This is a genomic window from Vibrio sp. TRT 1302 (assembly GCF_050113875.1).
Lineage (GTDB): Bacteria > Pseudomonadota > Gammaproteobacteria > Enterobacterales > Vibrionaceae > Vibrio.
This window is the reverse complement of sequence record NZ_JBNJOF010000001.1, coordinates 173015-230685: the sequence shown is the minus strand read 5'-3', so window position 1 is coordinate 230685 and position 57671 is coordinate 173015. Positions and strand designations below refer to the sequence as shown.

Genomic DNA, 57671 nt, shown 5'->3' with positions numbered 1-57671 from the left:
TTATGTGCTCTAGTGCTTTACGCTTCGCAGTTGTTGTTTCCGTCTCATGTTGCCATTGTGCTGATGATGGTGTTTAGCTTGTTTCTAACAGGGGCTTTTCATGAAGATGGCTTGACGGATATGGCCGATGGTATCGGTGGTGGTATGACGGTTGAGCGCCGGCTGGAGATCATGAAAGACAGTCGTATTGGTACTTATGGTGCTAGCGCGTTAATCATGACCTTGCTGGCGAAATATGTTCTGCTATCAGAGTTGATTCAGTCACAACAAATCTTATTAATCATTGTCGTTAGCTATGGTTTAAGCCGGGCTGTTGCCGCTTCACTGATCTATGATATGCCGTATGTCACAGACACGGATACGAGTAAAAGTAAGCCCTTAGCCGAACGACAATCTCGTCGAGAGTTAGTGATATTGTTACTCACGGGCGTGTTACCGTGCTGGTTACTTGGGGTGGGGCAAACACTCATTTTGATCGCTGTCCTTGTCCTGTTTCGAGTGTTGTTTAAGCGCTGGTTGATGGCAAGAATTGGTGGATTTACTGGTGATTGCTTAGGCGCAGCGCAACAACTGAGTGAAATGCTGATCTATCTCTCCTTGATAGCCGTACAGGGAATCAACTTATGACTGTCCATTTAGTACTCGGAGGCGCCCGTTCGGGTAAGTCGCGTTATGCAGAGTCGCAAGTTACTGCCATAGCAAGCAAAAAAGTGAAGCACTACGTCGCAACTGCGATAGCCTTTGATGAGGAAATGGTAAAGCGTATTGCACATCATCAGCAATCGCGAGGAAATGACTGGGTTGAGCATGAGTGCCCGATTGAGCTTGCGTCACTACTCGCTCGTTTTGAGTTCGGGGATGTCGTGTTGATAGATTGTCTAACGTTGTGGTTGAACAACATCATTTACAATCATGGTCAAACCTTGAGTGATGAGCAGATAAAGCGGCACGTCTCAGAGTTACAACAAGCGATTATCTCCTGTAAGGCAGACGTGATTTTGGTTTCAAATGAAGTCGGTCTCGGCGTTGTGCCATTGGGCGAAGTCTCGCGTCTATTTGTCGATCACGCAGGCTGGATGAATCAGGCTTTGGCTGAGGTCGCTCATCGCGTAACACTTATCGCGGCGGGATTGCCATTGATACTCAAACAAGTGGATGGAGCCTAGTGTGAGTCAACTCAAATGCATCAATGTATACCTGCTTAGACATGGCAAAACACTTGGTGATCCGGCTCTGTATGGTCACACCGATGTGTCGGTTGCAACAGAACATCAGCAGGCCATATATCAAAGCCTTATGAGTGAGGGGCTTGGTTTCGATACTCTGATCACTTCACCTTTAAAACGATGTAAAGAGTTAGCCGAGTTGATATACGACAACGCCAAACATCTCGATTATGTCGTCGCCCCTGAATGGCGCGAAATATCATTTGGTGATTTGGATGGAGTTCCTTTTGCAACGACACCAGAATCATGGCCAGTTTTTGAGACGTTTTGGCAAGATCCCGCGAACAACTCCTTGCCTAATGCGGAGTCCTTAGACATTTTTTACCAACGGATCTCGACAGCGTGGGATAAATTTATGCAAACTGTCGAAAAAGACACTCTCATCGTTTGTCATGGTGGCACGATCAGAATGATTTTAGCTAAGGTACTCAAGTTAGACTGGAGCAATCCAGCCCTTTATTCGAGCTTGAATATCGCCCACCATTCTTTAACTCATATACAAATCACCAAGGCTGAACAGAGCTATCCTCGGGTTTGTATGATAGGTAAACCGCTAAACGGATAGCTAAGGAAGTATCATGACCGCACCAAGCTGGGACTTGTCCATCGCTTATCAGGATTTGAACGACACGAAAATCGAGCAAGACATCGATTTGATCAGGCAGTGTATCCAGGCGCTCGGTATCCATGTTGATAATCGTGAGTCACCGTCAGTGACACAGAATGCGATTCAAACCAGCGAAGCTGCTGGAAAACTGTTGGCGACAATCAATACTTTTGCTCACTGCCACGCCTCTATTGATGCATCAAATGATGATGCCAAAAGCCTCATAGGCCGTGTAGCCAAGCTCAACTCTGAGTTGTCGCAAGCTTTTGCGCCGTACGAAAATACCTTAACCGTAGCGCCAGAGAGCTTTATTACTGACGTGCTCACTCACCCAAGTGGTGATGTTTATGGACAAGCTTTCCAGATAGAGTGTGCGCGTAAACAAGCGGCGACTAAGCTATCGGTAGCTGAAGAGCAGCTTCTGACAGCAATGCAAGTGGATGGTCGTGATGCTTGGGGGCGCCTGTATGACAACATCACAGGATCTCTACAGGTGACGTTAGAGGATGGGCAAGGTAGTAAAGTTGGTTTTTCTCATGCCGCGAGTTTGCTGTATGGGACGGACTTTGCGAGCCAAGAGCCCGCGTGGCGTGGTATACAGGCCGCGATGAAAGCTAACCAAGAATCATTTGCTGCGATCCTTAATGCCTTGGCTGGTTGGCGTTTAACGGAATATCAAAAACGTTCTAAGTTAACGGATGTCCATTTTCTAGATGCCAGTTTACATGAAAGCCGCATAGAGAGTTCGACTCTAGACACTATGATGATGACGGCTAAAGCCAATCGAAGCATAGGTCAAAAAGCTGGTCTATTAATGGCACGAGTTCATGGCTTACAAGAGATGCGTCCGTGGAATCATCTTGCGGGAATGCCTAGTATTACTAACGCAGAGCCTAAAGTGTATGCGTTTGATGAAGCGATTGAGATTATCCGTACCGCGTTTGCTCAAGTGGATGGTGAAATGGCGGAATTTGTCGATGTGATGGTTGAAAATGGTTGGATTGATGCGCAACCGACTGAAAATCGTCGTTTAGGCGCTTACTGCACCAAGTTTGCCGCCACACGTTCGCCTCTGGTATTCATGACTTGGGGAGGAAGTCGCTCGGATTTGCTCACCTTAGCTCACGAGTTGGGGCATGCGTTCCACAACTGGGTGATGCGTGATATGCCTTTATGTCAAACTCGCTACCCAATGACTCTCGCAGAGACGGCTTCAATTTTCGCTGAAAACATCGTTCGAGACTATTTGCTCGCTCAAGTGAGTAGCCGTGAAGAAAAACTCGAAATGTTGTGGGAAGAGCTGACATCCTGCTACGCACTAATGATCAATATCCCTGTGCGTTTTGAGTTTGAAAAAGCCTTCTACAGTCAACGTAGCCAAGGTGAACTGAGTCCGACTCAACTGTGTGATCTGATGAGCGAAACTTGGCAAGAGTGGTACGGCGATTCTATGTCAGAGCCAGATCCTTACTTTTGGGCAAGTAAACTTCACTTTTCTATCTCGGAAGTGAGTTTCTACAACTACCCATATTTATTTGGCTATTTGTTCAGCATTGGTGTTTATGCCCAGCGTGAGCGCAAAGGCGATCAGTTTTATAGCGATTACGTGAGTCTACTACGCGATACGGGCTCAATGATGGCGGAAGAAGTCGTTGAGAAACATCTCGGAATGGACTTATCACAAGCAGATTTTTGGCAACAGAGCATTGATCGAGTGAAAACTAAGATTGATGAGTTTGAATCCTTGTTAGATCAAAAATAATCATATCAAAATCATGATATTATCGGTTGGCCAAGCCAATGCTTGGTCAATTTGTACAGTGGAAGACCTATTTGCCACGTCTGTTAGTGGCAATCGGATAAATTGCAATGAGGCACATGATTGGTGTCAATAAGTGGGATCGCACCTACAAAATTTATCCGAACAATTCATTAACATACCCGCTGTGCAATAAAGGAGTAGCGCATGACGAAAAACCTCTTTCGCCAATCATTTCTTTTAGACAGTCTAGATTTAGAACAAGAAATGCCAGCCAACGAAGTCACGGTTGCTGGTGGAACTGTCTTTAAAATTCATCAACGTGGTGTGTTGGAGGTCATTCCAGCGAAGCTGTCTGAAGATAGTAAGCACATCATTATTTCCTGTGGTATTCACGGCGATGAGACCGCGCCGATGGAGATCACGGATAAGATCATCACTGATATTCAGTCTGGTTTCCAAACAGTGACCAACAGGCTGCTTTTCATTAATGCTCATCCAGAAGCGACTAACGCGCATACGCGATTCATTGAAATGAATCTCAACCGTCTGTTTGATGAGAAAGAGTATCAACCGTCTAAAGAGCTTGAGATTGCGAAGAACTTGAAAAAGGTTGTGAGTGATTTTTATCTTGGGACAGAGCAAGAGCAGCGCTGGCATCTCGATTTACATTGTGCGATTCGTCTATCGAAACATTACTCGTTTGTCGTTAGCCCTAAGGTTCGTCATCCTGTCCGTAGTCAGGCTTTGATGGAATTTGTGTCTAGTGCTCATCTTGAAGCGGTAATGTTCTCTAACGCACCTTCTAGTACCTTTAGTTGGTTTAGCGCAGAAAACTTTGGTGCTCAAGCGCTGACCGTTGAACTTGGTCGCGTGGCTAAGATCGGCGAGAACGAACTCGATAAGCTGGTCGCATTTGATCTGGCATTACGTGATCTAGTGTCAGACAGTCAGGCGGAGCATCTGCCACGCAAACCGACGATGTACCGTGTGAGTCGTACGATTGTTCGTCTTCACGATGATTTCGATTTCTTATTCGATGACAAAGTCGAAAACTTTACTGCATTTAAACATGGTGAAGTGTTCGGTCATGATGGCGATAAACCATTGATGGCAAAAAATGAGGGTGAAGCGATCGTTTTCCCTAACCGTCATGTCGCCGTCGGTCAACGCGCTGCGCTAATGGTATGCCCAGTGAAAACTCGCTATGAAGAGGGTCAGGTCGTTTACGATTAAGACCACATTTTGTGACTAACTAGGTTAGTACGCTTTCTATTTTAATGGCTTAACGGTATCGTTAGGCCATTATTATTTACGGCTTTGCCAAATAGATAACGACAACATGGAATTCTCTCAGCTACTTAACCGTAGACAACGTAGATGGACGTACTTCGGTGTACTTTTCTTGATCACTCTACTTGTTATCAGTGCCGTTTATCTCATGGTCGGTGAGGTATTCATTTCGCCTTTCGCGACACTTTCATCATTGCAAGAACAGTTAATTATGCAGCTACGTTTGCCACGCTTATTGGCGGCCGTCGCTGTAGGAGCTGCGTTAGCCGTTTCTGGGGCCGTGCTACAGGTATTACTGGGCAATGTGCTTGCAGAACCTGGGGTACTAGGTATCTCGGGTGGTGCTAGCGTCATGATGGTGCTGGTACTGTTCTTTTTCCCGCTCTTGGCAACGCCGATTGGCTTTATGCTGGCAGCGGTGGTAGGAGCGCTTGCCTTTACTCTTTTATTGGTGTTTGTTGCTAAGTCTCTGCGTTTGACGACCACTCGGTTATTGCTGGTGGGGGTCGCCCTTGGCATTCTATCTGGTGCGATTGTCACTTGGGCGTTTTACTTCAGTGATGATCTAAGCATGCGTCAGTTGATGTATTGGTTGATGGGCAGCATAGGTGCGGCAAGTTGGTATCATCACATGTTGACCTTGTTGTTAGTGCCTGTGTTGGTCTGGCTATGTTGCAAAGGACGTTTGCTAGATAAATTGATGATGGGTGAACAGCATGCGAAGCAGCTAGGTGTCGATGTTGATAATGCACGTTGGAAGTTGATCCTTGCCGTGTCGATTCTTGTTGGTGGTGCGGTGGCATTAGGGGGAGTCATCGGTTTTGTCGGTCTCGTCGTCCCACATCTTCTGCGACTCGCTTTTGGCAGTGAAAATCGATACTTACTGCCGATTTCTGCTCTAGCGGGTGCCACACTTGTGGTCTTTGCAGACTTGATCGCCAGAACTGCGCTTGATTCGGCGGAGTTGCCGTTAGGGGTCGTCACCACATCAATCGGTGCACCAATCTTTATTTGGATGTTGGTAAGTAATCATGATTCACGTTAATAGCCTATCCGTCGGCGCTAGATTGTTGCCACTATCCTTCGCTGTCGAGCGCGGTGAGATCCTTCATATTATTGGTCCGAATGGAAGTGGTAAGAGTACCTTGCTGTCTGCGGTCGCAGGATTACTCAATTTTGAAGGCCAAGCAACCATCTTTGATCTCGATGTTGCACAAAGCTCGATCTCTACGTTGGCTGAATGTCGTGCGTATCTTACACAAAGTGACCGTCCAGCGTTCAACCTCGATGTTGTTCACTATTTGTCACTGTCATTGCCAGCGTTTATTAACTCTGCAACCAGTGAGATTGAAAGCGTTATTCAGGAATTGGCTCAACTTTTAGAGATTGACGACAAACTTCACCGTTCGATTCATCATCTTTCGGGAGGGGAGTGGCAAAGGGTTCGACTGTGCGCGATCTGTTTGCAAATATGGCCAACTTTAAACCCTCACGCTCGTTTACTCATCCTAGATGAGCCCGCAGCTCCGCTCGATATCGGTCAGGAAAGCCTACTGTATAAACTTATTCGCCGCGTGGCTGAGATGGGCATTAGCGTGATTATGTCCAATCATGATCTCAACCGGACCCTCAAGCATGCAGACAAAGCCTTACTGCTCGATAAAGGAGTACTGCAAAGTTTCGGCGACGTGGTGCAAGTACTAAGCGCAAGCGAACTGTCACGAGTGTTTAAAACTCAAGTTAAGCACGTCATGTTGGATGGAGAGCCCATCCTGCTGTTTGAGTAAATGTTTACCCCTAAAGGGTTAGTTTGGTGCGTCTTGCACTGGTTTAGATCGCGGGTCAATGATTTGTGTTGCTGCCATTTTCTAAATCCATTAAAAATCAATGAGTTAAATTTTCTTCAAGATTGGCACGCTATTGGCAACAGTTATAGCGATACATTCTCGTTCTTGTTAGGCGGATTTAACTTGAGGGGAGTTCTACGAGAGTGGTAACAAACCCAATGTTGATGAAGTCAGTTTTTGACTATGGCAGCTTACGCCACCCAAGGGAAACCGAAGGTGGCGTCTTTTTATCTAACGTCGACTTATTTAGTCAGTGGCACAAGATCCGCAGGACGGTAGTAAACCGACTTAAGTACTTTGCCTTGACGGATCGTCTTACCTTCAGCAACGAAATCTTCAGCACATTTAGCGATAATGTAATCGCCTTTTTGCACTGCCATCAGCTTGATACCTTGCTCTGCATAGTGAGCTTCAGTATCCGCGTACTCTTGCTCGTTACGACATACTTTGCTCATATTGCTTGAGTGTACTTCATCCCAACATGGAACGAAGTCAATGCCACGGTTGACCGCAACATTAAGTAGCAGGTCGATAAGGTAGTTGATGGCTAGGTTGTCTTCAATTTTGTCGTGGCCTAGATGCACCAAGCGACCCATCAAAACGTAAACACTGTCGATGATCGCGTCCGCTTGTTCTGTTTTATTGTCAGCTTCTGCTAACTCAGTTAACTCTTCGATTGCGAGAGACGTGTGTAGAGTGTCAGCCTTGTCATCTAGGCTTTCAGGAGAAGCGACAGGTAAATCGAAGGTGCTACGGAACTCAGAAATATCACGGTAAAGGTGATTAAAAATATCAGTGGTCAGTTGTGAAAGGTGCATATCCATTAATCCGGATGTCATTGTGGTGGAGCAATACTACCAAAGCGGGCTAAATCCTGCTATCGGCGCTATAAAATAAATCAGTCGAGCGACAAACAATTGAACAGTACGGGATCAAGAGCCCGAAAGGGTTAGCTCGTCGTTTGTCGCTTCAACTGATTAGCGGAATAGGTATGGGAAGAGTTTTCGACGTTCTTCAGCCGTTAAGGACTCTACGCGAGCAATGTTGGTATCTGGAATCGCCTCAGGATTTGGGTAATGTTTAAGGACTTTTTCCATGCTCTCTTCGCGGATCAGGTGGAATACGGGCACCGGAGAACGGTTGGTAAGGTTCTCATCGTCTTCAGGCTCTGCGCCACCAAAACAGTAGTCTGGGTGGAACGTGGCTAATTGGAAAATACCTTCCCAATCTTGCTGGCGTATAAGTGCTTCGACCCAGTCGATAAACAGGTTGTAGTCATAGAAGTCACTGAGCATATTGGGTACTGCAACCAGTGTGGTTTCAAGTTGCTCCGGCTTAGTAGAGTCCAGTTCAAGCAACTGAGTCAGAATATCTTCCAGCAGCGCTTCTTCTGTTTCCGCTTCACTGACGAAAATTTTAATCTGTTTGTTGCGTTGTGGCTTCGCGGCAAATGGACAAAGGTTAAGGCCGATCACCACATCGTTTAGCCATTGTTCTACGGCGCTTGCCACTTGCTGTTTGTTCATCTGTGTTGAGCTTTGGTTAGTCATTTTGCTTCCAAATTAGAATTTGGCGCAAGAATAGCAGATTCTACTGATGCTGGCTTGTCTATTGGACCATTAGCCTCGGATCTCGATAGCTTATGGCAAAGGATAAACACCAAAGCATAAAGCATTGAGCCTCCCGCCATGACATACGTCCAGCCCCCTTGTTGCCAGCAGTAGATAAGGAAGAAACCACCAATACTACCGCCAATGTAGTAGTGAACGAGATAGAGCGCAGTCGCCGTTGCTTTGGCGTGTGTCGCCTTTTGACTGACCCAAGCGTACGCGAGTGTATGAGTGAAGAACGCGCCAAAACTGATCAGGAGTAGACCTAAAATCATAAAGGTGAGTGAATCTACATAAGCGACCAGCATACCAATAAGGCTAAGAGTGGTCCCCGTGACCATTCCCGACACGCTTTGGTGACGCTTACGCCAAACCGAAGTTAATCTTGAACTCAAAGTACCTGACAGATAGCAAAGGAAGATTAACGAAGCAAGACCGATGGGCAGATTGTGCGGAGCCGCGACCAAGCGAAATCCCATCACTGAGTATAGATTGACGAACAGGGCAAAATTGACCCCACCAAGTACCATCGCAATCCAAATCGTTTTGTTTTTAAGGTGTTTCACTAGAGCACGATTATGGTAGCGCAACATGCCACGTTGAGGCGTGAAGTTCACCTGCTTTGGTAGGGTAAAGAACACCACTGACGCACCGATGAGTGACACTAGTGCGACGACGATGACGGCTTGCTGCCAGCCAAGTGCATCGGTCAGAGTACCACCAATGATTCTTCCGACAATGCCGCCCAGGGAATTGGCAGCAATGTATCCGCCGATCGCTTGGGCGAAGGCCTGTTCAGATAACTCTTCAACCATATAGGCAACCGCCACGGAGGCGAATGCAGCCAGTGCCATTCCCATGAGCGCACGCAGTATAACGAGCACAAGAAGTGAATCACTGACCAACATCGACAGGCCAATCACCGGCATAGCCAGCAGACCTATGAGCATTATCTTGCGCCGTCCGTATGATTCGGACGCGACTGCCCAAGGAACCAGACAAACTGACAAGGCAAGCGTACTGGCGGCAAACACCCAGTTAATTTGGGTTTCTGAAACGGAGAAATGAGTCGCCATAAACGGAAGCATCGGCTGGAACAGATACAGGTTACAGAAAACCAGAAATGAGCCTAAGGCTAAACTAAAAGTGACGTTCCGGTACTGCTTGGTTTTAAGCTCAATCATAGTGGCGTTTCGAATAAGGAGATATGTGAGCAAAATATCAGTCAAAATGTGATAAATAAAATATATTAAAATTATAGTCGTGATATAAAAATCATATAGAGATAAGCATGGATTCGAAGCATCTCAAGCACTTTGTTGCTGTCGCGCAACATGGGCATTTCACTAGAGCAGCCAAAGCATTACATATCGCACAGCCGGCTTTGAGCATTTCGATAAAAAAGCTGGAACAAAGTCTGGGAGTTGAACTTTTTCGACGTGAAGATCGGCAAATATCGCTCACCGATGAAGGTGAGGTTCTGTATGAGCACGCTAAACGTGTCTTGCAGCAATTGGAAGATGCGCAACTTGCGATTGATGAGCTCAAAGGGCTTGAAAAAGGTGAAGTTAGGCTTGGCGCACCAAGCATGATGGGATCCTATTTTTTTCCGCAGGTGCTGATGGCATTTAACAGCCGTTATCCCAATCTGAAATTAACGTTGGTCGATGCGGGCACTCGAGATATTCGCAAGATGCTACTTAACGGCGAACTCGATATTGGTGTGATTGATGATGAGAATGTGCCTGAAGACCTAGAAACCGACCATCTTTTGCAAGTGGAAATGTTGGCCGTTGTTGCCAAAGAGCATGCATTCGCAAAACAGAAATCGGTCGCCTTCGAGGATTTTTTTGACCATGAACTGGTGATGTTTAAACCGGGTTATTTTCACCGTAACTTTCTCGAAGAAAAGGCATTGCAGTGCAGCAAAGAGATGCGCTTCTCTTTTGAAACCAATCTGTTGCCAATGATTCTTAGCATTGTAAAACACGAGTTTGCGATTACGGCACTACTTGAATTAGTGACCCAAAATGAGAAAGAGGTGGTTGGAGTACCGTTTGAACCAAGAGTCAAAATCGATCTATTACTGGCTTGGCGAAAGGATGGATACTTATCTATGGCGGACAGAACGTTTATTGATTTTGTTAAGCAATACACCTAATGCTCTAATCTCGTTGTGAATATCACACTTTGCTATTTCCCTATCGCACTAAGCCTAGGTTTGAAGTAATTTGAGGCTATCAATCTATGTTTTGAAGGGTAGGGAAACCATTCTATGCAAATAATTATCAACCAGCTCGCTTTAGAAACAGGTACGAATCGACTCGAAATCGACGAGTGGACGATTAACCATGGACAATCATGGGGCGTATTCAGTACCGAAGGCGATATTGGGTCCGCATTAGGATGTCTACTCACGGGCGAATATACGGTGGCGGAGTCGATGCTTTCCGCAAGCAAAGGAGGCATTGCTCAAGTTTCGTTGGTTGAACAGCAACGATTATTGGAAGAGGAAATCGCCAATGATGAGACAGATTTTTTAGATAGAATTGATACAGGTACATCGGTTTACACATTGATTTATCGCCAGTGTCATTCTGAGTCAGTGACTAAAAACCTGCTTGAAAAACTGGATCTTTGCCACTTAGAACAAAGCGGTTTCCGCGTGCTGTCTACGGGAGAAACTCGTCGCGTAATGCTTGCCCGTGCATTGGCAACGCAGCCACAACTGATTGTGCTCGATAATCCCTTTACTGGCCTCGATGTCGCCCACAGAGCATCGCTAGCCGACTATCTGTATGAGCTATCAAAATCTATCCAAATGATCGTCACCTTCAATCGTGAAGAGGATATACCGGAATGGGTGGAGCAGATTGCGATGTTCAATCACGGCAAACTTGAAAGTGTTATGCCAAAGAGTGAATGGGAATCACATCCTGTCATTCGTCAGATCAAGGCACAGTCTCAAGAGCAGAGCGAACAGATGCTGGCATTAATTCACCGCTACCAACATAGCCACCATTTCGATAATCCGGTATTTGAAATCACACAAGGTCAAGTCGCGTACACGGATAAAACAATCTTTACTGGCTTGAACTGGCGAATTGATAATGGACAACACTGGCAAATCAAAGGGCCAAATGGCTGTGGAAAAAGTACACTGCTTGGGCTCATTTTTGGCGATCATCCGCAATGTTATTCCAATGACATCCAGATTTTTGGCAAAAAGCGCGGCTCAGGTGAATCTATTTGGGAAATAAAAAAGCACATCGGTATGGTGTCGTCTGCTCTGCATCTTCAATACCGTGTCAGCTGTAAGGCACTCGAAGTCATTCTTTCGGGCTTTTACGACTCGATTGGCCTTTACCAGCAACCCTCTAAGAAAGAGATTCAGGTTGCCAAAGAGTGGCTGGAAATTCTCCATATGAGCCAGTATGCCAACACCTCGTTTAGAGAACTGGAATATGGTCAGCAGAGATTGCTGTTAATTGCTCGTGCGATTGTTAAACAGCCCGCTCTGCTGATATTGGATGAGCCATACCAAGGGTTGGATTATCTCGGAAGGCGGCTTGTAAAAAATACCCTAGAGCTTATTGCCAAGGAGAACTTAAGCCAGCTTCTTTATGTGTCACATTACCAAAACGACAAACTGGACAGTATTGTCAATGAGGTCGAGTTTGTGTTTGATGAAACGGCCCATTGCTACAGAGCGAATGTTTCATCAGGCGAGATGAACTAACATCTTGGTTTATCAGAGCTAACTCGATCCATAGGGCTACCGCCCACTACGAGCTACCTAGGTTAAGTAACAGGTAGCTCGATTGTTTCTGTTCTAATTCGAAACCCACACCATTTATGGTGTCGAAGATTCCACCTCTATGCCTTTGAGTTCAAGTTGATGGGCGGCTTGAGTTAGATCACCACCTCCATCACTGTCGCCAAAACAGACGACTGTGCCGTTTGTTTTGAGTACAGCGAATGCGGTGTTGGTAGCATAGACTGAATGTATATTGTTAAGATCCACATTGGATGAGTTAGCGCCAAAAAGTGAATGCCCCCACGTTATGACCGTCTGATCCTTCATTAAGGCGAAGAACGCATTATCGTTGGTGAAGAGTTTTTCCACCCCTGGCGAGAAATCGATGGTTGAGGAATCTCCTCCTGCGCTAGCTGGTCCCCACGATACGACCGTACCATCGAGTTTAACCGCTGAGAATGCTTGTTTGGTGGCTGATATCGATTTTACTCCGCCGGAAAAGTCGACACCGGTTGAGTTTCCACCGTGAGCCGCGTCCCCCCAAGTGATCACTGAACCATCTTTCCTTAGCGCAGCAAATGCTTTCTTTGTTGCAACGATGGTTTCTACGTCACTGATTTGGTTCACGACACCACCAGACGAGGGGTGACCCCACGCAGTAATAGAACCGTCGTTTTTTAGTGCGACAAATGCACCGTCATTTGAAAATATATCAACAACAATGTCGTTAATTTGAGTCGGTTGGCGCCCGCCAGAGTCGGGATGCCCCCATGCGACGACAGAGCCGTCGTCCAGTAAGGCAGCAAACGAAGCATCCGTCGCGAAGACCTTTTTTACCGAGCTGTTGAAGTGAACACCATTTAGATTTGCGCCAGTAAAGTTATTGCCCCATGCGACAACGCTTCCATCCGTTTTGATTGCGACGAAGGTTGCGTCATTGGAGTATATCGATTCAATGTCACTTGAAAGATCGACATTAGAACTGTTCCCACCGTTATTGGCACTTCCCCAAGTAACGACGCTACCGTCATTTTGCAGAGCGGCAAAGGCATAATGATTGGAATAAATGGTTTTGACACCACTAGAGTTAAAGTTGACCTGACTACTATTGGCGCCGAGTGTGTTGTCGCCCCATGTAAAGACTTGTCCTTTGCTATTGAGTGCAGCAAAAGCGCCTCCAGTGGAATAGATGCGTCTTATATCCGAAAGCTCACGGTTTAAACTCCCGCCATAATAAGGGGATCCCCAAGTGACGACCGTCCCATTTCGCTTGAGTGCAGCGAAAGCTTTCGCGTTGCTGTAGATAGTTTCAATGAGGTCTTCAGGGGGAGCGTAGTATTTAATTAGCGGAGAACTGACTTCGTCATTGGTGACGGTTAACTTAACTCTTTTGCCAAAGGTAGCCACATCGATTGTTTTAATCGGCCCAAATGATACCGAATCTGAATGACCAAACGTACCGTCGTTGTTGCTATCCGTTTCCCACTGGTAGTCAAAATTTTGGTGAGTGCAGATACGACAAAATGCTTTGACACCCATATAGCCAGTACTGGAGTTGCCGTACCAAGCACCAAATTTACTTATTTCTATGGGTGGAGGCGGCGGAGGCGTTTTAGGAGGCGCAGGGGAGACTGACTCACTGCTGCCATTGCAACCGAAAACGAAAATGGGGACGAAAATAAACAACAAGCCTATTCGAATCATATTTTTGAGCCATCTAATCAAAACACCAAGAGTATGTGCCGTTTTTTTGCTGCCTATGTTTCAGTTGGGTAACGTCTCGCAGGCATTAACGTCTATTTCCAACTCAGTGCTGTCAATCTTGGAGAGACAACGACTTGAGTTGTATCATTCGCATGGGTAGAGTGTTTCTTGTTGGTTTGAGTAGGGGCAATTGGTGTCAGCCAAACCTGTCTATCAATGAATTAGAGCGGAGAATAAAATGATTAGCTGCAACGATTATGACTATATCGAGATAGTGTGTTTGTACCGTTATCCTGTTCGTTTGACGCTCACAACAGGTCAAAGCGTGGAAGGTATTGCTCGTGATACTGCTCGCAATCAGGACAAGCAAGAAGTGATTAAACTAGACGTAGACGGTGTCGAGCACTTGGTCGTACTCGACGAAATTTCATTAATGGACGTCTTGGTGGCGAATCCGCACTTCGCGCAAAAACGTTTTATTTAACCCTTAGAGTTATACATCTTTTCAAAATTGCTCGCGTTCCAACCAATCATATAGCGGTCACCAATCTTCAAAACTGGCAGTGAGCGAGCGCCTATTGCATCAAGCTCTTTACGACCTCGCTGCATCTTGGCATTGGTTAAACGGTACTGATAGCCTTTCGAATCGAGATAACGCTGAGCGTCTTTGCAGTGAGGGCATTTGTCTTTTACATACAGTACGAGTCGTTTCATCTTGTGTTCCTAGGCAGATATTCAGCGCAGAGTTTAATGAAAAGACCGTGAATGGCAAGTGTGAATAGGGTAGACTTATGCCCCTTTTGTAGACCAGACTTCGCTTTGTGTTAAATATGAATCCTTCATTACGCTACATCCAAGGTTATCCTGAACATATCGTGACTCCCGTTAGCCAAATGGTGGAGTCTGGGCGTTTAGTCGCTTGGTTTGAGAAACGCTACCCCGATAATCATACAATCAAAAGTGAAAAAGCATTGTTTGAGTATGCTTTAGCGATCAAAAACCGCTATATGAAGAAGACAGCTCCGTTGAGTAAAGTGGTCTACGATAACAAGATTCATCTGATAAACAACGCGCTCGGGCTACACACTTATGCCAACAAGATTCACGGCGGCAAGATCAAATCTAAAAACGAGATTAGAATTGCCAGCGTGTTTAAGAATGCGCCGGAGCCGCTTTTGCGTATGCTGATCGTCCATGAGTTAGCGCATTTTAAAGAAAAAGAGCACAACAAGGCGTTCTATCAACTTTGTTGCCACATGGAACCGGAATACCATCAGTTGGAGCTTGATGCTCGTTTGTTTATGATTTACCTAGAAACAGTGAACCGCAATTAATCGTGATGACTCGTCGAAATAACAATACTAAGTCCAGTAGTGATATGGGCCAAACCAAACCTGCATTGTCAGAGACTAAAGTGATTAAGCGCCCAGCGAAAGCGGGTCTGCACAAACGAAATCTGCATAATGGACGTTACGATTTTAAAGCGTTGACCGATGCACTACCTCAATTAAGCGCACACGTAGTGAAAAACCCGAAAGGGGAGGCAAGTATTAACTTCTCCGACCCCGTCGCGGTTAAACTGCTTAATAAGGCGTTGCTCGCGCACCATTATTCTGTGAATCAATGGGATATTCCGCACGGTTACCTTTGTCCGCCAATTCCTGGTCGCGCTGACTATGTTCATCGATTAGCCGATTTACTGGCTGACGATTGCGGGCAATCTGTTCCGGATCGCGTTAATGCTCTAGACATCGGTGTCGGTGCAAACTGTATTTATCCAATTGTGGGTGTCACCCAATACGGTTGGCATTATACGGGGTCGGACATTGACCCAGTATCGGTCAATAACTCGAATCAGATTGCCGCCAATAATACGGTGCTTAAAGATAAGATCGAATGCCGCTTACAACAGAACAGTCGTTATCTGTTTAAAGGAATCATCAAGCCGGGCGAGTTTTATCACCTCACAACGTGCAATCCTCCGTTTCACAAATCTCTCCAAGAAGCGCAGCAAGGCAGTGCGAGAAAGATCAGTAACTTGTCAGCTAACAAGGCTAAGCGTGGTCAAGGTTCAACCCGAACGACGGAAAAAGGGCAACCGGTTCTCAACTTCGGTGGCCAGCAGGCCGAACTGTGGTGTTCAGGAGGAGAGGCTGCCTTTATCAAAAACATGGCTTTTGAAAGTCGTGAGTTCGCGCACCAAGTGCTGTGGTTTTCTACGCTAATCTCTAAAAAAGAGAACGTTCGTTGGATGCGAAAGAATCTTGAAAAAGCCGCCGCGACCGAGATCCATATTGTTGAAATGAGTCAGGGACAGAAAAACAGTCGCTTTATCGCCTGGACATTCCAAACTCAAGAACAGCGTAAGCGTTGGTTGACGTTGAATAAATAAGCCGAGGTCTAGGAGGGCATATGGAGTTTGAGATTTATATGCCTTGTGAACCCGTATGGATATGTGACAGCTTCCTGATACTGTTCGCCGTACTATTTATACTCGGGCTTGGCGGTTTTATCTATATCCTTTACAAAGAGTATCTCAAGATTCATCGAGCTTCAGATGTCAGACGGCGTAGACAAACGCACCATTCACGTCGTAAACGTTAGCGCAAAATTCGCCAATTAATCTCTGTTTACTCTTGAGCATAAAGTGCCCGTTGTTGATTTAGTTTATTGGTAACCTGTAGCCATAGTTCATTCGCCCCATACCACTTCTTATATTGATTTAGCCGACTCTGAGCCTCAACGAATGCAAAACTGACTATTTCTATCTCTGCCAAATAGAGTAAAGCGCGAGGTTTGTCGGGTTGATGTAAGAGCGCTTTCTGTAGATACAGCCGAGCTTTGTTTATCTGCTTTGCTTGAAGAGCGCAAAACGCCGCGTTCTCATAACTATCGCCAATGTTGTAATAATCAGGAGAGCGAATTGCTTGCAGAAATCGCGCCTCTGCTTGTTGATAATGACCTTGCTCACAGAGATATGTCCCATAGTTGTTGAGCACGTCGCCGTTATTTGGGTGCTCGCGAGCGGCTTGTTGATAAAGTTGATTAGCGTTTTCGTATTCGCCCACTTTAGCGAGATAACGGGCAAATGCGAGTTGAGCTCGGTAGTACTTGGGTTGGTACTCGATCGCTTTGTTGAGGTTTTGTCTCGCTTTGACGTAGTTGCCTTGTTCGAGATAGCCTAACCCAAGGGTGATTCTCGCGTCGGCACGCTGCTTAGTGATCTGTGTATGATTTGTCTGTGATTGGATGCATCCGAATAGCATCAATGTAGATAAGATGAGAATACGCATCGTGGCTGAAGTTGTGTCGAAGTCGATGATTTAGCTAAAACGACAAATGCCTAACTTGCAACGGACCATGGCTAACGATGGAATGTAGGAGATGGGAAATGAACAAAATAATGTAAATGGGGAATGACTGAATAGGTCATTCCCCATTTAATTTGTGCGCCATTAATCGTCTTTTGTGAAATTCGCTTCACTAAAGTGTTCGAGATCGTATGGCGTTTGTTGGTAGACACAATAATTGAGCCAGTTTGAGAACAACAGATGCCCATGACTGCGCCAACTCGCACAAGGCTTGTTGTCGGGATTATTGTTGGGGTAGTAGTTAACCGGAATCGCGGGTTCCATACCTTCGCCTAAATCGCGAATATACTCTTGATGCAAGGTGTGCGAATCATACTCTGGGTGGCCAGTAACAAACACGTTACGCTTATCTTTAGTCGCTGCGAGATAGACGCCAGCAACATCGGAAGTCGCCAAAATGTCTAAATCGGTGTGTTCTTCGAGATACTCTGGCGAAAAGTCGGCGTAGCGAGAGTGTGGAGCCAAGAAGGTATCATCAAAGCCACGTAACACTGGATGGTAAGGCTGGTGGATTTTGTGATGGTACACACCAGAAAGCTTCTCTTTACGTGTTCGTTTTGGAAGATCGTAGAGAAGTTTTAGACCTGCCTGTGCAGCCCAACAGACGTAGAGTGTTGACGTTACATGGTCTCTTGCCCAGTTCATTATCGATTGCAGATGCTCCCAATAAATCACATCCTCAAATTGAACTAAACCCAATGGTGCACCAGTAATGATCAGTCCATCAAAGTTGCGATTTTTGACCATTTCAAATTGGCGGTAGAAGTTGTCTAGATGTTCTGTTGGCGTGTTCTTACTCGGTCTATCATCAATGCGTAAAAGCTCGATGTCCACTTGCAGTGGGCTGTTTGATAGCAAGCGCAAGAATTGCGTTTCAGTCTCAATCTTCTTAGGCATAAGATTGAGGATCAGAACCTTGAGCGGTCGAATTTCCTGAGTCGACGCGCGTGATTCTGGCATGACAAAGATGTTCTCAGTGCGTAACACGTCAGAAGCAGGTAGTTGATCGGGGATCTTAATAGGCACAGCTTTCTCCCTAAGCTTGATTGTGGACGTCTATACTTCCAAACTTAACCCAATCACACAGAGATGTCGATAGCTATATCGAGCCAATTTATAATATGATTCATAGCAACGAACACAAACAAAGTGAAATATGACCGTTAAACTGACGCTGATTCGCGGACTGCCAGGCTCAGGGAAAAGCACTTTGGCTCAGACATTCAACGCCCAACATCTAGAAGCTGACATGTTCTTTGTTGAACCGTCTGGAGAATATCTTTATCAGCCAGATAAAATTGCCGATGCCCATCAATGGTGTCAAGCGATGACAGAGCAGTGCCTGAAAGAAAAGTGTGATGTCGTTGTATCCAACACTTTTGTCCAGCGCTGGGAAATCGTGCCGTATTTCAATATGGCTAAACGCTATGGTGCTGAGTTTGAAGTGCTTGAATGCACCAATGATTACGGCAACATTCACGGTGTGACGCAAGAAACGATCAATAGTATGAGGAAACGGTGGCAATCATGGCGAAACGCACGCCAATCGTCGAAATGACTTCTTATGGAATCTATCAAGGCTGGGATTCCAAATCTAAAAACCTACCAAAAATAGCACAGTTCACGACCAAGGTTGTTGCCGAAGAGGGGATCGAATTTGGTTTTATTGTCAATATTAAAAGAGCCAAAGGAGAGGTGATCGAGTTTTGCATTGACCACCCAGGAATTGTTGGCAAAAAAGGCCAAATCCTCGAACCTTTTACTGGCGATATGCATGTTGGAAGTAATGATTGGGACTTCTACTTGGGGGATACCATACAGCTGCTTGGTGATATTAACGGATATGAATCAAATCTCGGCAAGTGGCGTATGACCATCTCGATGAGAGACAATGTTGTTGCTGACAAAACGTTTGAACTTTACGCACGTGATGAGGGAGAGTTCTGGAAGCAAAGAGGTTTTTAAGCGTCGGAGCAACAGAGTATTGGTATTGCGAAATCGTCTGATTCATTAAAGATTAATAACTTAGATGTATATCAAGCTAAACATAGGCTATTTTTACTAGACTACATGGTTAATAAAGAACTACAAAAATAGTCAATGAAGCAGATGCGCTTGCTAAACCTTAATCTACAAACGAAAACCGCCCTGTACTTTTTACTAGGTCTTTTGGGTGTCACGCTGAGCTGTCTTTATATCACACGTTACTTCTTTGTTGTTAGCCTGAGTAATTTGGAAACAATGGAGTCGAATCGAGCCAGTCAACAGGCTCAGAATGTCGTTGCGATGATGAGTGACAAACTGGCAGAACACTCTTATGACTGGGCCTACTGGGATGAAAGCTATGAAGTTCTCCTTGGCGGCGATCTAGAAGGTTACCGTGAACGCAACTTAGCACCAGAAGCTTTGGATGCACTTAGCGTTGATCTTATGCTGCTCACCGATCTGCATGGGCAAGTCGTGGAAGGGATTTCTCTGACTGAAAGTGAGACTCAGCTGTTGGTTGAGTCGGTCGCGACAAATGAGAGAGTCGTCAAACATATCAATTCGATGAATCGAGTGTTGGATAGTGCCAGAGATGGTTTGAGTGGCCTGTTCTCGATCAACGGTGACGTTTGGACGCTTGCAGTGACTCCAGTGAGGAACAGCGATGGTACCTCAGCGTCATCAGGTTGGTTGATTTGGGGACGCAATCTCTCCGCCAGATTTCCTGGAGACTTTAAGTCGATTCTTGTTGCTGATAACCAAATCGTGAATGTGGATAGCATCTCTTCAACGTCAGGTGTGGACTCTCCATCCCAGATTGAGAAGACCGAGCAAACCATGACCCAACTGGCGGACTTACACGGCGTATCGGGACAGGTTATTGCGCAGCTAGAAACGACCATTGAACGTGTTCATTTTCAGAAAGGGAACGTGCTGTTCACCTATTTGTTCGCTGCCGTAGCGATTGCGACAATCGTGATTTCATTGATTACTTATCTTACATTTAAGCGCCGTGTCGCGGTTCGTTTCTCTGACTTAGAGAAAGATATTGATGCGCTTTTTTCTGCCTATCAACTTGAAGGTCTTGATCAGCCAAATAAAGATGAGTTGGATAGACTAACGAATCTGGTTCAGACCCTCGCAAATAACACTTCCGCTACTCAAGAGCAGCTACTGGATGCCGAGCGGAAGTTTGACGCGTTGTATCAGAGTCGCACGACGGCAATTCTCTTGGTGAGAGCTAGGGTCATTGTTGATATCAACCCAACAGCATTAGATCTACTGAATTATCAGTACGATGATTTAATGAACCAGCCGCTCGACGTGTTGTGCCCTGATTCTGATCAGCCTGAATGTCAAATTGACCGTATGTATCACAGCTTTAGGCAGGGGCAGACTCAGTTTGAAGCGCAGATGATTACCAGCAGTAATGAAGAGATAGACTGTAAAATTGAAATTAGCATGATCCAGTATCAGGGACAAAGTGCGCTGATGCTGTCGATTGTTGATGTACGTGAACACAAACAACAAGCTAAGTTGATTGAGGATCTGGTTGAACGAGATCATCTATCGGGTCTATGGAACCGAAAATCCATTATGGAACAAGCCCGTAATCTACTCGGTATAGCACCCAATAGATTCTCGTTTATGTACGTATCCGTCCCTAATTTGACTCATATCTCTGAAGTGTACGGTCACCAGATCTTTGATGCAGCGATGGAATTGATTGCCTCTAAATTTGGTGAGATGTTGACGCCATACCCAGTAGGGAGAATCAGTGAGCATGAATTCTTGGTGCTGATTGCGAATCGACTCGATTGCGAGAAAGCGATTCATAGCGCTGAACAAATGATGATTGGGTTAGCTGACAAACATACCGTAGAAAATGTTGAGTTGGATCTGAAATGTGACGTTGCTTTTGTCAGCCCTGAAATTACTCATGAGCCCCTCGACACATTAATTCAGGCTGCGATTTATAGTATTGCAACAGACAAAAGTGTTCGTAGACTCCCTAGTGTGGTCACTGTGAACAGAGAACTATTCGAATCGGCGAAAACAGCAGTCGCAATTAAGCGGGATTTAAGTGGTGCCATTGCGAATGGAGAAGTCCTCGCGGTGTATCAGCCAATTGTTGAAGCCAGCAATGGTGAAATCAATGGATTTGAGGCTCTAGCGCGTTGGCAACATCCTGAATTTGGCTTTGTATCACCAGGCGTTTTTATTCCTCTTGCCGAACAGAATCAACTCATCATTGCGTTGGGTGAAAGTATCTTAGAGCAAGCTTGTGTGTTCATTCAGCAAGTTAATTTGATGCGGAAGCAAACTGGTCAGGCAATGCTGACGGTCCATGTGAACCTTAGTGCCCCACATTTCTATCACGCAGATTTACCTCAACTTTTGGTCAAGTTAATTGATAGGTATCAGTTGCAAGCCGGTCAGTTGGTGATTGAAGTCACTGAAAGTATGCTGATGAGTGGTGAGCAGGAAGTGATCAGCCGAATGGAGCAAATGAAAGCGCTTGGCGTGCTGTTCGCTCTTGATGATTTTGGCACTGGCTACTCTTCATTCAGTACGTTATGTAGCTTCCCATTAGATATTGTAAAACTCGACAAGTCATACATTGACCAAATTGAGCACAATGACAGGGCGAAGAGTCTGGTGCGAAACATTGCCAACATGGCTCAAGAACTTGGCTTGACCACAGTAGCAGAAGGCGTAGAGACTGCATCTCAGGTGCGTCGCCTCAAGAGCTGGAACATCGAAGAAATACAGGGCTACTATTTCTACAAGCCGATGTCGAGCGACAAGATTTTTGAGTTACTCGATCGTTCACGCAGTTAGCTAAGTGAATGCATTAAGTCTCAATAAAAACGCCTCTAAACTTGGAGGCGTTGTTGTTTTTACGTGCCGTTTTATCGACTTAAAGCAATACGCTGTTGGGCGGTATGCTTCCGATAACTGTAATGGGCGAGAGCACACCAAGCGAATGCTTGAATCCACAACTGACTATACAGCCCTCTGATCGTGTGCCAGTCGCCACCCATTTGGTTGATAGTCAGAAAGCTTTTAATTGCTGCTGTACTAGGAAACAGTTGAGCCAGCCACACGATCGGGCTTGGAATCGCCTCAGTCGGCCAGATAAAGCCGGCGCTGAAAACCAACGGCATCGAACTGATTAAAACCACTAGGGTCACTAATTCTCGTCGAGGCGTGACTGCACCAAGCCAGATACCAATCGCTGCTGAACCGAGCAGGAAAGGGAGCAGTAGCGAGATAATCTGATTTGCATGAGCGAGTTGATTCACGCCATGCATGGAAAAGCTGGCGCCAAAGTAGTACATGCTCAAAAAGTAATAGATACCAATCAGCACTAGGTAGCGTACAGAAAGTAATTTAAAAGGAGAAACCTGACTCCAATAACCTGTTCCATCGCGCTGACTACCGACCATCAAACCCGATGCCATCGCCAGAGTTTGCTGAAGAATTAGCACAAATACAGCCGGAACAACGTAGTCGACATAACCCATGGTTGGGTTAAACGTCGGTTTTAAGTTCAATGTTGTGGCTGAGTATTGATTGACGGCTTGTGAGAGTGGGTGTCCTTCCAAAACGAGTTTAGCCACTTTAGTTTGTGCAGCTAATGTTCCACCCGCTTGGGCTAAACCTTCTACAATGGTGCCGTACACTAAGAAATAAGAAGCATCGCCCGCGTAAGCAAGGGTTGGGCTTTTACCTAGCATCAAGTCTTTATAAAAATGCTCAGGAATCACCAAAATTCCACTGATCTCACCATTTAGAAACGCGGCGCGTGCATCTGCTATGGTGTGATCTCGCTTGACGACTTTAACCTGTGGTGTGGCGTCAACCATACGTTCAAGCTGATAACTGGTTTTGCTCTGGTCAAGATTGACGATACTAATCTTCTGTTCCCTTGGAGTTTGATGACTGTAGGGCAAAGGGTAGAGAAACGAGTAGAAGACAACGCCACCAAACACGGTCAGGACGACGACAGGATTCGTCAATATCGCTTTAATCTCTGCTTTGACAAGTTCGAACAAGCTCATCGTTGCTCCTTACTTTGTGACAATCCTGAATCGACGGAGAGATGCTTTTTAATCAGTAACATCACCATAAGCAATGGCACTGCGTAACCAAACATCGGCAGTAAATGTTGCAATGATGACATTGGCAGCAAACCATAGCTGACCTGACTAACTTGCACCTCGATGTAGTGGCTGATTGGAAGTAGTGCTCTCCACGCCTGAGCAAGACTGCTCATATCGGTCACAGGGAAGGTGATACCCATGAAAGCAAAGCTAGGCGCGGTGAATGCGCCCGCAAAACTCATCGCACGAGCCGCATCTAAGGTGAGAAAGAAAAATAGGCTACCCATGATCATACACGCGATAATCGTGACCCATTGAGCAAATACTAAGGTGACAAAGCTACCGTTCATCGGCCACTTAAAGCCAAGATAAAACCAGCATAAAAAGGCAAAGCCTTGCAGTGCGAATACCCAACTGTACGGCAGTAGCGTATTCAATAATGATTTGAATGGTTGATGTTGTAGCCAAACTTTCAGCCCTCGGTCACGAAGATTCGCTGACAGGATTAGGATGGTGCTGACGACAATCACGATTTGCCAAAGCGCAGGCACAACCGCAGAAACCAAAAACTGAGCGTAGTTGGAATTTTTGTTAAACAGCGGCGTGATTTGAGTCCTGATTGGCACAGCACTCGCCATCGCAGATGCGAGAACATGGTTGCCTTGAGCTAAGTTACCAATGGTACTTAGCTGGGCATTAAATGTGCCTTGAGCCTGTAAAAACGCGGAGTTCACCAGCTTTCCTATTAGGATCATCTGACTGTTGTAAAACACACTGACTTGCGGCGCCAATTGTTTGTATGTGTCTTGCTCGAAGTTGTATGGGATAACCGCATAGGCATAGATATCGCCTTGAACTAGCGCTTGTTTTGCCTCACTGACACTTTGGTATTCGCGTTGAATCGCCATACTTGAGGTTGCATCGTAGTATCGAATTAGCTGCTGTGACAACGCACCTTTATCCAGATTAACCACCCCAACAGGGAGATTTCGGGCTATTCCTTGCGAGAATATCGCCCAAATCATCACCGCAAGTAGAACAGGGATCCACGTCAGACTGGAGAGTAACCACTTGTCACGACGGATCACCGCTAGCTGAGAGGTGTTATGAATTCGCATATATTTTGCAACCGTTAGTCTAGCTCGACGACTAAGCTCATTCCCATACGCAGTCCTTGCTGAGGAGCTGTAGGAATGGCTTCGACTTCAAACGTGCGCAGATCAAACCCCTGTGAGGCATCCGTGGAGCGCCAGGTTGCGAAATCACCCATAACTGAAATGTGTGAGACCTTGAACTCAACTTGCTTATCAAGTGCAGGTAGGTAAGCGTTGAATGTATCGCCTTTGTTGAAGTACTTCAGCCAGTCTTCTCTGACATTCAATACTGCCCATGAGTCTGCCGTGTCAATCACGGTTACGACAGGAAAACCCTGAGGAGCAAGTTCACCACTTTGCAGCAGAACTTGTGAAACCTCACCTTTGAACCAACTCTTGATGGTGGTGTCTTGTGCATAGGCTTCAACTTCGGCGACTGCGCCAGCCGCCATGCGAGCTTTTTCTGCTGCCGCAAGTTTGGTTTCGCTGCGCGCACCTTCCTGAGCCAGTTTATACATCTGGTAAGCCGCACTTTCGGTGTATTTTGCTGCATCCCATTGAGTCTTAGCTTCATCGCGCTTTTGTTCTGCGACGACACCATCCTGATAGAGATTGTTAACACGCAAGTACGTTTTTTCCATTAGCGCAGAAGCGGCTTTGGCTTTTTGCCATTGATCTTTCGCGGCTTGAATTTGCTGAATTCTCGCGCCTTTCTCAGCCTCCAACGCCATAGCATCAGCCGCTTTTTCACCCGCTTTCGCTTGTTCGAGTTTCGCTTCGATTTCAGGACTGTGTAGGGTGAAAATTAGGTCACCTTCTTTAACCTGATCGCCCTTACGTACCAAGACTTGATCAATGCGTCCCGGAACTTTGGAAGAGATGCTGTATTGCTGAGATTCAATCTGACCTTGCAAACGCACAGGTTTAGGCTGGTATGCTTGATAGAAACTATAGCCAATCCAAGATGCGACACCGAATGCAACGGCAGTGATCAGAAGTGGTTTTGCATTTTTCATCTTAGACCCTTTTATAAACGAGAAGTGTTGATAGCATTGTGTTGGTATTGGCTAAATGCGTCCATTTTGTTGGACAATGCCAGCAGTTTTGATAGCGAGATGAGATAGTTAAAACTCGCGACAGATTGCTGGGTTTGTACGCTGGCCAGATAAAGCTGAGCATCAACCACGTCCGTTGATGTTGAAAGACCTTGAGAGAATGCGGTCTGGCGAAGCTTAAGATTTTCGTTCGCCAAATCGAGACTTGAGGTTAATCCTTCCACTTCTTGCTGCGCTTGCAGAGCTTCAAGATAAGTTTTCTGGACAAGAACAGACAAGTCTTGCTTTGCTTGTGCTTTTAGGTAACGGACTTGAGACACCGCACTGTGCGCAGCTTTAACTTGATCACTGCGGCCTGAGTTTTCGATCAGCGGGATGTTGACTCCGACTCCCACCAACCAGTCCGGTTTCATTTGACTTGCCAATGAGTCGTCTTCGTGAAGACTATAATCGCCGTAAAGATAAACCTCTGGGTAGTACTTGCCTTGCTCTGCTTTGATCAAGCTTGATGCTTGCTTCTCTTTAGCGTCAAGTAGCGCTAAGCCAGGGTAAGTCGCCAGTGTCTGTTCGACAAATAGAGTTTGATCCGGCAAGTTCTGATTGACGAATAGTCTATCAGCGGGCTCAACGGTGGTGGTTTGGTTAAGGATTTTGGTCAATGCAGCGCGAGCAATCTCCAAACTCATTTGCGCCTTTTTGCGCTCTACTACTGCTTTGTCGAGGGCAGACTCTGCCTGAAGTCTTTCAACACGAGCTATTTGCCCTTGTTGTTCCATTTTTACCGCATTGTCACGGTGTTGAGTGAGGCCTTGCTCTACCAGTTGGCGGGTTTTCACCACCTCTTGAGCCAGTACGACAGAAAAATAATATTTACTCAAATCCTCAAAGCGCGCTTGGGTTTCCATCGCGAGTTCACTGCGGGCCTGATCCTTTTTGCCTTCTGCTGCAGATTGCGCAGCATTGATTCGACCACCCGTGAAAATGGGCCAAATAGCGCGAATTGAAGAAGTGAAGATGTCGCGTTCGCTGATGGTTGATGTCATACCAGCTACTATAGGGCCAAATACAGGCCCCAAGTTAGACAGTGCCTGACCGGCACTTTCAAAAAGTTGTTCACCAGAGACCGTAACGTCTTTGTCTAAACGAGTGAAATTGACACCGATCGATACCGAGGGTAGATTGAGATTATCCGTTGCATTTTCGAGATGCTCATAACGTTCAACATTCGAACGTTGAGCCGCCAGTGAATAGTTCTCTTGCTGTAAGACCTGCCAAGCTTGCTCAAAGCTTATGGCCGCAGAGTGCGAAACAGGGGAGTAGAGTCCAAGGCAACCAAGGAGCAGCGCAGCGGGACGCAACGACATAGTAATGTACCCTAATTGTTAAAAAATAGAGTTTATACTCTAGTGCGCAGTGTGGCAATCGCAACGCACAAAAAAGGGGGCCGAAGCCCCCAAAAACCAACATAGGAATGTTACTCAGTTATTGCTCGACCTTGCTTGGGGTCGGTTTTAGCTTTTGGAACAGCTTTACTAACACTGGGCTAAACAGAACAAGAGTTGCTAGTACAGTGAAGACCAGAGTGATAGGACGTTCCCATAGGAAGCTCAGTTCACCATCACTAATCATTAGTGCTCGACGTAAGTTCTCTTCCATTAGGCCGCCCAAGATGAAACCAAGTAGCAGCGGTGCTAACGGGAAGTTGGCTAATCGCAAAGCAATAGCAGCCATGGCAATCAACAGCATCACAAACACATCCATAGTGTTAAATGACACTAGGTACACACCCGTTATCGAGAAGAACAGAATCATTGGCAACAATACCGTTCTTGGCACTGCAAGCAGTTTAGAAATGTACGGGATCAATGGTAGGTTCAGAATAACCAGTACGATGTTACCAAAGTACATTGAGATGATAACTGACCAGAATACATCAGGGTGCTCTACAAACAGGCGAGGACCAGGTTGGATACCGTAAGCTATCAACGCACCTAGCATGATCGCAGTCGTACCTGAACCAGGAATACCCAGAGTGAGTAGAGGTACAAATGAACCGCTAGACGCCGCATTGTTTGCAGATTCTGGTGCAACCAAACCACGGATGCTCCCTTTACCAAATTCTTCTTTTTTACCTTTTGGTGCAAGGTTTCGTTCCATACCGTAGCTAAGGAAAGCGGCAATTGTCGCGCCTGCACCTGGTAATACGCCTGTAAAGAAGCCAAGAATCGATGAACGAATTGAGACGGGAGCGACTTCCTTGAACTCCTCTTTGGTCACTTTCATGCTACCAATATTGCTCATCTTGTCTTGCTCTTCCGCGCTGGTATCATTCTCTGGCTTTAGAATGCCCATCAGCGTCTCGCCCAGTGCGAATGTTGCCATTGCGAGCAATAGGAAGCTGAAACCATCCATTAGATCGGTAAGACCGAATGTGAATCGCTCGACACCCACACCTTTATCGATGCCGACGGTTGATAGCATCAGGCCTAGTACCGTCATCATCCACGCTTTGATCACCTGACCTTTACCCGCAAACGCAGCAACAGCCGACAGACCAAGTAGCATCAGTGCGAAGTAGTCCGAAGACTGGAAGCTAAGCGAAACGCTGGCTAGAGCAGGAGCGGCAACAAGCAGCATGATGGCAGATAGCGTACCGCCGGTGAACGACGAGTAAGCTGCAAGCGCAAGCGCTTTACCAGCCTGACCTTTCTGAGCCATAGGGTAGCCGTCAAATGCCGTTACAACAGTTGAAGAACAGCCTGGCGCGTTGATCAGAATGGATGAAGTTGAACCACCAAATACGGCACCGTAGTAAACACCTGCCATCAGAATCAGACCTGACGAAGGGTCTAAACCGTAAGTGATAGGTATCATTAGCGCGATTGCAGAAATAGGGCCGAGACCCGGCAGCATGCCAATAAAGGTACCGACGAAACAACCAACGATCACCATCATGATGTTCATTGGCATTACGGCAGTAGATAGGCCTTGTAAGATTCCATCTAACATAATGTCATTTCCTATAAATTACGACCACAAGGTGAAAATAACACCAGGCTCTAAGTAGATATCTAGGCCTTGGGTAAGAAGTAGGTAGAACGCAATAACAAATGGGAAAGAGGCACCAAGCAACACTTTCACACGACGTTCACCCAACAAATAGAAGCCAGCCAACAAGAACAGACTGGTTGCTAACACAAATCCGATGTACGTCAGACCGACGCCATAAAGTGCCATTAACACTAAGAAACCAATCAGCAGTTTCCATTTGAATTCAAGCACAGCTCCACTTTTAACATCAGGTTGACCCGTAACGAGCAGGAGCAAAGCGAGTCCAACGCCAATAAAGGTCAATATGGTTGGTAAAGTACGAGCGGTGAACGGTTCATACTCATCACCAGGGAACATTGGGATTTGGGACGTTTGGTAGCCGTAACAAAGGCAGACGATTAAAAAAATCATCGCACCGACACGGTCACGGCATAGGAGATTCTCTTTAGAGAAAAAGCTCCCGTTTTTGAAAGAATTCGTTGGCAAGTCCGACATATCCAACTCCATAAACGTAACAGGCAGGGGGAAATAAAAAGCCGTACAAGAGAGTTAATGAGCATGTTTCACTAACAAATAAGCCATTTGCTGCTAGTCAAGGAGGCTTAACTGTTTATACATAAACAGAGGAGATTGTTTGTTACTCATGTACGGCGAAAGGGGAAGAGGGTGAGTTGTTCACCCTCAAACTACTTTAAAAATCTACTTCAGGAAGCCTAGCTCACGCATTAGGTCGCCCATTTGCTTCTCTTGATCTTCAAGGAAAGCGTAGAATTCTTTGTCTGCTTTGTAGTTGTCGATCCAGCCATTACGGTCACGAACCACTTTCCACTCATCAGTTTTGTACATCTTAGTCAGTGCAGCGTTCCACTCGTCGATTTTCGCTTGGCTAGCACCTGGTGCTGCAAAGAATCCACGCCAGTTAGCAAACACAGTTTCGTTGCCGTATTCCGTTAGTGTTGGGATATCTGGAGCCGCTTCTAGACGCTTAGGAGCGGTGACAGCAAGAATTTTAACCTGACCAGATTTCGACATTTCTAGTACTTCACCCAGACCGGTAGAAAGAAGCTGAGTTTCGCCAGAAAGTAGAGCAGCCATTGCTTTACCGCCTGCATCGTACGCAATGTAACGTACTTTCTTCGCGTCGAAGCCTTCACCTTTGAATGCAGCAGCAACCACTAGGTGGTCCATACTGCCTCGTGCTGAACCGCCAGCAATTTTCACTTTACGTGGGTTCGACTCGAAATCTTTAACTACGTCTTCCCAAGTGTTGTAGCCAGAGTCAACGGCCGTCACGATTGCACCGTAGTCGGCGATTGTTGCTGCAACTGGAGTTAGGTCGCGGAATGATTGAGGGAAAATACCTGTCAACGAACGAACGACGATCGGTGTAGAGTTAACCATCAGAGTATCTTCTTGACGCTCTGCTGTTTCGATTAGGTGTGCAATCGCTTTACCGCCGCCGCCACCAGATAGGTTCTGGAATGAGACATTTTCAACGATGTCAGATTTAACAAGAACATCGCCTGTACCACGAGCTGTCATGTCCCAGCCACCACCAGCACCACCAGGGATTAGAAAGTGGATTTTCTCAACATCTGCTGCAAAAGCGTTGAAAGAAAAAGACGCAGCGATGATGGATGCCGCCAGTGTTGGTTTGAGTACCTTAAACATGATTCACGTTCCTTATGTGTACGCCTGTTCTTCATTGAGAACCGGCTTATCGTTATCAATTATCTGCCAACAAGGAAGGGATACTTGCTAGTAGATGAGTCTAAGGTTAATAGTGTGTTAAAACTTTGTCTGTAATGCGTTGATAAAAACAATATTGGGCATTTTGGTGGTTTTGTTCATAAAGTTCACGGCATGACGTCGTCAACCGAAAGTGGGCAATTTAGGTGGTTTTATCGCTGTTTGGCCAGCTTGAGCTGCTGTTGCAACAGTATCTGATACCGGCTCGGTATATGCGGTGCTTGAGCGGAGCGTTGAGTGTGGCAAAACTGAGAAATAGGCAAGCTATCAAAAGGGTGGTGGTGGAAGACAGTTTGGAGCGTAATCGCCAGAGCAACGTAATCGTCTCTGGGGCTAACTTGACCATAGCGGTAGGTGGCATTAGCTCCACTAAAGCGAGGCGATAGAGAACTGGTCAGGGTTTGATAGTGTTCACCGATCGGCAAGACAGAGCCAAAATCGATTAAAGTTAGTTGCTGATCCGATTCATTGACGATGATATTACTAGGTTTGATATCACCGTGAATAAATCCGCTGCCATGAAGCTGCTGGAGGATAGCTTCTGACTGGCTAAGTAGCGCTAAACGCTGACTTTGGCCAATCACGGCAGCGGATAGTGGGATACCATTGCAGAGCGAAGTGATTAACCAATCCACTTGCTGGTGGCTGCCAAAATCTATGTAACTTGGCCAATGTTCCGAGGTGAATTTGGCTAAAAACCGGGCTTCAATTTGCAGTTGTAACCTAGCACTTGGCGAGATTGCTATTTTGACCGCAACCCATCCGAAGCTTGGACTGTAAGCTTGGTAGACCTGCTTACCTATGAGTTTGAAACGACTTAGACCAAGCGCTCTAAGACAGGCTGTCACTCTGCTAGGGACAGCCTGTGAGGGTTCGGAGAGATCCTGCGACATCTTCAGTACCTAGATGCTCGCCGGTAAGGTAAAGGCAGAGAAAAAGTTAGGCACGAACGGGTTGTTTTGTCCTTGAGTTTTAATGCTCAGTTCTACCTGACTTTCATTATGACTAAATTTTACTCTGGTGCTTTGTGAGGTCGCGGAAACGACTCGTGGCTCGATAAGCTTGAACCAAGCCCAACTGCCAGTGAAGGTTTCATCCGCAATTTGAACATCTTGTGCACGCAATTGGAATCCAATGGAATCTTTGTCGACGTCCTTGGCAGACCAGTTTTGTTTACTCCATAGTCTAGGTCCATGTTGATAAGTGAACAGCGACTTTTCAGCATTGATGGTGAACTGAGTCAGATCCGAGGACATCTCTAGTGCTTTAAGTTGGAACTCTAAAGCGATGTTTTGTGGGTCTTGTAAGAACAGTGCATTTCGAATATCCGCTGCTTTGTCAATCATCTGCCATACGTTCGGGTCGAGTGCTAAACCTGTGTTGGGTAGCAGTCCTGCGAGGAAAGGTGAACGTTCATCGGTTGAAAACCCTTTCAGCTTGCTCTGATAGAACTTATCCAATACACCATTACTCTTAAAGAAGCTTGCCACATCATTGGTCGCAGCATCGAGTGACGCACTCTTGTTGAATGGGTAGTAGGCGGCAATCGTGTTCTGATAGGTCTGAAACACCTCATTTTGCCAACTGGTATTCAGATAACTATGCGCGAGTGACATCACCATTTCGTTGGCTTGTTGCGTCACATTAGCAATGATTTCCATCGACAAAGCAGGTTGCTTCGCGGTGTTACCCGCGACGACAGATACTGGATTGCTCAGTTTTAGTTCTGCGGTCAGTGTGTTGAATGCCATTTCTTGTGGTGACTCAGAGCTAAGAAACTTAGCTAACCACGTTTCCATCTCGGTAAACTGACCAAGTAGAGTATCGATTGGCTTTGTCCCCTGATCCGTGGCGGTGACCTGCTGATGATAAGGTGTAAAGGCAATGTATATCTGACGAGCGCTCTCTTTTTTATCGCTATCTTGCTGAGGTGGTTGGGTTTCGTCACCTTCTGCTTTTGGTATTTCGATCTCGACGGAAGTGTACTTGCTGACGGTCGTATACAGTAGAGCAAGTGGATTATCCGCTGCGCTGGTAAGCACGGACAGAGAACGGTTTAAGCTATCGGCATCTTTTATCTCTTTGACTTGAATATGAGACGTCAGATCTCGCCAGTAATTGATGTAATCGTTTTGATACATCTGTTTGAGATCTCGACTGATGCGATACATCTCCAAAGCGCTCGGAGAATTTCCTGCAACGCCTTCGTAAGCCTGTAACGCTTCTGACAGAACTTTAGAATCAACGGACAGATCCAGTTCATTGAAGCCAGATGGGGTATACAAGTACGGCACCATATACCCGGCATAGCTAGGCGAAAAGCTGAATAGCTGAGAAAAGTTGCTGCCAAACTCCGGTCGGATGTCAATCCGCTTAGAATAAGTCGCTGAATTGAGAATATGCTCATAGAGCAGCGTCTCGATGCCAGTCTGATTGATCACTTTCTTAGCCAGTGTTTCTAAATCATAGTTGGGTTTGACTGGCACTAGGTCTTGAGCAAACACGTCATCAAGCAAGATACGAAGCTGTGCCAGATTGACGCTATCGGCTTCTCCCTGATCTCGTAGAGTCGACATGAAATAGTTCTTCAGCTCTTCAATATTCGTTCTTTTGGGATCAAATAAAAGACGGTAATTATTGAGCAATGAAAGAGTCTTAGCTTGGTCTTCCAAGTTGACATAGACAAACAGATCTTTCTCGAGCGTATTCTCCATTGAGGGGATAAGTACTTGCGAAAGCTCTTCAAAATAGGCGGCTTCTACCTCATCCATGATGCTAGAACTTGGCATGAAAGGGAGCGTATACCAAGGTTTCGGCTCTAAATAGAGAGCATAGATACGATTGAGCGAGTATAGATTGGGAATATTATCCGCCATGTTTTCGATATCGTAAGGAGACGCCGCAATCGCCTCTTTATATCTCTCCAACATATTATCCGCTCTCGCTTCACGGGCACTTTGATAATCAAAATCGAGCTTGATCACCGCTAAAACCGTGATCAACAAGGCTGCACAAAATACCGTGTAAGCCGTTTGCCAAAACAGTAGCGTGTTTTCTCTGCGACGGTTTACGCCAACCAAAGCATTTTCATTCAACACAACGTGATTCATGATGTGCTGAGCGAATAAGGTCTGAGTGACGGGCAACTGCTGCTGTTGTTGAAACTTTTCATTACCGAGCGATTCATTAATCACGTTCGCTAACAGGTCGTACTGTTTGGTGTCTGTACCACTATGGGTGAAATAGAATCCACGGAAACAGAGACCATTGTTGAGCTGATCGCCTCGGTAAAGGCGTTGTAGAAAATGCCATAAACTCTGTTTAAGCAGGCCAAACTGATAGGGTGCTGCACAGATAGAGTTGCGGTAATCCTGATTTAGCTGAGAGGAGAGAGCGCTACTGGTGCTGGCAATCAATTGACTGATTAAGTGGTCATACTCTTGGTTAAACCAGTCTGCATCAATCCCGCCATTTTTGATAAAAGGCGAGGTCGCTCCAAAGACATCGTTACGTTTTGCTTCATCGAAAGCGGAGAAAAACTGGCAAAAGTCGTTAATCTGTCCCATGTTGGTGATCAGATTATAGATAGGGAGATTGAGGCCAAAGCTATCGTTAAAGGTTTTGATGGTTGATTTCAGTTCGTCGGCACGTTGAATCAAGGCTTCTCGATTGCCAAGTAAATGTTCAACTTCTGTTGTGAGCAACATGCCATTGACTGCCTGACGCGGACGCCATTTATTCAATGACTCCGTCAGCGTTTTCAAATACTGCGCTTGCTGATCTTCACCGCAACTTACCGATATCAGAATCGAATGTTCACTGAGCCAAAATAGCACCGGAAACTCGATGTCATTGCCAAAATCATCAACTTTATATGCTTCGTAACCCATCTGAGTGATGATGGATTTATCTTTGCTTGGATCATCGCTCAGCAATAGGTAGATGGGTTGGTCGTAACGGCTATTGAGACGCTTCTTTCGTTTTTGAACTTCAATCATGCGTTTGAAGTGAAGCGCAAGTAGCTTGCTACGCTTTTGGATTAGAAGTCGCTGTTGGTCTGGTGTTTTGCTGACCTCACTACCTCGTTGCAACAGCCAGTATGTCATTAAAGCTGACAAGAACGACGCAATGATGGTCGCAATGATGCCGATTGCCAGCGAATCTGGGTAGGCAATCCACCATGTTAAACCTGCGCCGATCAACACGATCAGCACGGCTGTTAATAGCGCCCAGATCACACTGCGCTTATTACTCTTCTGGGTTGGCTTAGTCATCGCGCTGAACCTCATTATTGTTTTTATTCTCTTGCTGCGTATTTCTTACGATGATTGGTGTGAGTGATTCTTTTTCTACATACCAAGTCTTTATTTCGCGCGCTTGTTCTGAAGAATCACTTCTGACAATCACGCGGAAGTAATTGTCAAACGCATCGACCTGAGGTTGGTATTTCGACGCAGACAACTTGGCGACAAATTTTTCTGCGTTGGTTCGAGTGGAGAAAGTAGCCAACTGAACCAACCATGACGAATAACTGGTCGCAAGGTTGGCAGGGGGCGTCGCTTCGACAAGTTCCACTTTGCTCGCTCGCTGGGGTTTATTCGCTAAATCGTCGTCTTGACTGATAAAGACAATGTCATTCACCTGACCCGACATGACATAGCGATTACTGAAATCGGCTAGATTGGAAAAATCACGCGCCCTTTGTGGGTGAGTTTTGTTGTACCAAAAGTGGGTGAGGCCAACGCTGGTCAAAATCAGACAAAGGAAAAATATCGTTGTGACTAAGTAGCGTTTGCGACGGGTTGGTTTACGCACCTTAGGTAGCTTTGTTTTGGTATGGCAGTATATTTTGCCAGATTGTCGATACTGACTGATCACTTGTTCAAGCTGATGGGTAAACGCTTTAAGCTGATCACTGCCGCTTTCACGATACTGACCTTTGAAGCCAATATTGACGAAGATATAGATGACCTCAAGCAGATCGATCATCTTGTGAGGTTGTCTTAGCGCTTTGTCGGCTACGGTAAAGAACAATTCTCCGCCGTTGCGCATACCAAACAGTTCACTGAGTAAGGTTTTGTTCTCCCAACCGCGAGATTCGCCCCACTCACAGTAGATGATCAATTCGTCCAGTACCACAGCATAGAGAAAGCAGAGCTTATCGATGACTGCAACAGGGTAGTTGAGCTCTGCTCCCTTGGTTTTGATGTCGTTGACGGCATCGACCAGTTGTTGTCTCAATGTCGTCACGTCGTCAGGCTCAGGTAGCGTTGCTACCTTAAGGGTGATGGCAAGCAGTTCACTGCTTATATTCAGAAGCTGGTTTTCAGCTTTGTCAAAGTAGTGAAGGAACTCACTGCGTCCGCGACTCGCATCAACGGGCGACCAAACCGTGTCACTGGTTTCGTCTTTGCTTACGAAATCAGACTGTTTTGCATCCCATACCAGTGTTTCTTCGTCTAAATAATTCATAGCCTTATCTCAGCGCATACAGCATGACTTCAAGTTCACTGATTCGGGTATCGACATGCAAAGCGATAGCATCTCGGTTCTCTAGCATTTCTAACCACATTCGGTCGGCTGCATCGATTTCGAAATACGATACTCCCTGCATGGGTTTTAGTTCGCTTGGTGCAACGGGAAGAGGCGAAAGAGCGATACCGGATAGACCATTTCTAACGATTTCAACAATACGGGTGTTATTGCTCAATTTGGCTGCGACAGGGAAGAGTTCGTTGAGCTCCGCACTACTGATATTCGACTTAACTGACAGCACAAAGCGTCGGTTGCTGACGCTGGCCGTATCTTTAATTAAGGTTCTGAGTAAACGACGCTTCTCAAATAGCGAGTTATCCCAAGCGAATTCAAGCACAGAGTCTTGCTGCACTAAGGTCAGCATATTGCGTAGCGAAGAGAACAACGGGTTGAAGCTTTCATAGAGTTTATGGTGTTGTAGTGGCTGGCAAGGCTCAGGAATTGCTGGTGTCAGTGCCATCACCTGAGCTTCGAATTTGCGCAGTTCTCCATAAAGTGTGTGCGTCTGGATTTTTGGATTGGTGATGGTCAAATCAAACCAAGGTAGCCAACTATTTAGTGTTTGCAGCCATAAATAGTCTTGCATCATTGATTGAGGGCTTTTCTGCCCTTGTCCTGCCTGAATACGCTGTAACAGCGTTTTTGCACGATTGACTGTCAGCGCATGAGTCTCTTTAAGACGTTCAAGCAGCAACTGAGACGCGCCATAATGCAAACAGGCGGGGATAAAGGCACGATCAAGAATCACTTCGCCAGATTCGGTACATTCCAAAATTTTCGCCACAGGCACTAGCGTAAAACCAGAAGTGTCTTCGTCTTCTAGCTTGATCGATATGTTCAAATGCGCCACATCAATTTCAACACTGGCATTCTCTGAGGTTGAGGTATCAAAAACATTGATAGAGCGACTTAGGTAGCGCCCTTGGTCGGAGGCTTCCTGTCCATAATCGTTGTTCCCTTGCAGTGAGATAGGCAAGGCTAGATAGACGACAGTCTCAATGCTACCTTGAGAAATATCTCGAGCGACTTCGTGTTTCATCTCAAAGTGAGTACCGTCTGGAAACACACCAGCGCTACTGGCGATAGACAGTTTGCCTATTTTGAGTAACTCATGGTTGATAGTAAGTTCAGTCACTCCATAAAAGGGAGCAAATCCAGCGAGCGTTTCTACGTTCTGGCGCACATAGTTTTGAACGTAACGGTCTTGCTGCTGAAAGTGTTGTGGGGCAATAAACATGCCTTCTTGCCATACTACTTTTTTATACGCGTCCACGAATAATCCCTATTAACTGACTAAAATATCTGCCACCAACTCGATTCTGGCGTGACAATACTTATTGAGGCTTTTGCCCCTTGAATATGAAGCTGCAGAAACTGATCTTCCTCGAGAGGTAATGTTGAAAACGCTTTCGCTTCACTATTTTGGTAATCGACGAACTCAACCAACACCGCCACATATTGGGTGTTTTTATTGATGTCGATGGTTTGCTTTGTTTCATTGTTCGGCAGTACTACGGGCAATATCTGTTTTGATACTAGATTCGCATTGAGTAACTGTACGTCGTTGTTGTAGAGATCAATAAACGGCAGTTGCTTAAACATTTGCACATCAGTCAATTGATACAGGCGAACAACCACAGGATTCGCTGAGTTAGAATCCGACGGGTTTATCGCTTCGTCTGCCTTTATCGCCAAGGTGTATTGGGAAACAACAGGTACAGGGTCTGACGAGCATCCGACTAAAAGAAGCGCGGCTGCCAAATACCACTTTGTCATCCGTTATCCTCTCTCTGCTTTTGCATGTTTTCCATAAACAGAGCCTTGAACTGACGACGGAAATCACCGTTTTGTTGGCGGTGTTTAAAGTGCTTGCGATAGATGTTCCAGTACTTTTTCTCTTTATTGCCAAACAACCCACCAGAAATATATTCACTAAACTGGGTTTCTAGTTCAGTTGGCGCGAACTCGTTGAGAAACTGATCCACGGTCTTTTCCAACGCATCGAATAAGGCGTCGTGCTGAAGCATAGGGTTTTGCAAATACTGCTGGTTTTTCTCTGAGATAGTCAGCAGTTTTTCGATCGAGGCTTCTAGCTGAGTATTGCGTGGTGCATCGACAGGCAAATAGTCCAAATTGGTATTTGGGGTGAAGACCTTTGGCTGTTCGACTTCATCTATTTCGACGTGCTGCGCGATTTCTTCACTATCAAGATCCTCAAAAGGATCAGAGGCAAACGGGTCATCGCTTAGTACATTCTTATGTGAAAAAGTACGAGCGGTGGGCTGAGCGATAGGCGCGTCACTTTGCTCAAGAAATTCGGTTTCATCGTCGTTGAGATTTAACTCAAATGGCTGGGAGAAAAAATCATCCACTGGCGTAGCAATGCTTTCGGCACTTGATGCTACCAACGTAGAAACCAACATGGTGTAGTTCTCTACTTTCACGATATCGCCGTCATTGAGTGGATACTCTTTATCTTTATTCATTGGCTTATCGTTAAGCTGCGCTTGGTTTTGTCCACGGTTGATGATGACATAGCCACGATCAGTAAGACGTACCTCGCCATGAGCACGGGAAATACGCTTGCTTTGGTCTGGTAGACAGATATCACAGGCAGGAGCACGACCAAAGATGCCTCCTGACTCGGGAAGATACACAACTCTTGAGGTGACTACCTCTTCAGTGGGTACAGAAATCAAATGAACACTGACGGCCACTCGTTACCTCTCACATTTAGAAACAGCTGCATTGAACGCAGCTAAGAAACCGGAGTACTTGCTAAGGAATCGATTGGAAAAATACACACCCATAGGTTTGTTTTCGTGGATTTGGTTCTGGAAGAAATCATTGGGTAGGCCAGCCTCTTGTAGTTCACCGTCAAACACCAACTCGTCCTCTAGAGCAACATCAATTTCCCTTTGTTTTAAAAGCTTTAGTAATACTTTAGCATCTCGTGGCTGTTTGACTACATTGAAGCCATTACGTTTTAACCAAAACCACTTATTCGACCCAAATTTGGCCGAGAACTTGAGGTTAACTTTTGACAATTCATCAATTTTCGGTTCAACACCTGGACCGAAGTACCACATTAATTTTTGCTGAGCGATAGCATTCGATAACGTCGCATAGTCATCACGTTCTGCGGTTTGAGTTGCAACGAAGAAACCGTGCTGAGCTCCGCTATGCACACGCAACTGAGCATCTGACCAAGAGGTCATCGTCAGTTGGTAAGGCTGTCCCATTCTGCCTAACGCACACTTCACTTTTTCGAGAGCAAGCCCCTGCATTTGGCCGTGCTTATATTCTTGGTATGGCGGCCAATCTTGAGTGGTCAATAGCAGCCGAGCTGGCCCAACGCTCGTTTCAGCCCAAGCGGCAGAACTTGCCAATAGGTTGATGGCAGCGAGCACGCACAACGCCGCACTCGATATCAGTCTGCTCATTCGTTCCCTCCAATTAACTCAGAAATCTTTAAAATTGAAACGGGGGGATAGTAATCCAGAGTCCGTGCAGCATTTACGTTAACGATATAAGAATACTGGCTCAATGGCTCGATAGGCAGAGCCTGAGCTGTGCTGTTTTTGCTCAAAATTTGTTCCGCTTTATGTCCGGCAAATTCACCAACGTTATAGTAGCGGCTAACTATACCAAAGAGCGCGTTATGTTTGCGAATCGGAGTTTCAGTGGCCGAGAATGTTGCAATGCCTTGATTGTGCAAACTTTCTACAATGTGCTGACCTTGACTGATGATGTATGAATCAGGCGGCAGGTAGGCAAGTTGTACGTGGTCTTGTTTCATCGCTTCGATGATAATAGGCAGAGAGGCAGAATCTGGCTTACCTTGCTTCGTTCTAAGCGGGTAGAGATAAACATCCATACCGAACTGAGCCGATAGCGTCTGAATTTTTCTAGCGGTAATAACCGCATTATTTTCAAGTGGATTAAAGATAATCCCCATCGTGTTGATGTTAGGGAGTTTTTGAATCGCGTTAAATTGCACTTGATGGGGAACAATATGGCTCACTCCAGTAAAATTACGCGGTGATTCTGTTGTGTCTGAGACGATTTTCGAACCGACTGGGTCTGATACAATACTGAATACCACCGGAGTTTGATTCGCTTGTCTAAACGCGCTCGGTTTATCCTCTGTCCCTAACAATGCAAGCGTAGTAGTGGTTCCAAAGGTATAAATGAGGTCCGCATGGTAACTGTCGATGTTGGCCACGTAACTGGCGAGGGTTTGTTTATCTCGCTTGGCATCTAATAGGGTGTAAGTCACATCCCGCTGACTAGACAGATACTCCATAAAACCTTTTTCTGCATCAGTCACTCCTCGCCATAGCAGCATCACGACCTGTTTGGTTTCCTGAGCATGTACTTGGCTGCTTGTCATCACTGAAACAAGCAGTAATGTGATAATCAACAGGGCTCGTCTCATTTTGCCACCTCCAATTGTCGGCGATCACGTTTCGTGAACAGCGCATAAAAGAGTGTCAGAATGGTTGAACTTACTAGAAGTGTAATCCCAAAGAGGATAATGGTTTCTTCAAAGCTAAATAAGCTCAAGCACAAGCCTGCAAGCATCGGTCCGGCGATATTACCGATCCTCTCGGTCAATCTGAAAATACCGATCGTTTTGCCCTTATCGATTCCATCGCTGGTCAGCAAATCCATCACTAATGGTATTTGTGGGGACACACTAATACCGTGAGCAATCCCAATCAGAATAACGATAAACAATAAGCCAAGTGTGCCAGGCAGTAGCACAATATTGATCAGTGCCAAGGCAGAGAGGACACCCCCAAAGACAATAAAGCGAATTTTGTTATCCCATCGGTCGACAAGGAACGCGCTGAGTGGAGAAATCAGGATGATGGCGATACCATAGCTCATCATGACTCGACCCGAAACGGCGCTACTTTCGCCTAAGTATTGTAAGTAAACGGGGCAAATGTAATAAAGGAATCCAGTCAAAACAATTTTGGCAGGGATAGCGCTAAAGAAGGTTATTAGGGTGAAATACTTGTTGCCCAACAAAATCTTGAAATCGTTGAGGCTGACAGGCTTACTTTGTGAATTGGAGCCACCACGAACAAAGAAGGCCATTACGAACAACACACTGACGAGCGCCAACAGTGAAGAGAGTAAAAACGTCGCACTATAGCCAAGTTTATCAGCCAATATTCCCCCGATCGAAGCACCGCAAAGTGATCCAGAAAAGAACGCAGACAAAAAGGTCGACATTCCCTTAGTGCGATTGTTGGCGTTAGTGGTATCGGTAATGTAGCCCTGAGCTGAGATAAATACGATACCGTAACCTACGGCGGTATATGCTCTCACGACTAACAAGAGTTCGAGTGTGGTACACATGGCAGTTGCCGCCAAGCCTGTACTGGTGATGATACCACCAACAATTAATGATGTTCTGCGGCCGACCTTATCTGACCAATAGCCCGCAAAAGGCAATGAAATTGCCCAACAAAACATAAACAACGATATCGGTAGGCTGGTGATTAAGCTTTCCGGTATCCATTGCGAAGAGCGAGTCAGACTCGCCACGAAGTTGGGAAAGAACGCCAGTGAGGATGCTTCTGCGAAGACCAACATAAATAGCGGTAAACGTACAAAGCGGTAATCTTGCAGGTTCTGGACATTGAGCGTTTTTTGCGGATGTTGGCGTTTAATAATGCTATTGATCGATTGGGTTAACCGACCCAACTCATCTTTGGCTGAAATATGGGCTAACCATAAAGTCGCACCGATTTTTGAGTCTGTAAGTAGCTGTTTAATTTGATGCCATGGTTTGATAATCATGAAGTTACAGATAAACAAAATGATCTCAATAACCACTAAGCTTGAAGCGATAAGCACAGTCATCATATCCATCAAACTGTCTTCTATCAGCTGAGGAATAATACTGGTGTCTGTTGTCATCTTTAATGAGACGTCACTACGTGAACCAATTGGTAACGTCAGTGAAGAAGAGTGCGCTCCATTTACACCCTGATTTGAGAACTGATAAAGCGCCTGATCACTTTGCAGTAGTTGTATAGACAATAACTCTTTGTGTTGGTGGGTGTAGCTAGCAAACTCTTGCTCTAAACCGTTTAAGCGATTTAGCGGGACACCTTGATTAAGTAGTCGTTGAATCATGCTACTCAAGGTATCGCCAATCACGATCGATTTCTGTTCAAGCTGCACTTCATAGGTTGTTGAAAACTTGTCTAGCGCCTGATAGGAGCTGGCAAGATTGGATGCAAAGGTGAGGATAATGACCAGACCAATGATCAGTACAGGGAAGTACTTATCTCGAAATCTCTGCCATCCGTTCTTGGCATTATTGGTAAAGAAATGCTGGTTCGCCGTTTCGATCAATTGCTTGTCATCTAAATTGGCTTGTTCGAGTGCCTTAGACGTTTGTTTGAGCTTGGTGAGCAAAAAATCTAATCCAGCGTAGAGTGCGAAGTAGCCGATACCACAAGCGATAAGTACCCATGTAATGGTGTCAAATAGCTGCTGTCGTAATAGCGTTAGCTTGATGCCATCCAGATAGCGGGTCGAATAATAGAGTTGTAGCGCACCTTCGTTGACATTAAATGTGTTGGTAATATCAGCACTGATTAAACGCTCAGAATCTCCCGCTTTTCCCGCTGAAAAAAGAACATCCCCCTGACGATCGACCACTTGGATGCGACTGATTCCGTCAACTAATGCAAGTCTCCGTTCTAATAGTGATTGAATGTTAGAAATGGAGGCCAGTGGCAGCCCCAAGCTCATGGCTTGTTTGATGTCGTGGTCTGTTTCACTCAGGACAACTTGATAGGTCGAATCACTGGTTTGCGTTAAGCGTTTCTCAAAGTTGAGGTAGTTGAGAGTACTATTTAGGCCATTGGAAAACAGCAATACGGCAAAGATCGCCAACACAAGTTTGACTCTCAACGAGAAAAACGTCCGACGGTTAGTGAGTGAGGTACTGCTCATATTACTGCTTTCCTTGGCCTTGCTCTTTATTGGATAGTAAGTTCAAAACCACTTGGGTTGTTTGCTGCGACAACAGAAACCTGTGTAATAGGCTGTTGCTGACTTAAACGACTAATACACTCTTCAGCCAGTTTAGGCATTAACGAGCGATTGATGATCTGCTCTACGGCACGCCCCCCCGTTGTAGGGTCAGTGTTTTTATTTACAACGAAGTCGACAAAGCCTTTATCCCAAGTGAAGCTGGCTTGGTACTGTTCAGCCAGTTTTTTCTTAATACGGTTGAGTGAGATTTCGGTGATTTTCGCCAGTTCCTCATCATTGAGCGGGTAGTAAGGCACAATGGTTGTACGCCCAAGGAAAGCGGGCTTGAAGTAGTGCTGTAGATCAGGACGAATACTTTCAAGCAACTCCTCATTGCTCATGCGTTGCTCTCTGTCTTCACACGCATCACAAATCGCCTGATCCGCTGCATTTGACGTCATGATGATGATGGTATTTTTAAAATCGACGGTGCGACCTTCACTGTCTTTGATATGGCCTTTATCAAAAATCTGGTAGAAGAGGTCATGAACACCAGGGTGCGCTTTCTCCATTTCATCCAATAGCAGTACTGAATAGGGATTTCGACGAATCGCCTCGGTCAACACACCACCTTCACCAAACCCGACGTAGCCTGCGGGTGAACCGAGTAGCATCGAGATTTTGTGTTCCTCTTTAAACTCAGTCATGTTGATGATGGTCATATCATTGGCACCACCGTAAAGCTGCTCGGCTAATGCCATCGCAGTTTCAGTTTTACCCACACCACTTGGGCCACACATTAAGAAAACACCGATAGGTTTGCGGCTATCTGTCAGACCAGCACGTGAAATTCGAATCGCTTTCGCCAACTCTTGTTTCGCCACGTCCTGACCAATTACGCGTTTATCGAGTTCTTCTTCGAGCGATAACAGGCGAGCAATTTCATCACTCATCATGTTACCGACAGGGATTCCGGTCCAGTTAGCAATGACCTGCGCAATCGTATTGTCATCAACCATAGCATTAACCAAAGGTTGTTCACCTTGCAGTTGCGATAGGGTGTCGATGGTGTCATTGAGGGTCTTTTGTTTTGACAAGTCAGGCGCTTGTTCACCTTGAGCATTACTGATTTCTTCTTGCAATGCTTTAATCTTATCAACCAGCTTAATTTCTTCCTGCCAACGAGTGTTTAGCGCGGCCAGTTGCGCTTCATTTTCGTCTATCTCTTGGCTGATCTGTGCAATTTCTTCCTCAGCGATGCCAAACAGAGCATTCTCTTTCTCTAAAGCCGCTTTCTCATTCTTTTGGTAACGAATGGTTTGCTCAAGTGACTCGATCACTTCAGGTTTTGCCCCTTGGGTTAGGGCGATACGCGCACTGGCGGTATCGAGTAGGCTGATCGCCTTGTCAGGTAGCTGACGGCTTGGCAGGTAACGTATCGAAAGGTTAACCGCCGCATCAATCGCAGACTCAGCGATAAACGCACCGTGATGCTTTTGCAAGGACGCGGCAACACCACGTAGCATTTGTTTTGCATCTTCCGCATTAGGCTCTTCAATCGAGACCACTTGAAAACGGCGTGTTAATGCTGGATCTTTCTCAAAGTATTTTTTGTATTCTGCCCAAGTAGTTGCTGCAATCGTTTTGAACTCACCGCGAGCCAATGCCGGTTTGAGTAGGTTCGCAGCGTCGTTCTGACCGGCGGCGCCCCCAGCACCGATGAGAGTGTGCGCTTCATCGATGAAGACGATGATGGGCACTTCACTGTTTTTCACTTCGTTGATCACGTCTTTTAGGCGGTTCTCGAATTCGCCTTTAACGCTTGCGCCGGCTTGCAGAAGACCTAAATCAAGAGAGTGAATCTGTACGCCTTGAAGCGCACCCGGAACTTCGTCGGCAGCGATACGTAGTGCCAACCCTTCGACCACGGCTGTTTTACCAACCCCAGGTTCACCAACCATGATTGGGTTGTTTTGACGTTTGCGACATAGAATATCGATCGCTTTGCGCACTTCTGAATTACGCCCTGAAATTGGGTCGATATTACCCTCAATCGCTTGTTGAGTTAGGTTGATAGTGTATTTGCTTAACGCATCGTTACCGGTCGGCTGACCTTGTGGGCTGCTGGTTCCTTGGACTGATGACGTCGTATTGCGTGCAACGGCCGTTTTGTTGATCAGGCCCTGCAAAGATTCAAGAGATACAGATTGAAGACTTTCAAGTTGAAGCGTATTCACACCAAGCACGTTTTGTTGCAACAGAGCCTGAATTAAGTGCAGGCTGATGACTTCACCGTGACCGTAGTTGACCGAGGCGATCATCCATGCATCTTTAATCAACTCCGTCAGACCATGACTTAGAGTCGGTTGACCTTCGTTACCCTTTGGCAAGCGCGCGATCTTGCTCGAGAGCTCATTGACGATACTATCTTGCGACAATTTCTGGGACTGAATCAGGTTACTTAGGTTGGCATCCTGCTGTGAGATCAACTGTAATAGCCAATGCTCGGTCTCAATTGAAGGAACGCCCTGATTCATCGCGGCGCCAGCGGAGACTTCCAAAGCCTGTTTTAAGTCGGGAGAAAGTTTTGCGACTAAGTTTGTCAATGTTACTTGTGTCATACAGTGTTCCTTTGTATTTCGAAGCATCAAACAGCGAAGCTACGGGCTGTGTCCATTATTTGAGCAAAATACTTATTAGCTGTTGCGGCTGTCTTTCTGGTGCAAGGCAGTCTACTTCACCCAGTTTGGCCGCAAGGTTCTTGTTACTTGAAAGTTTAGGGCGCGATAGGTATTCACGCTTTACTTTGAGATAGATTGATATGGGTGTGTTGTCCCGCATATAGTGTTGAATCAGGTCGCGCATACATCGGGCGAGCATAGTGTCATTCTGAATATCCCATAGCTGTTGCTCATTTGAAGGTTTAATTGAGACCACAAGATGATTGAAGTGGGTCAAACATGTTTTGCCAATTAAAAATCCCTGCCCAGCTCTGCTGTTATAATCTGGGTGAGTTCCCAACCTTGTCAGTGAGTCGACGGGAAGCTGACGACGCTCATGATGTTTAGCGGTGACCTCAATATCAAACGGGAAATAGTCGTTGAGCATCTGTTCAAGAGCATTGAGATTACGACTACTCTGGCTGAGCAAAAACGCGTACTGGAAAAACTGCCCATGCTGTTGTTCAAGTGCAGCGAGTTGATTGAGAAGCTGTGTTTTATCAGGATAGAGCTCGTTTTGGACTAGCAGCCAAGGTTGAGTTTCTAATTGGGCAATCAATTCAAAGTAGCGCTGATTGAACACATCAAGAAAATCTTTGAGTGCATGATCATCATCGTGCAATGCTGCCAAGAGTTCTTCGTAGATGTAGTAGGGAATGACACCTTTCACACCCGATAGTGCTTGTTTCGCTAAGCGTAACTTTGCTCGGTTGTTTTTGAGTGAAAAATACTGAATTTCACTGGCATCACCTGTTGGCATCGCTTCAGCTTTGAGTACCAAATCAATACGTTGTGGTGAATCGGCGATAAAACGTGCCAGTAGACGCATTGCCTGCGCAAAGTCATACTTTTCGGTGTTTTGAGTGAGATCTGTAACTACATTCATCATCATGTCCCAAACTACATCGAGCGCTGACTGCCGTGGATCTTAGGATAACGTTTAACAACGCCATCTCGGCCGTAGACTCGAATCGAGAGTTGAATGTAGCGATCAAAACTACAGAACTGTTGGAAGAAACGGTTCAGGACATCGCTAAACGCAAGGAAACCACCTTGAGTATCTAGCGTGATTTCTATCTCAGTACCTGGTGAAAAGACATTTTTGCCTAAAATCCTCAAAGCCGACACTTGAGAACGAATCGTTACGTCACGGATAGTTTGGATTTCGTCGGCTGCAATTTGGCTTCTGCTACAGAGTCTAAGCATGGTTTTAAGCGCTTCTGCTGGATGCTGCGCATGCAGCAGCGAGACAAAATTAGCGTTAAGCAAAGCAATAAACTGCCAATGAAGGTGCGGATCCTGTTCACGGCCAATTGGCGCAGATGGTGGATAGATAGGAGTGAAATCACCCGGTAGATCAATGCTTTCTAAGCACTCAAAATTACCTTGAACAGCACAAGCTCGTTTACCATTGGTGCAAAGCAGGCGAGTACCGAACAGTTTATTAAATTCCATCTCCCGTTGATTATTTAAGCTTACAGTGAGACGAAACTCGTTATTACTATCGCGGCTACACTGCCAGTGGTCGGCATTTTTATCTGAGCGATAGCTATCTTTAAATAGCGGAATTAAAGGTTTTTCGCCCATCGAAGTGATTTCAAAAACTTCACGTACTTCGACGATTTCAATGTCAGTATCGCTGTGGGCATCGGCATTAATTGGCACGCTGAGGCTACGCTGATCATAGGCTGTTGGTTCACCGGTTTGCTCAAACAAGTTAAGGGCAGGGACGATGTTGAGTTTAAACACCTGATTGTCGAATAGGCGCATGAACTCAGTCGGTAAACTGTGCATAAAAAGATTGAGCACGATGTGTGACGAATCGAACTGTTTAATCGCATCACCAAAGCCTTTCAGCCTGAAAAATTGGCGCTTCTCTTTAAAGAAGAAAAACTCGCTGATCAACTGATAACCCGAAAACTGATTGCCTTTTTGTGGCAAAAACTGAAATTTGCTATCACTGATGCGAGTTTTAAGTTTTTCAGGTGCTAGTACGACATGATGGGCACATTCTTGATCCGAAACGGAAATCGCTCGAGTTTCAGCCAGTAGCAGTTCAACTAAAGAATCGGCATTATTTTCAAAGCCCTGAACAAAAAAATCTAGGTCGTCGCAGCTCAATGAAGAAAAAGGGCGATCAGGGTCTAACGTCGAAAATGTTAGCTGGATTACCGCCGTGGTGAGTTCAGTACCTTTTGGACGGTTAAACTTGAAAGGCGCGCTAGATGCCGAGGTATCCAACAGCTTAAATGGCGTAGTCGTGATCTCGTCGACCGTGGTGAACGTGCAGCTTTGCCCTTGAGCCAGTGCGGAAAATTGTGAGCCTTTAGGTAGCGTAACCGATTCGGAACAATCAGCCTGTTCATCGAGTTGAAGATACGCAACGCTAGGTACGGTCTGGATATAGCTCGGATAAAGAACGCCAAGCAGGCCTTCAACCACTTCGGGTAATTGATCAGAGAGTTTTTTCTCAACGGTTGCATTAAGCAGTGCCACACCGTCGAGCAAACGGGCAAGACTGGGATCTTCGATCTGACCTTGGTGGATATTGAGTCGTTCAGCATGACTAGGGTGTTGCTGACCAAACTGACCAAGCGCACGTCGAACCAATGTGAGTTCTTGTTCGAAGTATCTTAGCATTGGATCACTCATAGCTATCCTCCGACATTGACGCTTTTAGATCGCTGAGTGAAATCTTCGAGTCAAATACCAACTCAGTTTCTCCTTGATTAGTTTTTGCTTTCGCAATGATGTTAAACGCGATCGCGTTTTCACTCTCTTTGCGTTCACCTAACTCGACCATCACTTGGCTCAAACGAGGCTCGAAATGCTTGATATAACTTTCTAAGTGAAGCGCTAACTGACTTTGGTCAAGGCTGGCACTCAGTAGTTGCACATCTTCGATACCAAAACGGAAATTAGAACGTTGTAGCTCTACGAACCGGTCATCGATTTCGAATAGTGACGCTTCCGACTCTAGCAATTTGGTCAGGTGGTATTTGATATCCTCAATGTCGTCATTTGGCCCTGATGTATCGTGAGGCTGAACGAAGGTCTTCCAGAAACTCATTACGCCACCTCATCGAGCTCGGTGGTTAACACCACTTCACCACTAAAATGGTCATATTGGTATTGCGGCACCATACGTAAGGTACAAGTGAAACTGCCGGTATGATGTGCAGACTCGGTGACATTGATCTTGGCGAAGCTAAGTGGGTATTTGGAGAGTGTTTCTTCATTGGCAAGCGCGACATTGCTGGAGAACTTTTCGATCCAGTGGGTCAAAAAGAGTTCACACTCTGCCGCGGTATTAAAGCTACCAATCATCTCGCGCACTTGTACTTTCAGGTAGTGCGCGATACGGCAAGACATTAGGCTGGTTTGGATCTGTGTCAGTACTTTTTCGTTGTCTGTCTGACCACTTTGCCAAATTGAGTTATTGCCGTTGAAGTAATATTTATCGCTTAAAGCACTTTTAGTTAATGGAATAAAGCCATTTTGGGCGTAAAAAGTCGCAATTTGACCAAACAATACCACGTCAGTTTCTGGTTTTGCTAAGAAGCGGCTATTGGACTGTTCAAGATTGACGAGAGCGCCTTGAGATTTGTCATTCCAGCGCGATTTCAAAAATCCAAACCAGTTGACTCTGTGGTGCTCGCGCATAATCGTCGCTGCAAACGCAAAAGTCGCATTGCCCCACAGACCTTGCCCTGATTCATTGTATATAAAACCAACTTTCGCATTTTTATAGCGGCTTCTCATGCGAATAGAAGGCATGACAAAGCCAACAAACTTGGTTGAAACTTTACTTCTCAGGTTTTGCCATGGTTGGTAGTCGACACCGGAGAGTATTTTGTCAATTCGATTGGTGTCAGAAAGCCAATCTGCACTCGATTCGACAAAAAACTGCCTATCTGGAGAAAACAACATCGGGCAGAGGGATAGCTCGCCGAGTTTGCTGAGCAGTTCCAGTGTAAATAAATCGTCATAGTCGGCGTCAAAGTCCATATCTAACGAGATGTTATGGCTAAAGACGAGACAACCAAATGGATGACCACCAAGAGTGTTCAGCTCTTTGTTGCCAATCTTGTTATACAGTTCGCTGCCCTTAATGGTGTATGCCTGATTGACATCACTGGAGACTTCACTCCAATCCATATCGAGCAACTTCAGTCTAGTGCGTTGCTTGTTGACTGGCAGTGTCGCTAAACCTTCAAGTCCTAGCCAACTTGCGTGCAGTGTTTCAAAGTCGTTGTGGTGAAGGATCTCGTCAAGTTGTTTCGATATACCATCATCCAGTTGGTGAATCATCTTAGAAACAAACGCAATCAGACTTGCTTTGCTGCGAAGTGCATCCTTTGAGATTTCAGACAGCAGAGAAAGCGACTCTTGCAAAAAGTCGTTGTCTGTGTTGTCTAATTCGGCAAAATTCCGTTGCCATTGTGAGTCGAGATTAAAATCCATAACGTCCTGAGGATATACAGTGAGGAAAATAAGGCCGGAAAATCCGGCCTTATTTGCATTTAGCCTGGAATCTTAGCAACCATACGAACTGAGGTAGTCAGTTCTTCTAGTTGTAGCCAAGGACGCAGGTGTGCGACCGCTGAGTAAGAGCCAGGACGGCCCGGTTGTTCAACGACTTCAATACGTGACTCTGCCAGAGGCGTTCTCGCTCGCTGTTCGTTACCAATTGCACCAGCGTTGGTGTATTGGTCAATCCACAACTGAAGTTCACGTTGAATGTCTGGAGCCTCTAGGTTTGACCCCAGTTTGTCACGGCCCATCACTTTGAGATAGTGAGCAATACGGCCACTCGCCATGATGTAAGGCAGACGAGCGGAAATCGCCGCGTTTGCTGTTGCATCAGGGTCAGTAAATGTTTTTGGTTTTTGAGTCGTTTGACCACCAATAAACACACCGTAGTTAGAGTTTTTGTAGTGAACCAAAGGCAAGAAGCCAAGATCACTTAACTCTTTTTCACGTTCATCTGTGAGGTTTACTTCAGTAGGGCATTGCTGAACAAGATCACCAGCTTCTGTTTTGTACGTTAGGTTTGGTAGGTTTTCTACCTTACCGCCGTTATCCAGACCACGGATCGCAGTACACCAGCCAGAAGCTGTGTATGCTTGAGTCATTTTTAGACCAAGATCGTAAGCAGCGTTAGACCAAACAAGCTGATCATTGCTTGCTGGTTTTGGATTGCCATCCATGTCTGTGCCTAGCTCTTCGTAGTTAAATGATTTGGTGCTTAGACCTTTCTCACCGTATGGCAGACGAGCCATGGTACGTGGCAGAGTTAAGGTCACATAACGAGCGTCATCACTTTCACGGAATGCATTCCACGCAGCGTATGCTGGTGAATCAAAGCCAGCCGCTACTGGTTTACCTTCATCAAAAGTCGTGAAGTTGTTAAATTCAAACATTTGTGCATTGGCTGCAGCGATGAAGGGTGCATGACACGCGGCTGCAACTTCGCCCATGTATCGAAGTAACGCTACATCTTCATCTTTAGCGCTGAATTCATAGTCGCCGATGAATGTGCCATAAGGTTCACCACCAGCGGTACCAAATTCACCTTGGTATACGGCGTTGAACAATGGGCTACGATCGATCGCTGGTGCATCTTCAAATTGCTCAAGTAACTCTTCTTGAGTGAAATCAACCATTTTGATCTTAAGATCACGACCAAGCTCGCTCTCTTTAACCAACTTTTGTACACCACGCCATGAACCTTCCAGCTTTTGGAAGTCATTTTGTTGCATCACTTCCGAAAGCTGCTTAGAAAGCTTCTTATCGATTTCAGAGATCGCATTCTCGATAGTCTTGGTAAGGTTTTTGTCCCAAGTTACGGTACCTGATAATGCTTGCTCTGCGAGTACAGAGAACAGTTCTTTAGTGGTATCAGCAGGCGTCTGTGTCGTCGCTTCAATCGCGCGGTCCAGAAAACTTAATGCGCCTTCTACCGCTTCGGGTTGGCCTTGCTTTTCAGCTTCAGTGCTCATTATTCGCCTCCTTCTTTGTTGATACCAAGCTCTTCAGAAAGTGCGTTGATTGTGTCCGCGCTTTGCAGTACTTCTTTAAGTAGTTTCTCTAGATCGCGAGAACGATCTGCCTTTGAAAGCAGTACCTTCAGTTGGTTACGAGTTTCTACCAGCTTCTTCAGAGGCTCAACTTGCTCAATGATGGCTTCTGGCTCAAAGTCTTTCATCGAGTTGAACTTTAGGCTCGCTTCAAACTGACTGTCATCATCGGCTAAAACATTATCAACTTTGAGGGTTAGCTCAGGGCCAATACGTTTCATTACGTTGTCAAAGTTGTCTTTGTCGACGTTGTAGAACGTGCGTTCTTCAACGTCTTCTTTATCTTGTTTATGACCCGAATAGTCACCAATTACCCCAACAACAAATGGGAGTTCTTTGGTTTCTACAGCGCCATTAGTTTCCACATCGTAAGTGATACTTACGCGGTTCTTACTTACGCGTTTGTGTTGGGAATTAAGTGCCACAATGGATCTCCTTATTCAATTATGAAGCAGTTGATGTCACTTTAGCCGCTGTAGCGTCAAAGCCAACTTCAGGACCTTTCTCGATCTTACCGCCTTCGCCTTCGATGTAGTAAGCTTTTGAAATTTCAGTGTAAGTTAGGCTGAATGATTCGTTCGGCAGTGAACCGTCAGACGCGGCCATGTTGTAGCTAGACATACGTGCTGCTTTTAACGTAAGAATTAAGTATGGATCAGCACCTGAACCTTCACGGTTTGGCTTAGTCATGACGATCTCAACGGTTTTGCCTTCGCCGCCAGGTGCGTATAGGAAGGTTGTTAGGTAAGGTGTCGCACCGTCACAACCGCGAGTTACGTTAACTTCACCAAGTGCAACCATACCTTGGTCTGCGTTGTTTGCGTTGCCGACATCAATACCTACACCACGAACAGCGTTCCATGTGATTGTATCGATAGCGAAGAAGCCATCTTTACCACCAATTTTTTCTACAGTTGCAGCACCTTTAGGTTTTGTACCGTCTATTCTCATGAAAATAGAAGCCATTTTATTCTCCTTTGCTGATCAGCATCTTGTTACCACTCAAAGTCATTCAGGCCAGCTGATGACGGAGTGGAGGTCGCTTCAGTTTGTGTTGGTTTATTTGTAATAGCTGCTTCTTGTTGAGGAATTTCAACGGAAGGAGCCGGTTCTATAGCTAATTGAGTGTCGTTATTCACGATGACGTTCGTATTAACGACGGAAGGTTGGGAAGGGGTTTTATCACTAAGATCAAGCTGATTTAAGTTATCCATCCCAGTCAATTGGTTAATGTGCTGCATCACGCTACTGTTGCCACCAGTCATCTCTTGCAACAACTCTGGCAGACTCATGTAGCCCCAACGAATCGCACGTTCAAGTAAAAATGAAATCGGGCTGTGAGGCTCAGTCTGCTTAAAAAATTCTGACAGTTCCCTTAGTTGTTGGAACGCCTGATCACGACTGGTTACCGGTTTAACGGCTAGAGATTGAGTCACAGGTACAGCCGCTTGTGTTGGTGTCGACATTGAATCGGACGCGACTTGAGGTGCAGTCTCAACTGGTGTTGCTGATGTAGCGGGTGTTGAAGGTGTTAGCTCATTCAGCGGTTCACTCGAAGCTTGATGGTCAACAACAGTAGGCTCGCTTGGTGTTGGCTCGATCACTTCTTCTTTGCGTAGCTTTAGGTTCTCATCCAGTGGCCAAACAGTGAACTTTTCCCCAGTAAGGTAGCGAATGGCATTGATTACATCGGCGATGTTCGCTTTTACAAAGCGGAAACTGATGGGTGTGACGCCGACTAGCTGACACTGTTTTGCGATGGAGGCTTCCGCTTCCGTAAAGTTTTGATAGGCTTGCGCGAGCAGTAAAACCGTCTCTTCTACATCGCTAGAAAACCGTTGCTGTGCCTTTTCCACTAGTGTTGCGAGCGTGCCACTGCGCTCGGCTCGAAGATAGTCACCAAAAGTGATGTCATCAATCATGCCAATCAATTGCAGTGGCATAAATAGAGCGGTTGAGTCGTTACTTTCACCGACAAGTTGTAGCAGTGGCTTGATTCTGAATTCAGTCAGCTCTTGCTGTTTCCCTTGCTCGTCACTGCTTTTAATTTTGTTTTCAGGCAAGGTCGGATGCAACAGAGTTCCGAACTGTTCGATAAACTGAGTCAGTACGCTGGTGGAATCAGCAAGATTTTGATACGGCTGTGCGGTGAACAGTTGGCTTGAGATATACCAGCCTAAAAGTTCAATATCTTTTGTTGATTGAGTGAGTGCTTCATACGTGCTCTCATGTAACTGTTGCCAATTGTGTTGGTTGGCTCTAAGTAGCGCTTCATCATTAGATGCGTCTGGTGTCTCAATCAACTGACGAAACGAAGATTGTGCAGCGTTGTAATTATTACGCAAGCCACGGTAAGCAGTACGATCAAGTTTAAGGTAAGCACCTGTTGGAGATTCTTCAGAGATGGGTGTTAGCAAACGATCGATTTCTACCATACGGCTTCCGTTATTATTTTGTATCAATTTGGTTAATGTAAGCGCCTGTTAAATTGATAGAATGTGGGGCGATTCCTACAACTGATAGTCTAGGCTTATTTTTATAAAAGGCTCGTCCATTTTCATTATTTCGCTAAAAAAGTGACTTGCATCTAGAAAATTGGACGGAGCACGGTTACTTTTTAGTAAATCCTTGTTTGTGGGAAGGTTTTATCCGCCGATAAGAACGGTGGGCATACCTAATACGATAGTGCCACCATGTGCAGTAGTATCACCCATTCTGGCTGCTGGTTTGTTCATTATTAGTACAGTCGCACTGCCTTTGACTATCGAGTCTGGAGGGCCGACACACACGCACATGTCACCCATAGTTGCGGCGGGCATATTGCCAATCAGCACTGTTGGTACTCCCGGTCCAGTAATTGGTCCACCAACGTGAGGTATAGGGGGGACAGCAGGTGTTTGCATGGGACAAACATGCATGTCTGTTAGGCGAGCCGCTAACGTCATACTTTTCCTCCATTGCCACCGTTGGCGATATCTAATGCATAGGCCACTGATTGAGTATAGTAGGTGGGTGACTCATTCCAAGTAGGCAGTGCCGCTGAGTGATTGATTGCGCCTGCAACGGCTTTTGCATAGAGAAATGGGTCCGGCATGACAGCGGGCAGATCGGGGGCGACAATACTGCCTGAACCATTCCAAAAAACGGCTTGAGCTAGCCAAGATGGCCCACAGTTAAGCTCCAGCCGATTGGATAATAGCTCCGCTTTGCGCCTAAGTTCTTCAGCAGGTGATTGAACCCATTGCTGGGCTGTTTGAATGCATTGGAGCTGGGTAGGGTTCCAAACATCTTGGCGCAGTTGAAGACAAAGACTCGCCCACCATACCGCTTCACGGACAGGCAGCGCATGAGCCAGAAACTGGATCAAGTCGTTAAATAGCTGCGCTTGCTGTAGGGCTTCTAGTGCCTGTGAAACGGACATCTCTGGATCGAGCTGTTGTTGCGCTTCTTCGGAAGCTTTAAACCTTGGTAGTATTTGGCCACAGGTTTGGTAAGGGATTTTTTTATAGTTCATTAGTTTACCTTAACAATGGCGCCTTTAACTTCGCCCATAACGCCGCCATCGAATGTTGCCTTGAGCCCAGATTTAAACTCTGCACTCAACGACCCTTCTGCGGATAACGTGGTGTCGGCTTTGATCGATACGCTCATACCTTTGATCGAATTTGAACTCGTTGCTTGTAAAGCGGTTGTCGCTCCTGTGATTTTGTTAGCTGAGGTCGCTTTACTTGTCACATTGGTGCCTTCGAGATTAAGAGCGCTGCTGGCTTTTATGTCGATGTTGCTCGCTTCGATGCTAATGGATGATGACGTAATCGATATCTTGCTAGAACCGACTTTGAGGTCGATGCTGTCATCGGCTTCGATGGTGATGGTCTTCGCTTTATTACTCAGCGCCTTAGTCACGGTGAGGCTGTAGTTATCTTCGGTCGATATCGCCATCTGTTTGGTGACTTTCTGTGTCAGCTCACCTTTCACCGTTTCAGTATGATTGTTTTCCACTTCTTGAGTGATGTCCTTGGCCGCATGCAGATAAATCAGCTCATTATCTTTTTTGTCATCGAAATAGAGCTCGTTCGATTGACCGGACAGCTTGGTTTTAATCCCACTTTTCGTTGAATTCGATTCTTTGTACGGCGGAGCATTCTTGCTGTTGTAGACGCTACCAGTAATGATCGGCTGATCTGGATCGCCATCGATAAACGAGACGAGAACTTCTTGGCCAGTGCGAGGGATAAACTGGGCTCCGTAGCCGCTTCCTGCCATCATCTGTGCAACGCGAACGTAGCAACTGGTTTTATCACCGCTTGCTTCCGTATCCCATTGAAACTGGATCCTGACTCGGCCTTGCTCATCTTGGTTTATCTCTCCGACAGTAGATCCTGCGACGATCGCGCTCTGCATCCCATGAACCCGTTGTTTTTCGACTGGATTTGGATAGTAGGTTGTTGCTTTTGGAACGGCGGTAATTGTGCTACTGCACGTTACATCCGAAGAGTAACGGGTCGTAACCGAAATGACCGAATAATCGTCAAGCTGAGATTTATCGAGATGACTGGACAGAGAAAACCACGTCGCTATGTCGAATAAGTCGTGTTTTGCTGTCGATTCAATGGTTTGATAGTTTTGTTGCAGATGCTCAATCCTGCGTTTTGCTAGGTTGCTGGCTAAATCGGTTTTATCTCCTGAGATCCCTAAAGGCGGATAGTGTCGATTCGTCAACTTAGTGTTGTTAGCAATGGAATGAGTGCTTTTTTGAGCTTTACTCGTCACGAATTTAGTTTGAGTGTAATCGTAGGCGGTTAATTCAATACTTGCGCCGTGAAATGCCAGTGCAGGCGCCCAAGTATCAAGTAATGGCAATGAACCTGAAGGGGTTTCTGCCATATCAAATTTCGCATTGTCAGCTTTATCGAAAGGAGACTGCGCATCTTGCAGTACTAGGGTGTGTTCAGTCGCTGAGTGAGTAAAGTAGTAATGGATACCTTCCTCTGCCAGCAAACGTGTGACGAAATCGAAATCAGATTCATTGTACTGAAGACAATATTCGCGTTTGGTAGAAGGCATCTTGGCGATTTTATAGCAACCTTTGAACCCCGCATTGTCGAAGATATCACTGACTATCTCTTTGGTTGACTGATTTTGGTATACACGAAAAGCATGAGTGTGTTTTAGAAGATCTAACCATGGACTGAGCGTTATCTGATAAACCGCGTATTGCAGGTTGCTATCCATGCCCTGATTTTCAATACGCGTCACAATGCCATTGTACGACCGTGACAAGGTTGAACTGCCTGCAAGGTTCGAATAGCGATTCACGGTCAGCAACTGACCCAACTGGCTTTGAGCATCAAAATTGCTGGAAATAAGTGTCGCAGTGATTGAAAACGATTGTGACAAAGATTGAGTCACGGAAAATTGGCTGATGGTATGTTGTTGGCCTTTGTAATCTTTGGCGGATATCGGGCTAGCAGATGCCGAATATTTTTCAGCCATAACATGTCCTTTAAACTGACTTCTTCGCGTCGAAATAAATGTATTTCGAAACAATGGGTTGTGATATGTGTTAATAATGTATTAAAAAGTAGCAGGAATTCATTATTAAATAAATTAAATTCGCTATCATTTATAAATCGCATAACTATTGGGGAGAGTGTAATGGCTAGTGCTGATGCGAAGAACATGGCAAAAGAGTTTTTAAACCATGTCGAGAAAGAAAGTGCTACTTACCATAAAAGTTGGGCTAGAAAGTTTGGTAACAAATATCAGTCAGCTAAAAATTGGGTTAAGCGTGACAAAAAAATGGTCGCCATGGACGTGGTGCAGCAAGGCGTTAAAACGGGCATTGGTATGATTCCTTTTCCTGGCAGTAAAGAAGGGGCTGCTATGTTAGAAGCCGCGGGGGGCGCTGCGTTAAAAGCGGCTTCTCGTAAAGCTTGGGAAGAGGGTTCAAAGAAGGGGGTTAAGACACTGCTTTCAAAGAAAATCGAAGAAGCACGTAAGCAGTTGAAAGTGAATCCCGTTGGTAAAGTAGATCACCAAGTGTTTGTAAACTCGGCGCAAAAACGTGATCAAAAAATGCACGCTATTCGTAAACTAGTGAAATACGAGATTAAGTT

General features: G+C 45.8%; 52 protein-coding genes (2 of these 52 running past the window's edge). 17 read left to right on the top strand and 35 right to left on the bottom strand.

All coding sequences use genetic code 11. The annotated features are described in order from the left end of the window. The 7 genes from ACQEXP_RS01005 to btuD all read left to right on the top strand — a co-directional run. Nucleotides 1-627: the 3' portion of an adenosylcobinamide-GDP ribazoletransferase gene (locus tag ACQEXP_RS01005; protein ID WP_426967597.1), read on the top strand. Its footprint begins 150 nt before the window's first position; the window shows 627 of its 777 coding nt (coding positions 151-777); its start codon lies beyond the left edge, outside the window; it ends in the stop codon at nt 625-627. Then, nucleotides 624-1166, top strand: a complete 543-nt coding sequence (gene cobU / locus ACQEXP_RS01000) for a bifunctional adenosylcobinamide kinase/adenosylcobinamide-phosphate guanylyltransferase (protein WP_426967595.1) — start codon at nt 624-626, stop codon at nt 1164-1166. Before ACQEXP_RS01005 ends, cobU begins: the two co-directional genes overlap by 4 nt. After that, nucleotides 1156-1791 (top strand): histidine phosphatase family protein, encoded by a 636-nt coding sequence (locus ACQEXP_RS00995; RefSeq protein ID WP_426967593.1) that lies wholly within the window; start codon nt 1156-1158, stop codon nt 1789-1791. The genes cobU and ACQEXP_RS00995 overlap by 11 nt, the downstream gene beginning before the upstream one ends. Nucleotides 1792-1804: 13 nt before the next feature. Then, on the top strand, nt 1805-3595 hold the full coding sequence (locus ACQEXP_RS00990) for a M3 family oligoendopeptidase (RefSeq protein WP_426967591.1): 1791 nt from the start codon (nt 1805-1807) through the stop codon (nt 3593-3595). 204 nt (nt 3596-3799) lie between these two features. After that, nucleotides 3800-4828 carry a succinylglutamate desuccinylase gene (locus ACQEXP_RS00985; RefSeq protein ID WP_426967589.1) on the top strand — a complete coding sequence of 343 codons (1029 nt, stop codon included), beginning with the start codon at nt 3800-3802 and terminating at the stop codon, nt 4826-4828. A gap of 106 nt (nt 4829-4934) precedes the next feature. Continuing rightward, nucleotides 4935-5930, top strand: coding sequence for a vitamin B12 ABC transporter permease BtuC (btuC, locus tag ACQEXP_RS00980; RefSeq protein WP_426967587.1), 996 nt, complete (start codon nt 4935-4937; stop codon nt 5928-5930). Further along, entirely contained in the window at nt 5917-6672 is a 756-nt protein-coding gene (btuD, locus tag ACQEXP_RS00975) for a vitamin B12 ABC transporter ATP-binding protein BtuD (RefSeq protein ID WP_426967586.1), read from the top strand. Before btuC ends, btuD begins: the two co-directional genes overlap by 14 nt. A 302-nt stretch (nt 6673-6974) precedes the next feature. On the opposite strand, the gene ACQEXP_RS00970 is transcribed toward btuD, so the two are convergent. The 3 genes from ACQEXP_RS00970 to ACQEXP_RS00960 all read right to left on the bottom strand — a co-directional run bounded on the left by ACQEXP_RS00970 (nt 6975) and on the right by ACQEXP_RS00960 (nt 9526). Beyond that, nucleotides 6975-7550, bottom strand: coding sequence for a nucleoside triphosphate pyrophosphohydrolase family protein (locus ACQEXP_RS00970; RefSeq protein WP_426968017.1), 576 nt, complete (start codon nt 7548-7550; stop codon nt 6975-6977). 159 nt (nt 7551-7709) lie between these two features. Next, entirely contained in the window at nt 7710-8282 is a 573-nt protein-coding gene (locus ACQEXP_RS00965; RefSeq protein ID WP_426967584.1) for a DUF1415 domain-containing protein, read from the bottom strand. Beyond that, nucleotides 8279-9526, bottom strand: a complete 1248-nt coding sequence (locus ACQEXP_RS00960; protein WP_269376841.1) for an MFS transporter — start codon at nt 9524-9526, stop codon at nt 8279-8281. The genes ACQEXP_RS00965 and ACQEXP_RS00960 overlap by 4 nt, the downstream gene beginning before the upstream one ends. 107 nt (nt 9527-9633) lie before the next feature. Here ACQEXP_RS00960 and ACQEXP_RS00955 point away from each other — a divergent pair, with 107 nt between their 5' ends. Next, nucleotides 9634-10503 (top strand): LysR family transcriptional regulator, encoded by an 870-nt coding sequence (locus ACQEXP_RS00955; protein ID WP_269376840.1) that lies wholly within the window; start codon nt 9634-9636, stop codon nt 10501-10503. Between the two features lie 114 nt (nt 10504-10617). Beyond that, entirely contained in the window at nt 10618-12081 is a 1464-nt protein-coding gene (gene modF / locus ACQEXP_RS00950) for a molybdate ABC transporter ATP-binding protein ModF (protein WP_426967583.1), read from the top strand. 114 nt (nt 12082-12195) lie between these two features. Here modF and ACQEXP_RS00945 read toward each other — a convergent pair whose 3' ends face one another. Continuing rightward, nucleotides 12196-13803 carry an RCC1 domain-containing protein gene (locus ACQEXP_RS00945; protein WP_426967581.1) on the bottom strand — a complete coding sequence of 536 codons (1608 nt, stop codon included), beginning with the start codon at nt 13801-13803 and terminating at the stop codon, nt 12196-12198. A gap of 238 nt (nt 13804-14041) precedes the next feature. On the opposite strand from ACQEXP_RS00945, the gene ACQEXP_RS00940 reads away from it, so the two are divergent. Next, nucleotides 14042-14287: a Rho-binding antiterminator gene (locus tag ACQEXP_RS00940; protein ID WP_426967579.1), complete on the top strand. Its 246-nt coding sequence runs from the start codon at nt 14042-14044 to the stop codon at nt 14285-14287. Here ACQEXP_RS00940 and ACQEXP_RS00935 read toward each other — a convergent pair. After that, on the bottom strand, nt 14284-14517 hold the full coding sequence (locus ACQEXP_RS00935; protein ID WP_426967577.1) for a glutaredoxin family protein: 234 nt from the start codon (nt 14515-14517) through the stop codon (nt 14284-14286). The two genes, ACQEXP_RS00940 and ACQEXP_RS00935, sit on opposite strands and share 4 nt — an antisense overlap. Before the next feature lie 116 nt (nt 14518-14633). Between ACQEXP_RS00935 and ACQEXP_RS00930 the strand changes: the two genes are divergently transcribed. The 3 genes from ACQEXP_RS00930 to ACQEXP_RS00920 are packed head-to-tail and all read left to right on the top strand — an operon-like array spanning nt 14634 to nt 16407. Next, nucleotides 14634-15137: a M48 family metallopeptidase gene (locus ACQEXP_RS00930; RefSeq protein WP_426967575.1), complete on the top strand. Its 504-nt coding sequence runs from the start codon at nt 14634-14636 to the stop codon at nt 15135-15137. 5 nt (nt 15138-15142) lie between these two features. After that, nucleotides 15143-16195: a 23S rRNA (adenine(1618)-N(6))-methyltransferase RlmF gene (rlmF, locus tag ACQEXP_RS00925; protein ID WP_426967573.1), complete on the top strand. Its 1053-nt coding sequence runs from the start codon at nt 15143-15145 to the stop codon at nt 16193-16195. A gap of 20 nt (nt 16196-16215) precedes the next feature. Next, nucleotides 16216-16407, top strand: a complete 192-nt coding sequence (locus ACQEXP_RS00920; RefSeq protein WP_269376833.1) for a hypothetical protein — start codon at nt 16216-16218, stop codon at nt 16405-16407. A 26-nt stretch (nt 16408-16433) separates the two neighbouring features. Here ACQEXP_RS00920 and pilW read toward each other — a convergent pair whose 3' ends face one another. Both pilW and metA read right to left on the bottom strand, forming a co-directional pair. Continuing rightward, nucleotides 16434-17096 (bottom strand): type IV pilus biogenesis/stability protein PilW, encoded by a 663-nt coding sequence (gene pilW, locus ACQEXP_RS00915; protein ID WP_426967570.1) that lies wholly within the window; start codon nt 17094-17096, stop codon nt 16434-16436. A gap of 162 nt (nt 17097-17258) precedes the next feature. Next, nucleotides 17259-18200, bottom strand: coding sequence for a homoserine O-acetyltransferase MetA (gene metA, locus ACQEXP_RS00910; RefSeq protein ID WP_269376831.1), 942 nt, complete (start codon nt 18198-18200; stop codon nt 17259-17261). Nucleotides 18201-18330: 130 nt separating this feature from the next. On the opposite strand from metA, the gene ACQEXP_RS00905 reads away from it, so the two are divergent. The 3 genes from ACQEXP_RS00905 to ACQEXP_RS00895 all read left to right on the top strand — a co-directional run bounded on the left by ACQEXP_RS00905 (nt 18331) and on the right by ACQEXP_RS00895 (nt 22001). Further along, entirely contained in the window at nt 18331-18732 is a 402-nt protein-coding gene (locus ACQEXP_RS00905) for an ATP-binding protein (RefSeq protein WP_426967568.1), read from the top strand. Beyond that, entirely contained in the window at nt 18702-19139 is a 438-nt protein-coding gene (locus tag ACQEXP_RS00900) for a DUF3859 domain-containing protein (RefSeq protein WP_269376829.1), read from the top strand. The genes ACQEXP_RS00905 and ACQEXP_RS00900 overlap by 31 nt, the downstream gene beginning before the upstream one ends. A gap of 144 nt (nt 19140-19283) precedes the next feature. Further along, nucleotides 19284-22001, top strand: coding sequence for a bifunctional diguanylate cyclase/phosphodiesterase (locus tag ACQEXP_RS00895; RefSeq protein ID WP_426967565.1), 2718 nt, complete (start codon nt 19284-19286; stop codon nt 21999-22001). A 71-nt stretch (nt 22002-22072) separates the two neighbouring features. Here the strand turns inward: ACQEXP_RS00895 and ACQEXP_RS00890 are convergent, their stop codons facing one another. The 28 genes from ACQEXP_RS00890 to ACQEXP_RS00755 form a co-directional block, all read right to left on the bottom strand. After that, on the bottom strand, nt 22073-23224 hold the full coding sequence (locus ACQEXP_RS00890) for an ABC transporter permease (RefSeq protein WP_426967563.1): 1152 nt from the start codon (nt 23222-23224) through the stop codon (nt 22073-22075). Then, entirely contained in the window at nt 23221-24384 is a 1164-nt protein-coding gene (locus tag ACQEXP_RS00885) for an ABC transporter permease (protein WP_426967561.1), read from the bottom strand. The genes ACQEXP_RS00890 and ACQEXP_RS00885 overlap by 4 nt, the downstream gene beginning before the upstream one ends. A 14-nt stretch (nt 24385-24398) precedes the next feature. After that, a complete protein-coding gene (locus tag ACQEXP_RS00880; RefSeq protein ID WP_269376825.1) occupies nt 24399-25376 on the bottom strand; it encodes an HlyD family secretion protein in 978 nt (325 codons plus the stop codon). An 11-nt stretch (nt 25377-25387) separates the two neighbouring features. Further along, nucleotides 25388-26779 carry a TolC family protein gene (locus ACQEXP_RS00875; protein WP_426967559.1) on the bottom strand — a complete coding sequence of 464 codons (1392 nt, stop codon included), beginning with the start codon at nt 26777-26779 and terminating at the stop codon, nt 25388-25390. A gap of 118 nt (nt 26780-26897) precedes the next feature. After that, entirely contained in the window at nt 26898-28424 is a 1527-nt protein-coding gene (locus ACQEXP_RS00870) for a tripartite tricarboxylate transporter permease (protein WP_269376823.1), read from the bottom strand. 18 nt (nt 28425-28442) lie between these two features. Continuing rightward, entirely contained in the window at nt 28443-28961 is a 519-nt protein-coding gene (locus ACQEXP_RS00865; RefSeq protein ID WP_269376822.1) for a tripartite tricarboxylate transporter TctB family protein, read from the bottom strand. A 204-nt stretch (nt 28962-29165) separates the two neighbouring features. Continuing rightward, nucleotides 29166-30137 (bottom strand): tripartite tricarboxylate transporter substrate binding protein, encoded by a 972-nt coding sequence (locus tag ACQEXP_RS00860; RefSeq protein WP_269376821.1) that lies wholly within the window; start codon nt 30135-30137, stop codon nt 29166-29168. A 230-nt stretch (nt 30138-30367) separates the two neighbouring features. Beyond that, nucleotides 30368-31108 carry a serine/threonine protein kinase gene (locus ACQEXP_RS00855; protein ID WP_426967557.1) on the bottom strand — a complete coding sequence of 247 codons (741 nt, stop codon included), beginning with the start codon at nt 31106-31108 and terminating at the stop codon, nt 30368-30370. 9 nt (nt 31109-31117) lie between these two features. Then, on the bottom strand, nt 31118-34489 hold the full coding sequence (gene tssM, locus ACQEXP_RS00850) for a type VI secretion system membrane subunit TssM (RefSeq protein ID WP_426967555.1): 3372 nt from the start codon (nt 34487-34489) through the stop codon (nt 31118-31120). Next, a complete protein-coding gene (gene icmH, locus ACQEXP_RS00845) occupies nt 34482-35687 on the bottom strand; it encodes a type IVB secretion system protein IcmH/DotU (protein WP_426967554.1) in 1206 nt (401 codons plus the stop codon). Before icmH ends, tssM begins: the two co-directional genes overlap by 8 nt. Before the next feature lie 4 nt (nt 35688-35691). Next, nucleotides 35692-37023, bottom strand: a complete 1332-nt coding sequence (tssK, locus tag ACQEXP_RS00840) for a type VI secretion system baseplate subunit TssK (RefSeq protein WP_426967552.1) — start codon at nt 37021-37023, stop codon at nt 35692-35694. A gap of 20 nt (nt 37024-37043) precedes the next feature. Then, nucleotides 37044-37526, bottom strand: coding sequence for a type VI secretion system lipoprotein TssJ (tssJ, locus tag ACQEXP_RS00835; RefSeq protein WP_426967551.1), 483 nt, complete (start codon nt 37524-37526; stop codon nt 37044-37046). Beyond that, nucleotides 37523-38467, bottom strand: coding sequence for an FHA domain-containing protein (locus ACQEXP_RS00830; protein WP_426967549.1), 945 nt, complete (start codon nt 38465-38467; stop codon nt 37523-37525). The genes tssJ and ACQEXP_RS00830 overlap by 4 nt, the downstream gene beginning before the upstream one ends. Nucleotides 38468-38470: 3 nt before the next feature. After that, nucleotides 38471-39193: an ABC transporter substrate-binding protein gene (locus tag ACQEXP_RS00825; RefSeq protein WP_426967547.1), complete on the bottom strand. Its 723-nt coding sequence runs from the start codon at nt 39191-39193 to the stop codon at nt 38471-38473. After that, entirely contained in the window at nt 39190-40188 is a 999-nt protein-coding gene (locus tag ACQEXP_RS00820; RefSeq protein WP_426967545.1) for an ABC transporter substrate binding protein, read from the bottom strand. The genes ACQEXP_RS00825 and ACQEXP_RS00820 overlap by 4 nt, the downstream gene beginning before the upstream one ends. Further along, nucleotides 40185-42731 carry an MFS transporter gene (locus ACQEXP_RS00815; protein ID WP_426967543.1) on the bottom strand — a complete coding sequence of 849 codons (2547 nt, stop codon included), beginning with the start codon at nt 42729-42731 and terminating at the stop codon, nt 40185-40187. The genes ACQEXP_RS00820 and ACQEXP_RS00815 overlap by 4 nt, the downstream gene beginning before the upstream one ends. Before the next feature lie 26 nt (nt 42732-42757). Then, on the bottom strand, nt 42758-45373 hold the full coding sequence (gene tssH / locus ACQEXP_RS00810; protein ID WP_426967542.1) for a type VI secretion system ATPase TssH: 2616 nt from the start codon (nt 45371-45373) through the stop codon (nt 42758-42760). A 55-nt stretch (nt 45374-45428) separates the two neighbouring features. Beyond that, a complete protein-coding gene (locus tag ACQEXP_RS00805; protein ID WP_426968015.1) occupies nt 45429-46358 on the bottom strand; it encodes a type VI secretion system baseplate subunit TssG in 930 nt (309 codons plus the stop codon). 14 nt (nt 46359-46372) lie between these two features. Beyond that, entirely contained in the window at nt 46373-48124 is a 1752-nt protein-coding gene (tssF, locus tag ACQEXP_RS00800) for a type VI secretion system baseplate subunit TssF (RefSeq protein WP_426967540.1), read from the bottom strand. Next, nucleotides 48117-48542: a type VI secretion system baseplate subunit TssE gene (tssE, locus tag ACQEXP_RS00795; RefSeq protein WP_269376809.1), complete on the bottom strand. Its 426-nt coding sequence runs from the start codon at nt 48540-48542 to the stop codon at nt 48117-48119. Before tssE ends, tssF begins: the two co-directional genes overlap by 8 nt. After that, the gene (locus ACQEXP_RS00790) at nt 48542-49936 is read right to left on the bottom strand and encodes a type VI secretion system contractile sheath domain-containing protein (RefSeq protein ID WP_426967537.1); all 1395 of its coding nucleotides are present in this window, start codon (nt 49934-49936) and stop codon (nt 48542-48544) included. The genes tssE and ACQEXP_RS00790 overlap by 1 nt, the downstream gene beginning before the upstream one ends. Nucleotides 49937-49995: 59 nt before the next feature. After that, on the bottom strand, nt 49996-51474 hold the full coding sequence (gene tssC / locus ACQEXP_RS00785) for a type VI secretion system contractile sheath large subunit (protein ID WP_138972317.1): 1479 nt from the start codon (nt 51472-51474) through the stop codon (nt 49996-49998). Further along, nucleotides 51474-51977, bottom strand: a complete 504-nt coding sequence (gene tssB / locus ACQEXP_RS00780) for a type VI secretion system contractile sheath small subunit (protein WP_138972318.1) — start codon at nt 51975-51977, stop codon at nt 51474-51476. The genes tssC and tssB overlap by 1 nt, the downstream gene beginning before the upstream one ends. A gap of 19 nt (nt 51978-51996) precedes the next feature. After that, nucleotides 51997-52518: a type VI secretion system tube protein Hcp gene (locus ACQEXP_RS00775; protein ID WP_138972319.1), complete on the bottom strand. Its 522-nt coding sequence runs from the start codon at nt 52516-52518 to the stop codon at nt 51997-51999. Between the two features lie 29 nt (nt 52519-52547). Next, nucleotides 52548-53987, bottom strand: coding sequence for an ImpA family type VI secretion system protein (locus ACQEXP_RS00770; RefSeq protein ID WP_426967535.1), 1440 nt, complete (start codon nt 53985-53987; stop codon nt 52548-52550). A 210-nt stretch (nt 53988-54197) separates the two neighbouring features. Then, nucleotides 54198-54497 carry a PAAR domain-containing protein gene (locus tag ACQEXP_RS00765; protein ID WP_138972321.1) on the bottom strand — a complete coding sequence of 100 codons (300 nt, stop codon included), beginning with the start codon at nt 54495-54497 and terminating at the stop codon, nt 54198-54200. Beyond that, nucleotides 54494-55066 carry a DUF6931 family protein gene (locus ACQEXP_RS00760; protein WP_426967532.1) on the bottom strand — a complete coding sequence of 191 codons (573 nt, stop codon included), beginning with the start codon at nt 55064-55066 and terminating at the stop codon, nt 54494-54496. Before ACQEXP_RS00760 ends, ACQEXP_RS00765 begins: the two co-directional genes overlap by 4 nt. Then, complete coding sequence (locus ACQEXP_RS00755) at nt 55066-57048, bottom strand: type VI secretion system Vgr family protein (protein ID WP_426967531.1); 1983 nt, start codon at nt 57046-57048, stop codon at nt 55066-55068. The genes ACQEXP_RS00760 and ACQEXP_RS00755 overlap by 1 nt, the downstream gene beginning before the upstream one ends. 162 nt (nt 57049-57210) lie before the next feature. On the opposite strand from ACQEXP_RS00755, the gene ACQEXP_RS00750 reads away from it, so the two are divergent. Then, on the top strand, nt 57211-57671 hold the 5' portion of the coding sequence (locus ACQEXP_RS00750; protein WP_426967529.1) for a hypothetical protein. 442 nt of this gene lie beyond the right edge of the window; the window shows 461 of its 903 coding nt (coding positions 1-461); the start codon lies at nt 57211-57213; its stop codon lies off the right edge, out of view.

What these genes read in the sequence shown, in the direction of transcription:
- ACQEXP_RS00970 (WP_426968017.1), bottom strand. Translation starts at nt 7,550, where the DNA reads ATGCACCTTTCACAACTGACCACTGATATTTTTAATCACCTTTACCGT.
- ACQEXP_RS00895 (WP_426967565.1), top strand. Translation starts at nt 19,284, where the DNA reads ATGCGCTTGCTAAACCTTAATCTACAAACGAAAACCGCCCTGTACTTT.
- ACQEXP_RS00760 (WP_426967532.1), bottom strand. Translation starts at nt 55,066, where the DNA reads ATGAACTATAAAAAAATCCCTTACCAAACCTGTGGCCAAATACTACCA.
- ACQEXP_RS00985 (WP_426967589.1), top strand. Translation starts at nt 3,800, where the DNA reads ATGACGAAAAACCTCTTTCGCCAATCATTTCTTTTAGACAGTCTAGAT.
- ACQEXP_RS00805 (WP_426968015.1), bottom strand. Translation starts at nt 46,358, where the DNA reads ATGAATGTAGTTACAGATCTCACTCAAAACACCGAAAAGTATGACTTT.
- ACQEXP_RS00930 (WP_426967575.1), top strand. Translation starts at nt 14,634, where the DNA reads ATGAATCCTTCATTACGCTACATCCAAGGTTATCCTGAACATATCGTG.
- cobU (WP_426967595.1), top strand. Translation starts at nt 624, where the DNA reads ATGACTGTCCATTTAGTACTCGGAGGCGCCCGTTCGGGTAAGTCGCGT.
- ACQEXP_RS00965 (WP_426967584.1), bottom strand. Translation starts at nt 8,282, where the DNA reads ATGACTAACCAAAGCTCAACACAGATGAACAAACAGCAAGTGGCAAGC.
- ACQEXP_RS00775 (WP_138972319.1), bottom strand. Translation starts at nt 52,518, where the DNA reads ATGGCTTCTATTTTCATGAGAATAGACGGTACAAAACCTAAAGGTGCT.
- ACQEXP_RS00960 (WP_269376841.1), bottom strand. Translation starts at nt 9,526, where the DNA reads ATGATTGAGCTTAAAACCAAGCAGTACCGGAACGTCACTTTTAGTTTA.
- ACQEXP_RS00920 (WP_269376833.1), top strand. Translation starts at nt 16,216, where the DNA reads ATGGAGTTTGAGATTTATATGCCTTGTGAACCCGTATGGATATGTGAC.
- ACQEXP_RS00820 (WP_426967545.1), bottom strand. Translation starts at nt 40,188, where the DNA reads ATGAGACGAGCCCTGTTGATTATCACATTACTGCTTGTTTCAGTGATG.
- tssE (WP_269376809.1), bottom strand. Translation starts at nt 48,542, where the DNA reads ATGAGTTTCTGGAAGACCTTCGTTCAGCCTCACGATACATCAGGGCCA.
- ACQEXP_RS00995 (WP_426967593.1), top strand. Translation starts at nt 1,156, where the DNA reads ATGGAGCCTAGTGTGAGTCAACTCAAATGCATCAATGTATACCTGCTT.
- modF (WP_426967583.1), top strand. Translation starts at nt 10,618, where the DNA reads ATGCAAATAATTATCAACCAGCTCGCTTTAGAAACAGGTACGAATCGA.
- ACQEXP_RS00900 (WP_269376829.1), top strand. Translation starts at nt 18,702, where the DNA reads ATGGCGAAACGCACGCCAATCGTCGAAATGACTTCTTATGGAATCTAT.
- icmH (WP_426967554.1), bottom strand. Translation starts at nt 35,687, where the DNA reads ATGAATTATTTAGACGAAGAAACACTGGTATGGGATGCAAAACAGTCT.
- ACQEXP_RS00955 (WP_269376840.1), top strand. Translation starts at nt 9,634, where the DNA reads ATGGATTCGAAGCATCTCAAGCACTTTGTTGCTGTCGCGCAACATGGG.
- ACQEXP_RS00940 (WP_426967579.1), top strand. Translation starts at nt 14,042, where the DNA reads ATGATTAGCTGCAACGATTATGACTATATCGAGATAGTGTGTTTGTAC.
- tssC (WP_138972317.1), bottom strand. Translation starts at nt 51,474, where the DNA reads ATGAGCACTGAAGCTGAAAAGCAAGGCCAACCCGAAGCGGTAGAAGGC.
- ACQEXP_RS00755 (WP_426967531.1), bottom strand. Translation starts at nt 57,048, where the DNA reads ATGGCTGAAAAATATTCGGCATCTGCTAGCCCGATATCCGCCAAAGAT.
- ACQEXP_RS00860 (WP_269376821.1), bottom strand. Translation starts at nt 30,137, where the DNA reads ATGTTTAAGGTACTCAAACCAACACTGGCGGCATCCATCATCGCTGCG.
- ACQEXP_RS00865 (WP_269376822.1), bottom strand. Translation starts at nt 28,961, where the DNA reads ATGTCGGACTTGCCAACGAATTCTTTCAAAAACGGGAGCTTTTTCTCT.
- ACQEXP_RS00825 (WP_426967547.1), bottom strand. Translation starts at nt 39,193, where the DNA reads ATGAGCAGACTGATATCGAGTGCGGCGTTGTGCGTGCTCGCTGCCATC.
- ACQEXP_RS00855 (WP_426967557.1), bottom strand. Translation starts at nt 31,108, where the DNA reads ATGTCGCAGGATCTCTCCGAACCCTCACAGGCTGTCCCTAGCAGAGTG.
- ACQEXP_RS00770 (WP_426967535.1), bottom strand. Translation starts at nt 53,987, where the DNA reads ATGGTAGAAATCGATCGTTTGCTAACACCCATCTCTGAAGAATCTCCA.
- ACQEXP_RS00905 (WP_426967568.1), top strand. Translation starts at nt 18,331, where the DNA reads ATGACCGTTAAACTGACGCTGATTCGCGGACTGCCAGGCTCAGGGAAA.
- ACQEXP_RS00945 (WP_426967581.1), bottom strand. Translation starts at nt 13,803, where the DNA reads ATGATTCGAATAGGCTTGTTGTTTATTTTCGTCCCCATTTTCGTTTTC.
- tssJ (WP_426967551.1), bottom strand. Translation starts at nt 37,526, where the DNA reads ATGACAAAGTGGTATTTGGCAGCCGCGCTTCTTTTAGTCGGATGCTCG.
- btuD (WP_426967586.1), top strand. Translation starts at nt 5,917, where the DNA reads ATGATTCACGTTAATAGCCTATCCGTCGGCGCTAGATTGTTGCCACTA.
- ACQEXP_RS00875 (WP_426967559.1), bottom strand. Translation starts at nt 26,779, where the DNA reads ATGTCGTTGCGTCCCGCTGCGCTGCTCCTTGGTTGCCTTGGACTCTAC.
- ACQEXP_RS00765 (WP_138972321.1), bottom strand. Translation starts at nt 54,497, where the DNA reads ATGACGTTAGCGGCTCGCCTAACAGACATGCATGTTTGTCCCATGCAA.
- ACQEXP_RS00990 (WP_426967591.1), top strand. Translation starts at nt 1,805, where the DNA reads ATGACCGCACCAAGCTGGGACTTGTCCATCGCTTATCAGGATTTGAAC.
- ACQEXP_RS00815 (WP_426967543.1), bottom strand. Translation starts at nt 42,731, where the DNA reads ATGAGCAGTACCTCACTCACTAACCGTCGGACGTTTTTCTCGTTGAGA.
- ACQEXP_RS00790 (WP_426967537.1), bottom strand. Translation starts at nt 49,936, where the DNA reads ATGGATTTTAATCTCGACTCACAATGGCAACGGAATTTTGCCGAATTA.
- tssH (WP_426967542.1), bottom strand. Translation starts at nt 45,373, where the DNA reads ATGACACAAGTAACATTGACAAACTTAGTCGCAAAACTTTCTCCCGAC.
- rlmF (WP_426967573.1), top strand. Translation starts at nt 15,143, where the DNA reads ATGACTCGTCGAAATAACAATACTAAGTCCAGTAGTGATATGGGCCAA.
- tssF (WP_426967540.1), bottom strand. Translation starts at nt 48,124, where the DNA reads ATGAGTGATCCAATGCTAAGATACTTCGAACAAGAACTCACATTGGTT.
- ACQEXP_RS00880 (WP_269376825.1), bottom strand. Translation starts at nt 25,376, where the DNA reads ATGAAAAATGCAAAACCACTTCTGATCACTGCCGTTGCATTCGGTGTC.
- ACQEXP_RS00870 (WP_269376823.1), bottom strand. Translation starts at nt 28,424, where the DNA reads ATGTTAGATGGAATCTTACAAGGCCTATCTACTGCCGTAATGCCAATG.
- ACQEXP_RS00935 (WP_426967577.1), bottom strand. Translation starts at nt 14,517, where the DNA reads ATGAAACGACTCGTACTGTATGTAAAAGACAAATGCCCTCACTGCAAA.
- pilW (WP_426967570.1), bottom strand. Translation starts at nt 17,096, where the DNA reads ATGCGTATTCTCATCTTATCTACATTGATGCTATTCGGATGCATCCAA.
- btuC (WP_426967587.1), top strand. Translation starts at nt 4,935, where the DNA reads ATGGAATTCTCTCAGCTACTTAACCGTAGACAACGTAGATGGACGTAC.
- ACQEXP_RS00885 (WP_426967561.1), bottom strand. Translation starts at nt 24,384, where the DNA reads ATGCGAATTCATAACACCTCTCAGCTAGCGGTGATCCGTCGTGACAAG.
- ACQEXP_RS00890 (WP_426967563.1), bottom strand. Translation starts at nt 23,224, where the DNA reads ATGAGCTTGTTCGAACTTGTCAAAGCAGAGATTAAAGCGATATTGACG.
- tssM (WP_426967555.1), bottom strand. Translation starts at nt 34,489, where the DNA reads ATGACTAAGCCAACCCAGAAGAGTAATAAGCGCAGTGTGATCTGGGCG.